The 54399-nt window shown below is 38.0% G+C and carries 46 protein-coding genes, 2 tRNA genes, 1 pseudogene and 1 riboswitch; of the genes and pseudogenes, 5 read left to right on the forward strand and 44 right to left on the reverse strand.

Annotation, left to right across the window (positions count from 1 at the left end):
- Positions 1 to 44: 44 nt before the first annotated feature.
- The 5 genes from gpmA to ispE form a co-directional block, all read right to left on the reverse strand.
- The gene (gpmA, locus tag GA0061074_RS07595) at positions 45 to 764 is read right to left on the reverse strand and encodes a 2,3-diphosphoglycerate-dependent phosphoglycerate mutase (protein WP_092463439.1); all 720 of its coding nucleotides are present in this window, start codon (positions 762 to 764) and stop codon (positions 45 to 47) included.
- Between the two features lie 77 nt (positions 765 to 841).
- Complete coding sequence (locus tag GA0061074_RS07600; protein WP_092463441.1) at positions 842 to 1855, reverse strand: NAD(P)/FAD-dependent oxidoreductase; 1014 nt, start codon at positions 1853 to 1855, stop codon at positions 842 to 844.
- Between the two features lie 41 nt (positions 1856 to 1896).
- Positions 1897 to 2718 carry an SseB family protein gene (locus tag GA0061074_RS07605; RefSeq protein ID WP_092463443.1) on the reverse strand — a complete coding sequence of 274 codons (822 nt, stop codon included), beginning with the start codon at positions 2716 to 2718 and terminating at the stop codon, positions 1897 to 1899.
- 464 nt (positions 2719 to 3182) lie between these two features.
- Positions 3183 to 4238 carry a BMP family lipoprotein gene (locus GA0061074_RS07610; protein WP_092463445.1) on the reverse strand — a complete coding sequence of 352 codons (1056 nt, stop codon included), beginning with the start codon at positions 4236 to 4238 and terminating at the stop codon, positions 3183 to 3185.
- Between the two features lie 150 nt (positions 4239 to 4388).
- Entirely contained in the window at positions 4389 to 5261 is an 873-nt protein-coding gene (gene ispE, locus GA0061074_RS07615) for a 4-(cytidine 5'-diphospho)-2-C-methyl-D-erythritol kinase (RefSeq protein WP_092463447.1), read from the reverse strand.
- A 141-nt stretch (positions 5262 to 5402) separates the two neighbouring features.
- Here ispE and GA0061074_RS07620 point away from each other — a divergent pair, with 141 nt between their 5' ends.
- On the forward strand, positions 5403 to 5786 hold the full coding sequence (locus GA0061074_RS07620) for a YbaN family protein (protein WP_092463449.1): 384 nt from the start codon (positions 5403 to 5405) through the stop codon (positions 5784 to 5786).
- Between the two features lie 69 nt (positions 5787 to 5855).
- Here the strand turns inward: GA0061074_RS07620 and GA0061074_RS07625 are convergent, their stop codons facing one another.
- The 20 genes from GA0061074_RS07625 to GA0061074_RS07720 form a co-directional block, all read right to left on the reverse strand.
- The gene (locus tag GA0061074_RS07625; RefSeq protein ID WP_092463451.1) at positions 5856 to 6293 is read right to left on the reverse strand and encodes a helix-turn-helix domain-containing protein; all 438 of its coding nucleotides are present in this window, start codon (positions 6291 to 6293) and stop codon (positions 5856 to 5858) included.
- 148 nt (positions 6294 to 6441) lie between these two features.
- On the reverse strand, positions 6442 to 7701 hold the full coding sequence (locus GA0061074_RS07630) for a M20/M25/M40 family metallo-hydrolase (RefSeq protein WP_092463453.1): 1260 nt from the start codon (positions 7699 to 7701) through the stop codon (positions 6442 to 6444).
- Between the two features lie 205 nt (positions 7702 to 7906).
- Positions 7907 to 9103 carry an MDR family MFS transporter gene (locus tag GA0061074_RS07635; RefSeq protein ID WP_092463456.1) on the reverse strand — a complete coding sequence of 399 codons (1197 nt, stop codon included), beginning with the start codon at positions 9101 to 9103 and terminating at the stop codon, positions 7907 to 7909.
- A gap of 85 nt (positions 9104 to 9188) precedes the next feature.
- Entirely contained in the window at positions 9189 to 10604 is a 1416-nt protein-coding gene (dnaB, locus tag GA0061074_RS07640; RefSeq protein WP_092463459.1) for a replicative DNA helicase, read from the reverse strand.
- A 151-nt stretch (positions 10605 to 10755) separates the two neighbouring features.
- Positions 10756 to 11208 carry a 50S ribosomal protein L9 gene (gene rplI / locus GA0061074_RS07645; protein WP_092463461.1) on the reverse strand — a complete coding sequence of 151 codons (453 nt, stop codon included), beginning with the start codon at positions 11206 to 11208 and terminating at the stop codon, positions 10756 to 10758.
- A gap of 17 nt (positions 11209 to 11225) precedes the next feature.
- The gene (locus GA0061074_RS07650) at positions 11226 to 13232 is read right to left on the reverse strand and encodes a DHH family phosphoesterase (RefSeq protein ID WP_174855278.1); all 2007 of its coding nucleotides are present in this window, start codon (positions 13230 to 13232) and stop codon (positions 11226 to 11228) included.
- Between the two features lie 152 nt (positions 13233 to 13384).
- Complete coding sequence (locus tag GA0061074_RS07655; RefSeq protein WP_092463463.1) at positions 13385 to 14338, reverse strand: ABC transporter ATP-binding protein; 954 nt, start codon at positions 14336 to 14338, stop codon at positions 13385 to 13387.
- On the reverse strand, positions 14338 to 15441 hold the full coding sequence (locus tag GA0061074_RS07660) for an ABC transporter ATP-binding protein (protein WP_092463525.1): 1104 nt from the start codon (positions 15439 to 15441) through the stop codon (positions 14338 to 14340). The genes GA0061074_RS07655 and GA0061074_RS07660 overlap by 1 nt, the downstream gene beginning before the upstream one ends.
- 17 nt (positions 15442 to 15458) lie before the next feature.
- Complete coding sequence (locus tag GA0061074_RS07665) at positions 15459 to 16490, reverse strand: ABC transporter permease (RefSeq protein WP_092463465.1); 1032 nt, start codon at positions 16488 to 16490, stop codon at positions 15459 to 15461.
- Positions 16491 to 16504: 14 nt separating this feature from the next.
- Positions 16505 to 17425 carry an ABC transporter permease gene (locus tag GA0061074_RS07670; RefSeq protein ID WP_092463467.1) on the reverse strand — a complete coding sequence of 307 codons (921 nt, stop codon included), beginning with the start codon at positions 17423 to 17425 and terminating at the stop codon, positions 16505 to 16507.
- A gap of 331 nt (positions 17426 to 17756) precedes the next feature.
- Positions 17757 to 19373, reverse strand: a complete 1617-nt coding sequence (locus GA0061074_RS07675) for a peptide ABC transporter substrate-binding protein (protein WP_092463469.1) — start codon at positions 19371 to 19373, stop codon at positions 17757 to 17759.
- Between the two features lie 270 nt (positions 19374 to 19643).
- Entirely contained in the window at positions 19644 to 20300 is a 657-nt protein-coding gene (locus tag GA0061074_RS07680; protein ID WP_092463471.1) for an amino acid ABC transporter permease, read from the reverse strand.
- On the reverse strand, positions 20297 to 20950 hold the full coding sequence (locus GA0061074_RS07685; protein WP_092463473.1) for an amino acid ABC transporter permease: 654 nt from the start codon (positions 20948 to 20950) through the stop codon (positions 20297 to 20299). Before GA0061074_RS07685 ends, GA0061074_RS07680 begins: the two co-directional genes overlap by 4 nt.
- Positions 20947 to 21798, reverse strand: a complete 852-nt coding sequence (locus GA0061074_RS07690) for a transporter substrate-binding domain-containing protein (RefSeq protein ID WP_174855279.1) — start codon at positions 21796 to 21798, stop codon at positions 20947 to 20949. The genes GA0061074_RS07685 and GA0061074_RS07690 overlap by 4 nt, the downstream gene beginning before the upstream one ends.
- 11 nt (positions 21799 to 21809) lie before the next feature.
- Positions 21810 to 22544 carry an amino acid ABC transporter ATP-binding protein gene (locus GA0061074_RS07695; protein ID WP_074427262.1) on the reverse strand — a complete coding sequence of 245 codons (735 nt, stop codon included), beginning with the start codon at positions 22542 to 22544 and terminating at the stop codon, positions 21810 to 21812.
- Between the two features lie 174 nt (positions 22545 to 22718).
- Positions 22719 to 23516 (reverse strand): DUF6681 family protein, encoded by a 798-nt coding sequence (locus GA0061074_RS07700; protein ID WP_092463475.1) that lies wholly within the window; start codon positions 23514 to 23516, stop codon positions 22719 to 22721.
- A complete protein-coding gene (locus GA0061074_RS07705; RefSeq protein WP_092463477.1) occupies positions 23516 to 24001 on the reverse strand; it encodes a hypothetical protein in 486 nt (161 codons plus the stop codon). The genes GA0061074_RS07700 and GA0061074_RS07705 overlap by 1 nt, the downstream gene beginning before the upstream one ends.
- A gap of 6 nt (positions 24002 to 24007) precedes the next feature.
- Positions 24008 to 24583 carry a guanylate kinase gene (locus GA0061074_RS07710; protein ID WP_092463479.1) on the reverse strand — a complete coding sequence of 192 codons (576 nt, stop codon included), beginning with the start codon at positions 24581 to 24583 and terminating at the stop codon, positions 24008 to 24010.
- A 334-nt stretch (positions 24584 to 24917) separates the two neighbouring features.
- On the reverse strand, positions 24918 to 26333 hold the full coding sequence (gene pepV, locus GA0061074_RS07715) for a dipeptidase PepV (protein WP_092463481.1): 1416 nt from the start codon (positions 26331 to 26333) through the stop codon (positions 24918 to 24920).
- Positions 26334 to 26413: 80 nt separating this feature from the next.
- Positions 26414 to 27262, reverse strand: coding sequence for an NAD(P)H-hydrate dehydratase (locus tag GA0061074_RS07720; protein ID WP_092463483.1), 849 nt, complete (start codon positions 27260 to 27262; stop codon positions 26414 to 26416).
- 158 nt (positions 27263 to 27420) lie between these two features.
- Between GA0061074_RS07720 and GA0061074_RS07725 the strand changes: the two genes are divergently transcribed.
- Positions 27421 to 28476, forward strand: coding sequence for a Gfo/Idh/MocA family oxidoreductase (locus GA0061074_RS07725; RefSeq protein WP_092463485.1), 1056 nt, complete (start codon positions 27421 to 27423; stop codon positions 28474 to 28476).
- A 601-nt stretch (positions 28477 to 29077) separates the two neighbouring features.
- Here GA0061074_RS07725 and GA0061074_RS07730 read toward each other — a convergent pair.
- From GA0061074_RS07730 to GA0061074_RS07780, 11 genes and pseudogenes are all read right to left on the reverse strand, one after another.
- Positions 29078 to 30007, reverse strand: a complete 930-nt coding sequence (locus tag GA0061074_RS07730; protein WP_092463487.1) for a Ppx/GppA phosphatase family protein — start codon at positions 30005 to 30007, stop codon at positions 29078 to 29080.
- A 30-nt stretch (positions 30008 to 30037) separates the two neighbouring features.
- Positions 30038 to 31057 (reverse strand): tryptophan--tRNA ligase, encoded by a 1020-nt coding sequence (gene trpS / locus GA0061074_RS07735; protein ID WP_092463489.1) that lies wholly within the window; start codon positions 31055 to 31057, stop codon positions 30038 to 30040.
- A gap of 110 nt (positions 31058 to 31167) precedes the next feature.
- Positions 31168 to 33456 (reverse strand): annotated as a pseudogene (gene helD / locus GA0061074_RS07740) (RNA polymerase recycling motor HelD).
- 81 nt (positions 33457 to 33537) lie between these two features.
- Entirely contained in the window at positions 33538 to 33900 is a 363-nt protein-coding gene (locus GA0061074_RS07745) for a type II toxin-antitoxin system PemK/MazF family toxin (RefSeq protein ID WP_092463491.1), read from the reverse strand.
- Positions 33901 to 33910: 10 nt separating this feature from the next.
- The gene (gene alr / locus GA0061074_RS07750) at positions 33911 to 35428 is read right to left on the reverse strand and encodes an alanine racemase (RefSeq protein WP_092463493.1); all 1518 of its coding nucleotides are present in this window, start codon (positions 35426 to 35428) and stop codon (positions 33911 to 33913) included.
- A 144-nt stretch (positions 35429 to 35572) separates the two neighbouring features.
- Positions 35573 to 37117 carry a degradosome RNA helicase CshA gene (cshA, locus tag GA0061074_RS07755; RefSeq protein WP_092463495.1) on the reverse strand — a complete coding sequence of 515 codons (1545 nt, stop codon included), beginning with the start codon at positions 37115 to 37117 and terminating at the stop codon, positions 35573 to 35575.
- Between the two features lie 272 nt (positions 37118 to 37389).
- Entirely contained in the window at positions 37390 to 38652 is a 1263-nt protein-coding gene (locus tag GA0061074_RS07760) for a UDP-N-acetylglucosamine 1-carboxyvinyltransferase (RefSeq protein WP_092463497.1), read from the reverse strand.
- 306 nt (positions 38653 to 38958) lie between these two features.
- On the reverse strand, positions 38959 to 40569 hold the full coding sequence (locus GA0061074_RS07765; RefSeq protein ID WP_092463499.1) for a CTP synthase: 1611 nt from the start codon (positions 40567 to 40569) through the stop codon (positions 38959 to 38961).
- A 191-nt stretch (positions 40570 to 40760) separates the two neighbouring features.
- Complete coding sequence (rpoE, locus tag GA0061074_RS07770) at positions 40761 to 41357, reverse strand: DNA-directed RNA polymerase subunit delta (protein WP_092463501.1); 597 nt, start codon at positions 41355 to 41357, stop codon at positions 40761 to 40763.
- Between the two features lie 79 nt (positions 41358 to 41436).
- Positions 41437 to 42273, reverse strand: coding sequence for a sugar-phosphatase (gene yidA, locus GA0061074_RS07775; RefSeq protein ID WP_092463503.1), 837 nt, complete (start codon positions 42271 to 42273; stop codon positions 41437 to 41439).
- 27 nt (positions 42274 to 42300) lie between these two features.
- Positions 42301 to 43662, reverse strand: coding sequence for an HD domain-containing protein (locus tag GA0061074_RS07780; protein ID WP_092463505.1), 1362 nt, complete (start codon positions 43660 to 43662; stop codon positions 42301 to 42303).
- Between the two features lie 103 nt (positions 43663 to 43765).
- Here GA0061074_RS07780 and GA0061074_RS07785 point away from each other — a divergent pair, with 103 nt between their 5' ends.
- Positions 43766 to 44206 (forward strand): YwiB family protein, encoded by a 441-nt coding sequence (locus GA0061074_RS07785; protein ID WP_092463507.1) that lies wholly within the window; start codon positions 43766 to 43768, stop codon positions 44204 to 44206.
- A 324-nt stretch (positions 44207 to 44530) separates the two neighbouring features.
- On the opposite strand, the gene GA0061074_RS07790 is transcribed toward GA0061074_RS07785, so the two are convergent.
- The 6 genes from GA0061074_RS07790 to yycF all read right to left on the reverse strand — a co-directional run bounded on the left by GA0061074_RS07790 (position 44531) and on the right by yycF (position 51554).
- A complete protein-coding gene (locus GA0061074_RS07790) occupies positions 44531 to 45751 on the reverse strand; it encodes a S1C family serine protease (RefSeq protein WP_092463509.1) in 1221 nt (406 codons plus the stop codon).
- Between the two features lie 101 nt (positions 45752 to 45852).
- Positions 45853 to 46653: an MBL fold metallo-hydrolase gene (locus GA0061074_RS07795; protein ID WP_092463511.1), complete on the reverse strand. Its 801-nt coding sequence runs from the start codon at positions 46651 to 46653 to the stop codon at positions 45853 to 45855.
- Between the two features lie 108 nt (positions 46654 to 46761).
- Positions 46762 to 47580, reverse strand: a complete 819-nt coding sequence (locus GA0061074_RS07800) for a two-component system regulatory protein YycI (RefSeq protein WP_092463513.1) — start codon at positions 47578 to 47580, stop codon at positions 46762 to 46764.
- Positions 47581 to 48900 (reverse strand): two-component system activity regulator YycH, encoded by a 1320-nt coding sequence (yycH, locus tag GA0061074_RS07805; protein ID WP_159426663.1) that lies wholly within the window; start codon positions 48898 to 48900, stop codon positions 47581 to 47583.
- Positions 48887 to 50770, reverse strand: coding sequence for a cell wall metabolism sensor histidine kinase WalK (gene walK / locus GA0061074_RS07810; protein ID WP_092463529.1), 1884 nt, complete (start codon positions 50768 to 50770; stop codon positions 48887 to 48889). The genes yycH and walK overlap by 14 nt, the downstream gene beginning before the upstream one ends.
- An 82-nt stretch (positions 50771 to 50852) precedes the next feature.
- Positions 50853 to 51554, reverse strand: coding sequence for a response regulator YycF (gene yycF, locus GA0061074_RS07815; protein WP_092463517.1), 702 nt, complete (start codon positions 51552 to 51554; stop codon positions 50853 to 50855).
- Positions 51555 to 51874: 320 nt separating this feature from the next.
- On the opposite strand from yycF, the gene GA0061074_RS07820 reads away from it, so the two are divergent.
- Positions 51875 to 51947, forward strand: a tRNA-Lys gene (locus GA0061074_RS07820).
- 53 nt (positions 51948 to 52000) lie between these two features.
- Here the strand turns inward: GA0061074_RS07820 and GA0061074_RS07825 are convergent.
- A complete protein-coding gene (locus GA0061074_RS07825) occupies positions 52001 to 52843 on the reverse strand; it encodes an IMP dehydrogenase (RefSeq protein WP_092463519.1) in 843 nt (280 codons plus the stop codon).
- Positions 52843 to 53994: an IMP dehydrogenase gene (gene guaB, locus GA0061074_RS07830; protein WP_092463521.1), complete on the reverse strand. Its 1152-nt coding sequence runs from the start codon at positions 53992 to 53994 to the stop codon at positions 52843 to 52845. Before guaB ends, GA0061074_RS07825 begins: the two co-directional genes overlap by 1 nt.
- A gap of 77 nt (positions 53995 to 54071) precedes the next feature.
- Positions 54072 to 54173: riboswitch (purine riboswitch) on the reverse strand.
- Positions 54174 to 54310: 137 nt separating this feature from the next.
- Between guaB and GA0061074_RS07835 the strand changes: the two genes are divergently transcribed.
- A tRNA-Lys gene (locus tag GA0061074_RS07835) sits at positions 54311 to 54383 on the forward strand.
- The last annotated feature ends 16 nt before the right edge of the window (positions 54384 to 54399 follow it).

The following is a 54399-nucleotide window of genomic DNA, read 5'->3' on the forward strand; positions in this document are numbered from 1 at the left end:
ACTACCAACATCACTGTCAGTAGTCTCATCAATTTGTATTCTAATTAAGCTTCAGGCTTCAAGATTTTCTTTGAAACAACGTTCAAATCTTCATCTAGGTCGTAAACCCAAGGTTGACCGTTAGCAATTTCAACACCCATGATATCTTCATCAGAGATTTGCTCAATGTGCTTTACTAGGGCACGCAATGAGTTTCCGTGGGCACCGATAACAACGTTCTTACCGTCCTTCAATGCCTTTGAAATATCTGAATCCCAGAATGGCAATACACGTTCCAAAGTAACCTTCAAGTTTTCACCCTTTGGTAGTTCACCAGCAGGTACATCTTGGTAACGACGATCCATTGCAGGATATGACTTACCATCAATGGTCATTGTTTCAGTTTGCTCTTCTAGTAGTGGAGGCAAAACGTCGTATGAACGACGCCATTGGTGAACTTGTTCATCACCCCACTTAGTTGCAGCATCGGCCTTGTTCAAACCTTGCAAAGCACCATAGTGACGTTCGTTCAAGCGCCATGACTTAACTTCAGGTACCCACAATTGGTCAGCTTCTTCCAAAGCCAAGTGCAACGTTGTAATAGCACGTGTCAAAACTGACGTGTAAGCTTGATCAAATTGAATGCCTTCTTCAGCCAACAATTGTCCAGCTTCCTTTGCTTGTGCGATACCCTTATCGCTCAACTTTGTATCAACCCATCCATTAAATAAGTTTAATGCATTCCATTCACTTTGACCGTGACGAATTAAAACCAACTTTGCCATTGGTACACCTCTTTTTCTATTATTGTTCGTTACCATTGTAACAAATTTCACTAAATTTTAGTAGTCACTAGTATTGATTAACGCTTAACAGCACCATCTTCAACAGTTAATGCCGTTGAATGTGCTGGTCCCTTAGCATCAGACCAAATATGTGTCATCATATCATTGATTGCAGTTGGTGCCTCACCAAATCCAGTAGCAATCACATCATATTTACCTGCATATGCAGCAACATCCCCAATTGCATAAACATTTGGCACGGACGTCACCATATTTTGACCAACCAAGATTTGATTTTGCTCATTACGATCCAGGTCAATTGACCAACCGTCCATAACCTTATTTTCCGTTTGGAAACCATAACTAATAACAACTTCATCAACGATGACGTCTTTTGTTTCTTCTGAACGAGCCAATTGCAACGTTACCAACAAAGCACCTGTTGTATCTCTAGTAATTTGCTTAATCGTATATGGTGTTTCCAATGTAACTGATGATGCATCCAATTTCGTCAAGCTATGTTCAAGTGCACGGAACTTATCGCGACGGTGCGTTAAACTAACATTTTGTGCAATGTCTTCCAATTGCAATGCCATTTCAACGGCGGAATCACCACCACCGGCTACCAAAACACGCTTACCAGCAAAATTTTCTGAATCATGAATTGAATAATGAATATTTTGACTAACATTGTCACCCAAAATGTCATCAGCAATACGACGTGGCTCAAAAGCACCCGCACCCGTAGCTAACAAAACACCCTTCGTATGAAAGTTATCTTGCTGATCTGTTTTAATTTGGAAACCGTCTTCACTTGCAATAATGTCCGTAACCGTAGTCCCAAGCAACTTTTTTTGTTCAAATTGCTCTAATTGCTTTGTTAAGTCAGTCACTAAATCTTTACCTGAAACATTTAGATATCCTGGAATATCTAAAATGGTTTTCTTAGGATAAAAGTTTGTCACCTGACCACCTAAGTCAGCTAAACTTTCAACAATTACAACTTTTAATTCACGCAAGCCAGCATAAAATCCAGCAAACATACCTACTGGACCGGCTCCAATAATCGTTAAATCTACATCTTCATTCATTATATCTACACTTCCTAACATATCTCTCTTACGTACTAAGGTTAGCCTAATGTACGATTATATAAGCTATCAAATTCAGATAGATCAACTTGGAAATCATCAGCAAAGACAATATCTACAGCACTACCTTCTTCACCCGACTTTTCTTCAAATGTCGTTGCAAACTTTTGGTACAAAGCCTGTACATCTTCGCGATTTGGTCCATCAACAACCAATAAATAGTTTGACGTCTGCGCATCATTATTTGTTAACCACAATAGATACATGCTCTCGATTGCACCCATTGCATCATCTGCGATACCAATCAACTCATAACGTAATGGCGTTGGAATAATCTCTTCAGCAGAAGAAATTTCCATCTCACTATCACCAGCATTTTCAGCAGCATTATCATCTTCTTGAACAGATTCTGCAACTTGTTGTGCAATATACATAATATTGTCTCTAGTAATTGGCATACCATTAGTAAATGGATTAAGCGCCAATCCTTCAATACTTTGTGCATTATCATCCTGCAAAATAGGTAGATAATCTGACAATGACATTCCCCAAGGATAAACTGGTAAATCCGCTTCAATCGGATGTGCATTATATGCATCTAAATCAGTAAATATTGGGAAGACCCCATTACCATTTTCTAATTCAAATGTTACCAACTGCATCTGCGCATTTTCTGGAATCTCAATACCATCCCCATCCTCTTTAATGATTGGTGGTTCTGAGAAATTTACAGGGGCAATAAATACAGCATCAATCAATGCTTGGATAAAATTATGTTCTGTAACCTCGTTTTGTTCTTCACGAAAAACTGCTATTGCATCTAGTAGCTTGTCATTGCGTAATTCTTCATCTTGGTTATCCATGCGCACTTATTCTCCTTACTTCTCTCATCTCTTTTTAACAAGTATAACGGATATCACTATCTTTGTCAGGTTTAGCTCTTTTACTTAAACACCAAAAAAGGTTGGTAAATTACCAACCTCCTTCAGGATATGATAGATCAAAAAACAGGCTTCTTAAGTTAAGAGTATCCTCCCTTTAAAACACCATATACCCCTATATGTATTTTATATAGCTTGCGTTTCCCCTCAAGCACCTATCTCTATAATAGACTAATTCCACTATAAAGTAAACGTATAATTCGTGTTTATAGCTTAAAAAATGGGAATATACGTTTTAAATCATTTAAATGTTCGTTTTTATTATAATTAAGTTATTGAAACGCGAACATTATTCTTTGTAAATTAAAAAAGCCCGTACAATAACTTTTACGTTATCGTACGAGCAGTCTTAATTTATTTCGTATATTTGTATAATGGTATGTTAATTACTTAGCAGAAACCTTTACATCCCCATCGATAATTTGCTTTTGTGCATCTTGTACGGCTGTCCATGCATCCTTTGACATATGTCCACGAGTCAAGGCAACACCCTTATCATCCAATCCATAAACTAGATGCTTACCACCAGGGAAATGTCCCTTAGCAGTCTTTTCAGTCACATCGGTAACAGCCTTACCGACCTTTTTAACAGATGATGTTAGCGTAAAGTTAGACTTACCATCCTTTGCTTTATAAGCGCCATCTGGATTTTGATCACGATCAACACCGATTACCCAAACCTTGTCGGCAGCATTCTTTGCCTCATTTAAGTCCTTAGCTTCAGTAAAGACTCCGGCACCTGAACCACCAGCAGCAGAGAAGACCACATCAGTACCAGATTGATACATTGTTGATGCAATTGTCTTACCCTTACCGGCATCAGTAAAGCTACCAACATATTGTGCATCGACCTTGATATCTGGGTTAACTGACTTAGCACCAGCAGTAAAGCCGGCTTCAAACGATTGAACCACTGCTGATTTCAAACCACCAACAAAGCCAACTTTATTGGTTTTAGTGGTCTTAGCAGCAGCTACACCTGCCAAATATGATGATTGTTCTGATTGGAAAGTTACTGAAACAGTGTTCTTACGTGCCTTAGCAACATCATCAATAATCATATAATTAGTATCAGGATGTTTCTTTGATTGCTCATTAATTGTTGATACTAATTGGAAACCAATTCCGTAGATATTCTTGAAACCATCTGCACGTGCCTGATCCATGTTAGTGGTAAAGTCTGCACTAGTCTTTGAAGGGTAGTAAGCATAACCACCTTTGCCCTCTTTAACACCGTTGTCCTTTGCCCACGATTTCATACCTTCCCAAGCTGATTGGTTGAATGACTTATCATCGATTCCACCACCATCAGTCACCAAAGCAACTGAAGTCTTATCATCCTTAGCATCACTTGACTTGTTTCCAGACCAAGCGGCGTATGCACCACCTGCAATAATTACAACTGCGGCACCAGCCACCCACATCTTTGCGTTTGAAGCCATTTCTTACTCCTTTTTATTTAAACCGGATTATATTGTTCGTTAATTACGAACTACATGTTAAATATAATAGATAATGTTCTAAAAGTAAAGCTTTTTTACGAATAAATATAATAAAAAAACGTTCGTGCTAGCAAAAAACGAACGTTTTTATTATTTACATTTTTCAGAATTGACTAATCTAACCAAATAAGATTCCGTTACAAAGCCACGCACAGCATTATAGATACGCTTGGCTCGTGATGCCTTTTCAGTAATGGCAAACACGGTTGGACCCGTACCTGACATTTGTGCAGCCTCTGCACCAAATTCATACATTTTTTGTTTTAACTTGAAAATTTCTGGATACTTACCACCAGTGATTGACTCTAATACGTTAAACATTTGCTGGTAAGCAGTTTGAAAATCAGCTTGATCCACTGCCGTCATCAAAGCGGTCATATTACCATGCTGCATGGTTTCATAATTAACCATCTTTAAAATTTTAGGTGTCGAAACACTGATACCTGGCTTAGCAACAATAACCCATAAAGGTGGTAGTGCTTGTTTTAATGGTTCAACTATTTCACCACGACCGCGAACACGCGCTGGTCGTGAATAAACACAAAATGGTACATCAGCATCAATTTGCAAACCAATTAATGCCAATTTAGCCTCTGTATAGTTTAGTTGCCAAATGCGATTTAATCCACGAAGTACGGCAGCAGCGTCCGATGAACCACCGCCCAAACCTGCAGCCACAGGAACACGTTTCATGATATGAATTTCAATTCCTTCAGTTTTTCCGGCAATTTCTCGCATTAAACGAGCAGCCTGGTAAGCTAAATTTTTCTCGTTGAGTGGCAGTACCCCGCTAGTTGACTCAACCACAATTTTTTCATGATCAGTAGTCGTACGAATAGTCACTGTATCAGCTAGATCAATAGCTACCATTAACATATCCCACTCTTGTTCTCCATTAGCATGGATAAATGGGGTATCAAGGCTAATATTCAGCTTAGCATACGCTTGTTCTAATACTTCCATTGTGGCCAAATCCTTTCATAATGTTATGTTAATTATAGCAAGTTGACCCCAAATACGAAACAACCAGCATAAATATTTCATCTGTGCTTGGTTTTGTTTTATTGCTATACTAAACCCACACACAATCCTTAAGGAGTCACTATGCGTTTTATCTATATTATTTTAGGCCTTATCACTTTTGGTATTGGTACCATTTTTATTTGGGTACCAGGTATTCCAACAACACCATTTTATCTTTTAACCGCTTTCTTTTGGAGTCGTTCTTCAAAACGACTTCAAGCTTGGTTAGAACAAAATAAGTATTATCAGCAGTACATTCACGATGGTATTTATAAACGACAGTTAACACAAAAGAATCGCATCGTAATTTATGTCATTACTGCCGCATTCATGAGTATCCCCTTCTTTATATCAGGTAAACTATGGTTACAAATAACCCTAGTTTTAGCATCATGCTCACAAATTCTTGCGATGGAAGGTTTTTACCGTGGTTGGTGGTTAACTGGATGGTTTGTTGAAAAATAAAGTTAAATAAAATGATTTTAAACTAAACCCCGTAAGTTGAATTAACTTTCAAAACTTACGGGGTTCAGTTTAAGTATTTTTATGACTGGCATTCATTTTATAATGGAATGCTACAACTAAAAATAAGGCCACAACATTTAACAATCCAAAAATCATTAGGATAATGAAAGCTGGATTTCCCAAATGAACAATGTTCATTTTATCCAATATCAATAGTGCCAGATAAATGATATCGATGAGTAATAACGTCATTAATATCGGTCTAAGTGATCGTCTAATTGTTTTTTGATCTAGATATTGCTGTATGGCAGTATCCTCCTTGAGCAAAATATCTAATGAAACCTGATAGTAATCACTCAACTTAATTAAACTATTAATATCCGGATAGCTGTTCCCACGTTCCCAGCTAGAAATGGTTTGTCGTGAAACATGCATCTTATCTGCAGTATCTTGCTGCGTTAGGCCTAAATCTGCTCGCTTTTGTTGTAATCTTTCTCCAAATAACATGACTCCCCCTCCTTTTATCACTTTTACTATAGGAATGGCTTCATGAAAAAACAAGCAAAGTTTCTAAGCAACCGCTTTAGATGCCCATTCGCCAGTTAGAAAATCATTACCCAAACTAAATGCAGTTAACACCATGACAATGTTGACTTTACTGCAAATATTTCTTAGCCACCTCTTGATAGATATCTACCATTGCAAAATAAGCTTGTTCTTCAACATATTCATTTGCTTTATGCGCCGTTGTATTACCAGGGCCAAAAATTGCCAATTGAACATTTGGATTAGCGTTTACAAAGGCGGCTGCATCTGTTCCCAACGATACTGCAATCGTCGGTGCGACCATAGGTTCATCCAGATACTTTGGTACCACCGACTGTACCAATTTAATCAATTCACTATCTTGTGGTGTTACAATCGCATCATCATATGCGTTAACGTGCAATGATAAATTCATTGTTTCATCTTCGTTATCCAGCTTCGTAATCAATGCTTGCAAGCGTTCAATCAATTTTTCAGCTGGTAACTCTGGAATCGTTCTAGTTAGTTCAGTTAGTGTTGCTGAATCTGGTACCGAATTTTGTTGAGAACCGCCACGAATGATGTTAGCACCGCGCATTGTTTTAGCCATAATAGGGCTTTCCTCAGGCAAAGCATCATAAAGTGCTTCTTCTGCTTGATAATACTTAATCAAGTGATTAATAGCGTCCACACCTAATTTAGGCATTGAACTGTGAGCCGCTTTACCCGTCGCCGTAACATCGTAAGCCAAAAAACCTTTATGCGCAAAAAAGATAAAGTGCTGTTCAAGCGCCTTTGACGTTGCTACAGCTTTTTGTAGAGTTTTAAGTGTTTTCGAATCAATGACTGCACCACCGCTGGTAAAGTACTCTGAAATCTCATCTAAAGCAACACCAGTTGGCTCACCAATAATAACGGCATCAATATCATCCAAATAACCGTCAGCAGCTAATTTATCGGCCCCTAGCTCATTCTTTTCTTCATCAGCAGTTGCGATAAAGCGTAGCGTACCATGTAATGGCTCATCACTATCATGTAATGACACAAAGGCCATTATAAAATCAGCCAAACCGCCCTTCATATCCGTTGCACCACGACCAAATAATTTACCATCATGGGCGGTTAACGTAAATGGATCACTGTCCCATGTCGTAACGTCGCCTTCATGTACCGTATCAATATGACCTGAAAATGCTAATACAGGTCCGTTACCATCCCCAATTTCAGCGATTAAGTTCGCTCTATCAGGCGTTACATCAACTAATTTACTCTCAATACCATGCTGTTTAAAATAATCATGCAAGTATGTTGCAACTGTTTTTTCATGATTTGCAACCGTATTAATTGCTACTAAATCCTTCAACAAGGCTATCTTATCTTGATTTGTCATCCTATTCCCCTCGCGTTTTCTAATATAATCTTAGTATATTCACTCATAATACGCAAAAAGAGAAAGCGAAACAAAAGTCGTTTTGAAGCCGGTATGTAACATGTTTGTGCTATAAAACTTACAGGCTTATAATTAATGAATTTTGAACTAAAAAGGCTGGAACAATTACTCTTGTTCCAACCTCTCTTAAATACATTTTAAAAAATTAATTCTCGTCATATCGTACTGTATGACGATATCCAGTTACCATGCTTACAAGTAGTCCGATAAATGCCACAAATGTTAATGCTGCGGCTGCAAAGAATAATATACTATAACCTTGTTGTTGAATAATCAAACCACCAACTAGCGGTCCAACTGCACGACCAACAGATGGTGCAGCAGCTGACAAACCTTGATAGCGGCCTTTTAATGAAACTGGTGTTAATTCATTAACCAGCGCCGGAATCATTGGGAAGGCTGTTGCTTCACCAATTGTCGTAATAATCATTGCCAAAGCAAAGCCCCCAAAGTGATGACTAAATGGCAAAATCAAGAATGACAAACCAAACATGACGATTCCTAAGAATATTTGAATGAACATTGAACGGTGATTACTTGATAAGTTCAAAGCATTCATGCCTAATTGAATAACAGCAATTAAAATACCATTAATCGTCCATAACATCGAGTACTGCCACAACGGTAGTTTTAACACACTATTCATGTATACTGACAAGTTTCCCTGCCATTGGGCATATGAAATCCATAAGACAACCAATCCCAATACGCTTGCATATACCAAAGCTAAATTCCACTTAGGTAGTTTAATTTTAGTAAACACTTTATCAGTTGTACGATTATCAAGTGTAAAGTTAAATTTAGCATGGACAATAATAAACAAAGCAATATATAAAATTAATGCTAGAATAAACAACCATGTAATACCAAATGGATAAATTGGTCCAACTAATGCTGTTGAGAAAACCATGCCAAAATTACTTGTAAAGTACAACATATTAAAGACAAAGCGACCGTCATGTGATCGCACTTGCGTACCATATGAATTGATGGCCGCTGTTATCCAACCACCAAAAAAGCCAACTAGTGTCAAAATAATTGCATACACTGGCCAACCATGCCAAATAATAAAGGCAATTTGAAGGATAATCATTGACACAACACCAAATTGAATCAACATATATGGCTTGAAGCGATCAAACAAGCGACCACTAATTAATGATCCGATTGCTTGCCCTACTGCATTTGCCATCATAACCCAGCCAATAGTTACCAATGTTTGGTATAACTCGTTATATAGATAAACCGATGTTAGTGGCCAAATAAAACCAAAAGCAAAGCTATTGATAAAACTTGCTATCAATAACCACCGCAAAGACATGCCCTTTATAACATGTTGCATCACAAACCTCTTTTCTTCTTATACACATAAAATAGAGCGAGGCTAATGATAAACATCATTAACCTCGACTCTATGACATAACTTTTTAATTAAAACTACCAGGCTCTTCATTGTGATAATCAATATTTGAAAACTTATTATATGATTTCACGAACAACAAACGTGCTGTTCCACGAGCACCTGAACGATTCTTTTCCAAAATAACTTCAATTTCACCAATGTCTTGCTGTTCTTCATCACGTGGATCATTTTGATTATCACCATCATCATTTGATTTTTCATAATAATCATCACGATACAAAAACGCAACAATATCCGCATCCTGCTCGATTGAACCAGATTCACGAATATCTGACAGCATTGGTCGCTTATCTTGACGTTGCTCAACACTACGTGACAACTGTGACAACGCAATGATTGGCACATTCATTTCCATAGCCATCATTTTAATGGCACGAGAAATAGCAGAAACTTCCTGTTGACGACCTTCATTACGAGTACCCTCAATCAACTGTAGGTAATCGATAATAACTAATCCCAACTGTCCTTCACGTTTATATAAACGACGTAATTTTGAACGGATATCAGTTACCTTAATTCCTGGTGTGTCATCAATATAAATATTTGTTTTTGCTAATGAATCTGTTGCAACAACCAGTGAATCCCATTCTTCGGGCTCTAGTTTACCTGTTCGCATATGTTGCGAATTAATATTACCTTCTGCCGCTAACATACGATTAACAAGTGATGTATCTGGCATTTCCAGAGAAAAGATAACAACAGGTAACTTAGGATCAGCCACCGCTACCTTTTGCGCAATATTCAACACAAAGGCCGTCTTACCAACAGCAGGTCGAGCAGCAATAATAATCATTTCACCATCATGAAAACCAGTCGTTAGATTATCCAAAGCTGGAAAACCTGATGCTAACCCAGTAACCGTATCTTCGGTACGTGAATTTTCTTCAATCTCTTCAAACGATTTATTGACAACATCAGCAATATTTTTAAAATCGGCGCTTTTTTCGCCACTATTAATTAAATCTAACTTTGTTGATAAATCAGCAACTGCATCGTCAACAGAATCACTACCTTCATAAGTTTGCGTTAAACTATTTTGCAAGGTATCAATCATATTGCGACGAACAGAACGTTCACGCACAATTCGTGCATAATACATGGCGTTCCCAGCGACAGGCACACTTGAAGCTAATTCAGTAAGGTAGGCCATGCCACCCACATTTTCAACTTGATTATCTTTATCTAATTCATCTGTGATTGTTAAAATATCAATTGCTCGCTGCGTTTCATCTAACGACAAAATAGCCGTATAAATTAAACGATGCGCAGTACGATAAAAATCATCTGGTGCTAACACCGTCATAATATCAGCCAGCAAATCTTGTGGATCTGTCGCCAATAAAATTGACCCTAAAACTGCTTGTTCAGCTTCAACATCTTGAGGTACTTGCAATGGCACTCCTTCATTTTGATCAGCCATGTGAACATAACCTCCTTTCCATTGTATAAAAAACCACAACGATATTGTGGTTAACACTAAATTACATTGTACCAAATTGTGGGAAAAATAAAATAGGTCGAACCTAGGTTAATGAAACCATGGACCGACCTATTATCATAAATTTAATTAATTATTGCTCATCAGTATGGATACGGATAGTTGCTTCAACATCATGATGTAGCTTTACTTTCACATTACGGTAACCCAATGCACGGATAGGCTCCTTCATATCCATCTTACGCTTATCAATTTTGATACCAAATTGATCAAGTAAACCGGCAACGACTTGCTTTGATGAAATTGCACCAAACAAGCGACCATCTTTACCAGCTTTAGCCTTTAGTTCAACCACTGTCTTATCATCTTCCAATTGCTCTTTCAATGCAATTGCAGCTGCCTTTTCTTCAGCGGCTTCACGATCAGCAGCCTTCTTTTGACCACGCAATGCTGAAACGTTAGCATTTGATGCGGGCTTAGCCTTATTATTTTTAATCAAAAAATTATTTGCGTAACCATCAGGCACGTTCTTAACTTCACCCTTTTTACCGCGACCTTTTACGTCTTCTAAGAAAATAACTTTCATTAATTTATACCTTCTTCTTATTCATTTTCTTGATTATTATCTTTGTTAAGTTCAGCTAGCAACTGCTCACAAACATCATCTGTTGTTGTGTCTGTAATTTGGGTAGCTGCATTACTTAGATGACCACCGCCACCCATTGCTTCCATTACCAACTGCACGCTAACAGTACCTGTTGAACGAGCTGATACAGCAACCGTATTACTATCACGACGACTAATGACATATGCTGATTGAATACCAATCATTTGTAACAATGAATCAGCCGCTTGAGCAGCAACTACTGAATCGTATTGAATATCATCTTCACCAGTCACAATAGCAACCGTATCATGAATCTGTGCACGTTCAATCAAATGGGCACGTTGTCGATATGAATCAACAGACTCTTTCATAAAGTCTTGTAACAATGTCCCATCTGCACCTACTGCACGGAGATAACTAGCTGCATCAAACGTTCGAGTACCTGAACGTAATGTAAACGACTTGGTATCAATTTGAATACCGGCCAACATTGCCGTTGCTTCCAAGCGACGTAGTCCTTGTGCACGACGTGGTTGATACTCAAACAATTCAGTTACCAATTCAGACGTTGATGATGCATATGACTCAACATAAACCAGCTGAGGTTCTTCAGGGAACTCTTCGCCACGACGATGGTGATCAATAATCACCACTTGATCCTTCATAGCTTCATAAACAGCCATCGACTCAGACAACGAAGGCTTTGAATGATCAACAATAACTAGCAAACTTTGATCTGTCATTTGTGCTAACACATCATCTGGTGCCAAAATTGCATCATCGTCAGAAGCATCCGTTGCCATTTGATCTAGCAAAAGACGAATATCTGAATGTTCCTGCCCTGTTTCTTCGTAAACAACCCAAGCAGGCTTACCTAACATTTCCGCCAAGCGACGCACACCAAGCGCACCACCAAACGAATCCATATCTGGTCGTGCGTGCCCCATTACGAATACCTGATCAGCCTGATCAAATAAATCTGCCAATGCTTGTGAAATAACACGAGCACGGACACGTGTACGTTTAGCCATTGGATTAGTATTACCACCATAAAAACGAGCCGAGCCAGTTGAAGATTTAACAACGACTTGATCGCCCCCACGTCCAAGTGCCAAATCTAAATTAGCTTGTGCATTTTCTGCCAGTACATCAATTGCCATTTCATTATACGCAATACCAATACTTAACGTAATTTGTGTATTCTGCATCGACGTTGATTCACGAATAACTTTCAGCAGATTAAATTTATCATTTTCTGCTTTCGTTAATGATTCACGATAACCAACTAACAAATAACGGTCAACCGAAAGACGGCGTGCATAAATACCATGGTCGCTCATCCAATCAGACAACGTTTTTGTCACATAAGTCCTCAAAGTAGATGCATCAGCATCGCTCATTCCTTCAGTTACTTCATCGTAATTATCTAATGAAACAATTCCTAAAAACAATTTATGATTTTCATAATCTGCATTTACTTGTGCAGAAGCCGTCATATCCATTAAATAAATAGCATGCAACTCAGGCTGAACTTGTACCTGAAATACACGATTTAACCAATGACACTCGGTTATACGCTTTTCAGCATCCGACCACAAATCAACAGTTTCAGTTAACTGTTCTGATATATCCTGCAAATTCTGACCAACAATTGTTTCTTCACCAAGCAATTGTTGTAAATATGGATTGACCCATTCAACCACACCATCATCAGTAAATAACATTACCCCTAATGGCATTTGAATAATTGATTCTTGTTCACCACGATTAATACGATATGACAAATTTTTAATATAATGTGTCGTCTGCTCACTTAAATCTTGTAGTATTCTAAAAATCACAAGCAACACAACGACGACTAATATCACCCAAATAATTCCTACAACCCAATTAACTAACCAAGCTAGGATTGCTCCTACAACTGCAATCAATGACACTAACGCTGCCATACTACCAAGGCGTTGGTTTTTAAAGAATGTCGGTAACGCCGTAAATTTTCTCACCCGTTTCACCTAGCCTATTCTTTTATTTGTATCGTATTATTATAACATAAAGGCACTTTTCAATAAAATTTCAAAAGATGGCTCATAAAAAGGCTAAAGTCCAATCATTCAACGAGACTTTAGCCTTTTTTACTAGTAATTATAACCAGTTCTTATTTAATTAAACCAAACTCGCGTGCGCGCTCTTGGTACTTTTCAATCTCGTCTTCAGCAGCCCAAACAAAGTGTTCTGGTGCAACTTCAATCATTTGACGATCACGACCATCTAATTCATCAGTTGGATCGTAAACAATTGGGATACGTTGCTCTTCAATAGTTGGATCAGGTACTGGAATTGAACTCAACAATGAACGTGTATAATCATGCAAAGGATGGTTATATACTTCATCAGCGGTACCAATCTCAACCATCTTTCCCCAGTGCATAACACCGATTCGGTCTGAGATGTACTTAACCATCGACAAATCGTGCGCAATAAACAAGTACGTTAGACCTTGCTTTTGTTGTAGTTCCTTCATCAAGTTAACCACTTGCGCTTGGATAGAAACGTCCAACGCTGAAATTGGTTCGTCAGCAATAATAAACTTTGGCTGAACAGCTAAAGCACGTGCGATGCCAATACGTTGACGTTGTCCACCAGAAAATTCGTGAGGATAACGGCTAGAATGATCACGATTCAAACCAACGATTTCCAACAAATCTTCAACCTGTTTTGAACGATCTGCATCATTCTTAGCTAAATGATTAACGTCAATTCCTTCAGCAACAATATCTTTAACTTTCATACGTAAGTCCAGAGATGCTTGTGGATCTTGGAAAATCATTTGTACAGCTTGGCGGAACTTGCTTAACTTACCACGCTTCTTAATTTTTGATAGGTCTTCACCTTCAAACAAAATTTGACCGGCAGTAGGTTCGTACAACTTCATAATTGCACGTCCAATAGTTGTTTTACCAGAACCAGACTCACCAACTAAACCAAATGTCTCACCTTCGTAAATATCAAAGGAAGCATCTTGAACAGCCTTAGTTTCGTTAGACTTTCCCGCATTAAACGTGATGTCTAACCCTTTTAGTTCAACTAATTTTTTACGTTCATCAGCCATTATTTGCCACCTCCATTACCAAGGACAGCTGAGTTTTCAACGGCAACCGCCTTTGATCGATCTGCTTCAGGGTGCTCAGCTTGGAAACGTGCCCAACGCTTTTGAACCTCAACAGGTGGTTCAACTTCTGGTGCGCGCTCATCTAGCAACCAAGTTGCAGCATAGTGCGTTTGTGACAACTTAAAGAATGGTGGCTTAACCTTTTCATCAGCAGCAACCGCATAACGGTTACGTGCAGCGAAGGCATCACCCTTTGGTGGGTTCAACAAATCAGGTGGTGTACCTGGAATTGCTTCCAACTTACCACGTTCAGTTGCTGTAGTAGGCATTGAGTTCAACAATCCCCAAGTATATGGATGCTGTGGGAAATTAAAGACTTCGTCTACCTTACCAATTTCAATAATCTCACCAGCATACATAACCGCAACACGGTCAGCCATACCAGCAACTACACCCAAATCGTGGGTGATAAAGATAATTGATGTTTCTGATTGTTCTTGGATATCCTTCATCAAATGCAAAATTTGTGCTTGAATCGTAACGTCCAACGCAGTTGTTGGTTCGTCAGCGATTAAGATCTCAGGATTATCAATCAAAGCGATTGCAATAACGATACGTTGACGCATCCCACCAGAAAATTGGTGTGGATAGTCATTAATATGTGCTTTAGCATTTGGAATTCCAACAAGCTTCATCATTTCTAAAGCTTTTTCCCATGCCTTTTTCTTACTCATATTTTGATGTTTAATCAACGGTTCAGCGATTTGTTGACCAATCTTCATCGTTGGATCCAAAGACGTCATTGGGTCTTGGAAAATCATTGCGATTTCTGACCCACGAATCTTTTGCATTTGAGATTCTGGCTTACCAATAATCTCTTCACCCTTAAATGTGACTGAGCCTTTTTCAACTCGCGCATTTTTTGCCAATAATCCCATTAATGAACGTGTTGTAACTGACTTTCCAGAACCAGACTCACCAACAATTGCTAATGTTTCACCTTTGTACAAATCAAATGAAACGTCGCGGATGGCCTGAACACTTCCATTATAGGTATTGAAATTAATTTTAAGGTCATCAACCTCAAGAATTTTTTCTGCCATTTCTTCACTCACTTCCATTAATCCTTCGTACGTGGATCAAACGCATCACGTAATCCATCACCCAACAAGTTAAACGCAATCATGATGATAGCCAAAATTACAGCTGGAATAACTAATTGATATGGATAGAATTGCATTGCCTTTTGTCCGTCATTTAACAATGTTCCCAATGAAGCCATTGGTACTGGAATTCCTAAACCAATAAATGAAAGCAATGCCTCAAAGAAGATTGCTGATGGAATTGTAAACATTAGTTGCACGATAATCGTTGAACTAAGGTTTGGCACCAAGTGACGTAATCCAATGCGCCAAGTTGATGAACCTAATGTACGTGCTGCTAAGATATAATCTTGCTCTTTAGCAGTTAATACTTGCGCTCGAACTAGCCGGGCCATGGATGTCCATGAGGTCAATGCAATTCCCAATGAAATTGATAACATACCGGGCTTCATAACCAAAATCAATAGCACGAAAACAACCAAATTTGGAATTGACGATACAATTTCGATAATTCGTTGCATCACGATATCGACTTTACCACCACGCCAACCTGACGTAATACCGTAAATAACTCCAATGACCAAATCCATTAAGGTTGCAATTAAAGCAACTTCTAATGAGATTCGTGTACCATACAAGACACGCTTGAAGATATCACGACCAAATTGATCAGTTCCAAACCAGTAATTTTTCTTATCAGAAACACCTGCTGATTCGTATTGGTCAACCTTAGTACCATCTAATTTAGATTCTCCAGTAAAACCAGGAATCTCTCCCAACACACCAGGTAAACGTGCTGGTAAGTTTTGAATTGTCACATCTTGTCGTGACGTAGCCTTTGAATTAGCTACTGGTGAAGATGCAAAGGCAACTACAAAGACAGCAAGCAAAACCCAAAGAGAAATAAAAGCACCTTTGTTTTTCTTTAAACGACGCCAAGCATCTTTCAAGAAGCTAACTGACGGCTTTAAAATTTCTTCATTATCAGTATGACGATCAGCGGGAAGTAATTTAAAATCATCCGCCGTTAAATTTACTTTTTCAGACATGAGCGGCTCCTTCCTTATTCAGCCAATCGAATACGTGGATCAATAATACCATATAGGATATCTGTAATTAGCAAGATAACCATCAACATCATTGAATAAACAATTGTCGTTCCCATGATAATTTGATAATCATTCGTCAAAATTGAATCAACGAATTGACTACCAATTCCAGGGATTGAGAAGATGTTCTCAACAACAATTGATCCAGTTAACAAATTAACTGCCATTGGTCCAACCAACGTTACCAATGGAATTAATGAATTACGCAATGCGTGCTTCCAAATAATTTCACCACGTGACAAACCTTTTGCACGAGCCAATTCAATGTAATCAGAACCTAACACATCAACCATTTCGGTACGGATGAAACGTGCTGAAGTTGCTAAGGGACTCATTCCAAGGGCGATAGTAGGTAAGATTGTTGCAGCAAATCCTTTCCAACCAGCGATTGGCAACCAACCTAGCTTCAAACCGATCCAGTATTGTAGCAAAGCCGCGAACACGAATGATGGAATTGAAATACCAAGTACGGCCAATACTGATAAGAACGTATCAGTCTTAGTGTTACGACGAACAGCGGCAGCTGCTCCCAATCCTGTTCCTGCAACTAATCCGAAAATCAATGCTTGTAGTCCAAGTTGAGCAGAAGGACCTAGTCGTTGTGCAACCAAGGTTGAAACTTCTTGGTTAGCGAATTGGAATGATACCCCAAAGTTAAAATGTAGTGCATCCCAAAGATACGTAACATATTGCACAACTAATGGTTTATCTAACCCATACTGTGATTCAATCATCTTCTGTTGACTAGCAGACAAGCGTTCTGCGTTAGCCAATGGTGATCCTGGCATCAGCTTCATTAAGAAGAATGTTGCTGAAATAATCAAGATCAAAGTTAACACAATAATTGCTAACCGTTTAATTATATATTTGAACATGGCTATGCCTTCCCTATTTTTTACTTCTACTCTTAATATGCTAGAAAGTCATTTGTTAAATAACCATACTCTCATATCTCATAGTTATTAATTAGATATTTTTAATTTTACCAGACGAGACGCTTTTATAAAAGCGTTTATGGTATTTTTTCACATAATTATTTAATTTTACAGCGTTTAAACCTTATATATAAATTACTAAATATTGCATAAAGAACTAATTTTCACCCCATTTAATACTTAGTTCAGAGAGTAAAAAAGAGAGGAGCAGGACAAATATTTGTTCGTCGCTCCTCCCTCTTCTAATCAGCTCTTTAATATATTTATTAAATTACTTCTTGTAAGCCCACTTCCAATCGAAAGGTGCTCCAGTAGTATTTGATACAACATCCTTAACTGATGTGTTCAACAATGATGGCTTTGCTTGGTAGTATACCGGTGCAATAGCAGCATCTTCTTGCAATAGCTTTTCAGCATCTGCGTAGTCTTGATAACGCTTCTTCTCATCGTTAACATCAGTTGTCTTAGCATCACTCATCAACTTATCGTAGTCGGCATTCTTCCAGCTACCATTGTTAAATGATGAATCAGATGTATACAAATCTAAGAATGTTGATGGGTCAGCATAGTCACCACCCCAAATTGTGTTAACCATATCGAACTTCTTATCATCTGATAATGAGATACGTTGCTTAAATGGTACCGTCTTAATTGTAACCTTCAAACCTGGCAACTTCTCCATTTGTGATTGGATAAATTGTGCTGAACGCTTTGCACCATCAGTATCGTCAGTTAGGTATTGTAGGTTAACCTTCTTCTTACCAGTTTCCTTCAATCCTTGCTTCCACAATTTCTTAGCTGCCTTTAGGTCGTAACCACTAGCCTTCTTATCAGCTGCTACCTTAGCAAAGTCCTTACCTGAGTTAGGATCCTTAGCTAGCTTTGTTGCAGTGAATGAGTAGGCAGGCTTACCACCTCCACCAAGAATCTTAGATGACATTGTGCTACGGTCAATTGACTTTGACAATGCCTTACGGATATTTGTGTTATCCAATGGCTTCTTGTTTTCATTAAATTCAATGAAGGCTGTTGAAGCTTGTGAAATAACCGTGAAGTCCTTCTTGTTCTTTGAAGCCTTGTATTGATCAGGTGACAAAGTCGTGTAGTCGACCTTCTTTGACTTATACAAGTTATAACCAGTGTTTTGGTCCTTAATTGTTTGAATATTTACCTTTGGTGTCTTAACAGTCTTAGCGTCCCAGTAATCCTTGTTCTTTACCAAAGAAATCTTGTTGTTTGAACCAGTCCAGCCCTTCATAATGAAAGGTCCGTTAGAAATGGTGTACTTTGAAGCAGTTCCATACTTCTTACCAACCTTGTCCACAAACTTCTTGTTTTGTGGTTCAAAAGTTGCCATTGTCATAACTGATTCTAGTTGTGGCATTGGACGATCAAGTGTAACTTCCAAGGTCTTGTCATCAATTGCCTTAACTCCTAAGTCAGATACTGGCTTGTCACCCTTTTGGATGGCATCAGCATTCTTGATACCTGAGAATAAGTAGGCATATTGTGAAGCAGTCTTAGGGTCGTTAGTACGTTGCCAACCATAAACATAGTCATTAGCCGTAACTGGATCGCCGTTAGACCACTTAGCATCACGCAAATGATAAGTCAAAGTCAAGCCATCATCTGACTTGTCAACTGAAGTGGCACCTGCCAATGCTGGCTTACCAGATTGGTCAGTACGGTACAAACCTTCACCAATTGATTGTAGATATGTAAAATCAATTGCGGCGGTTGTCTTTGAAGGATCCATGGTTCCAACATTTGCAGTTTCTGTCCAGTTAATCGTCTTATACTTTGCAGCACTTGCCGTAACTGGCACAACAGCTGATCCTAAAATCACAGCACCAGACAACAAAGCACTTACCTTTAATGTCTTATTCATAATTATTCCCCGTTCCTTATAACCACATTCAAAATACGTGATAACTTTTTCATAATAATATAATAAACATTTGCGGTAGTCAAGAATATATTTAAGATTCGTTTTAATAAACTATCACATAAAAACCGATAAATCGTTATTATATAAGTCATTAAAACGTTTTATTGTATTTTTCACCTCTCATTTAAGGCTCATTTTGACGATGGCTATTTTCTCATTTAATACAAAAAAGCCGAGATAACCTGTATCTCGACTTTATATGTTTAATTTTTATGCAGCCATTCGGCGGTCTAATATATCACCAATCTTTGAAATAATAAAGTTTAGAATAAAGTAGATGACAGCCAAAGCGAAGAACATTGAAATGATAGCCCCTGGTTCCTGTGCATAAACAATTTGCGCACGATAAGTTACTTCTGGCAACATAATAATAGTTGCCAATGACGTATCCTTAATCAATGAAACAAATTGTGACACAATTGGTGGAATCATCTTTTTGTAAGCTTGTGGCAAAATAATGTGCCATAATGCTTGCTTAAAGTTCAAACCGTTTGATAGTGCCCCTTCTAATTGTCCCTTTGGCACGGCCATAATACCTGAACGAATAATTTCAGCCAACATTGCTGATTCAAAAATCGTCAAGGCAAAAATGGTTGATGTCACGACACCAAAGTGAATTCCAACCTTAGGCAAAGCAAAGTACGTAAAGAAGATAATCAACAATAATGGCAAATTACGGATTAAATCAATAATAAAGCCAACAATTTGTGAAAAATATGGAATCTTTACATATCTAATAACACCCAAAACTGATCCAATGATAAAACTCAAAATAACTGAAACAACAGCTACTTCGACCGTAACACCCAATCCAGACATTAGGAAACGTAAGTTAACCCATGAAAATGCTGAAAAGAAATCACTCATGCTCGGCCTCCTTTCTTCTCAAGACGATTCTCCAAATAACGCATGTAATAGCTCAAAGGCATCGTCAAAATAAGATAGAAAATACCAACGATAATGAATGGTCCAAACGTATCAAAAGTAGCCTGAGAAATTTGGTTAGCTTGATACATCAAATCTAATCCAGCAACGAATGCCAGGACAGATGAATTCTTAATTAGATTGATAAATTGGTTACCTAGTGGTGGGATTACAAGTTTAAAGGCTTGTGGCAAAACAACATAACGCATTCCTTGCCACCATGACAAACCATTTGACATGGCACCCTCTAATTGTCCCTTTGGTACGGCATTGATTCCGGCACGAACCGTTTCAGCAATGAAAGCTGATGTATACAATGTCAAACCAAATGTTCCAGCTGCAAAACCACTAATCTTAATCACATTAGCAATTACAACATAGAAGAACATTGTGATAACCAATAATGGAATATTACGTACAATTTCAATATAAATACGTCCGATAATGTTGGCTACTTTATTAGGTACTACTTCCATAAGCGCGAAAGCTGTTCCCAAAATAATTGAACCAATCAGTGCTAAGATTGACGACAAAATCGTCCAACCAAAACCGGTTAGAAATTCACCGGCATGGGATTGAAATAATGATATCATTCTCCAGCCAACTCCTTCCAGTCCATACCCTTTACGTCACCAAACCATTTCTTAGCCATTTTCTCGTAAGTACCATCAGTTTTAATCTCATTGATAGCCTTATTAACAGCCTTAACAAGCTTAGGATTTTGCTTTTGCATCGCTACTCCGTATGGTTCCTTTGTAAAGGTACCACCACGAACCTCTAATGACTTAGATCCAGCAGCCATACCATACAAAATACCATTATCAGTTGTTAGTGCATCCCCTTGGCCAGCTTTCAAAGCTGTCAAAGCAGTTGCGTAATCTTGTAGACCAACAACTTTTGCTTTAGGTGCAAAATCTTTAATTTCATCAATTGAAGTTGAACCTTGTACCGCTAGCACTCGTGCCTTAGGTGTGTTTAACTCCTTAACATTGTGATACTTACTTGATTTTTTAACCAAGATTGATTGACCAGCATTAAAGTAAGGCTGTGAAAAATCAACAACCTTTTGTCGATCAGGCGTAACAGACATCGTGGCAATAATGGCATCGATATTACCATTAATTAGCATTGGTACACGTGTTCCTGATGTAATTTGTGTATAAACAACCTTCGCATCTGGGTTAACACGCTTTGTGATTTCTTTCGCCATCTCAACATCAAAACCTTCAAGCTTACCAGTTTTAATGTTCATCAATCCCATCAACTTAGTGTCACCTTTGACACCCCAATTCATGCGATCGGTTTTCATAATACGGTTGTATGTTTCATTTTTAGCGTTATCAGCAGCATGGACATTACTTGTTGCCGCTACGCCAGTAAACAAAGCAAAGGCTGAAGCCGCTAACATCGACTTCACCACAACTTGAAATCTACTTTTCATGTTGCACCTCCTTAGCGAATAATTTGCGATAGGAATTCTTGTGCACGAGGTTCCTTTGGTTGCGCGAAGAATTCATCAGTTGGTGAATCTTCCAAGATTTGTCCTTGATCCATGAAAATAACACGGTCAGCAACTTGCTTAGCAAATCCCATTTCGTGTGTCACAACCAATGTCGTCATTGATGAATCGTTAACAATATCTTTAATAATCTTCAAAACACCATTAACCATTTCCGGATCCAACGCTGAGGTTGGCTCATCAAACAACAAAGCTTTTGGCTTCATAGCTAATGAACGCGCAATCGCAATACGTTGTTGTTGACCACCAGATAGCGCTGATGGTACCTTTTCAGCTTGATCAACCAAGCCAACGCGGTCCAACAATGCCATCGCTGTCTTCTTATTCTCATCTTCGTCACGATGTAGCACCAAACGTGGTGCTAACATAATGTTTTCCAAAACTGTTTTGTTTGCATACAAGTTAAAGTGTTGGAAAACCATCCCCACATTTTTACGTGTACGATTCATATCCGTTTTAGGATTAGCTAAGTCTTGCCCATTAACAATTAGCTGACCGCCCTGTACCGGTTCTAGACCGTTAATTGTTCGAATCAATGTTGATTTACCTGACCCTGAAGGTCCGATCAAAACAACTGTTTCACCAGCCTCTACCTTTAAGTTAATGTCCGTCAATGCATGGTAATCACCATAGAATTTGTTGACATCTTTGAATTCGATCATCGACATAACGGTTCCTCCTTATAGACAATCCCCCTAATGGATTATCTTAGTATATAAAATAACCCGTCGCGATTTTTTCGTGACGGGTCGCTAAACTAATAATAATCTGAAATTATCTAAAATGTCAAACATCTTGTTAAGTTTATTAACATGACATGTGAAATTAGTTCATTATATTTATTATTTTTTTGTATATGCCAATTCAACAGACAAGAAGTAAGGTTTTTCAATCGGCATCAATGCTTGACGTCCACGTGACTTACCTGGTCCACCTGAAACGACTACTGAAGCAATATATAAATTGTATGATTTCAATGCTAAATCAACTGGTTGCAAACCAATTGTTTGAATACGTGCTAAACGTGACGCTAACATTTCATTAACACCACCATAAATTGATAGGCCACCACGTTCTTCTTCTAAGCGGAAATAAGGTAACGGCGTTCCTGGATGATTAGCATAAATAGCAGTCTGACCAGTAGCCAAAAAGGCCATCTGTTCTTTTTCTGACAAGCCACCATAATTATCAGTAACCATACCACTTTCACGCAATTGGTCGACCACTTTAGCTAACTCCGCTTCCATATCGCCATCAGATACGGTAGTTGCAGGTAAAACTTGCTTCTTGTCATATAAACCATTAGCTGGAACGTAAGGCATTGCGGCAGAAGTATCAGTAGCTTTAGCTGCTTGTGAACCACCTAACATTTTTTCAAGCAATGGTGAAATATCCCATTTAACAGTCTTCTGTGTGTAGTAATAAATAACATTCAAAACGACACAATACAAGATAAACAAAAATATTAGTAATAGACCTGCACCTCGTAAGTAAGCACCATTTTGAATATGACGAATTGCCAAATACAAAATATAAAAATTACCTACACCTGAAAGGATTGAATATACTTGGCCTTTCCAACGTGCATTAACATTGAACATACCCAAGTAATGATTAAGTAAATCTAATATCGATAACATTAATTAGTTGCTCCTTCCTGTGCAGCATCATTCGTTGCATTATTTGTCGCATCACCTGTTGTATTATCTGTATTAGATGAAGCATCAGTTGCTGTACCAGTATTACTGCTACTTGATGCTTGATCAGTATCATCTGTTGCGTCGTTAGTTGATGACTGTTGATTGGTTGTTTGACTACTGCTTGTATCTGTATCATCCGTAGATGATGCCGAACTTGATGAAACATCAGAGTCATCCTCTACAGATTGACTATTAGATGCATCAGAATCTTCTGACTCACTAGATGTCTTAGATGTCTTAGACGACTTAGTCGTATCTGTTGAGTCAACTTCAGACGTTGATGTATTTTTTGAGACAACTGATGATTTTGGTGCCCCATTTGATGAATGTGTTGATACATTAACAATTGCATTTCCAGCACTAACAGCTAGAATAATTGACACCAATGCTACCGGTGTCATAAATGGTGGTGTACGATATGCCATGTGACTTTATTCCTCCTCTGGTTCAACAACCACAGCTTGTTTGACAATATTATCAATTGCCATTTTAGTACTTTGCCAATCATCATTTACCACAACATGAGCGATGCCTTGCAATGATGATGGTAATTGAATATCACGTTGATATTCCTGACTTTCTAAACGTTGACGCATCTCTTCAAGATTATCACCACGTTTAGAAAGGCGACCCAAAATTTCATCTGTTTTAGTTACTGTTAAAAAGATAATAACAGCTTCGTCACCTAATTTATCTGCATACGTTTTGGCGCCCGCCGTATCCAAAACGATTGTAATCAACGGACTCTTTTCCCATGCACGCTCTAACCCTTCATATGATGATCCATACTGAAAATTAGCATAGGCGACACTCTCTAAATAATGATTTTTTAAAAAACTTTCTGGTGACTCGAAGTAATAATCAATTTGGTCAATTTCACCTTCTCGTGGTGGTCGCGTTGTATGCGTAATCACTTGCGGCATTTCATAAAATTCATTCAAATAGTTGGCAACCGTTGTTTTCCCTGTACCAGTATTACCCGTTAAAACGAATATTTTTCGATCCATAACTCTTTCTACTCTCTTTAATTAACTACTATTAGTATAATCCGCTAGGCTTAAGGTTCCCTAACAATTTGTTTTAAATTTTCTTTTTCATATTAATGTTAAACCTTTTGTTTACTCACAATAAAAGCATGCACAAGATGTACATGCTGTTGTGTGACGACTTCTATTTTAAAACAACCGACCTTAAGTACCAACCACTAATTCACATGTCACATAATTGTAACACATTTTTATTGAAAATGAAAAATATATAAGTTGATATATACAACAAAAGCCAGCAACCTATCCATTTCAATATGGTAAGTTGCTGGCCAATCTTTTTTAAAATATTTAATTAAACATTTGCTAATTCATACATTGCTTGACCAAAAATAGCCATTGCACGAGTCAAATCAGCAACTGGATAGAATTCATCAGCTTGATGCATCGTATCAGGAACACCTTCAAACATTGCACCAAAGGCAACACCACGCTTCAACAAGCGACCGAATGTTCCACCACCAATAACTTGTTCTGCTGCTGGCAAACCAGTTTGATCGCGATAAACTTGCAACAATGTTTGTACTAGTGGATCATCACCAGGTACATAATGTGGCACTTGTGCATGTCCTTCTACCTTAGCAGTAGCATCAAAGGCTTCTGGCAAAGATGCGATAACATGGTCTTCAATTTCTTGTGCAGTAGTATTTTGTGGGTAACGGAAATTAGCATTAACAAAACCATCTTCCCCATCAGCAAAGCGTTGAATACCAACGTTCATTGACAAATCATGCATCAAATCATCATGTGTCTTAGCACCAATCTTAGCTGCAACTGTATCATCATGCAATTGCGTTCCTAAGAACGTTAGGAATCCTTGTGCATTACCACCAAAGTCTTGATCTTGAAGGAAGTTAGCCAAGTATGTTCCAGCATTTTCACCAGTTTCAGGAGATGCACCATGCACTTGCTTACCATAGAAGGTAAACGTTACTTGGTTATCTGAAGCATCTGCTTCACCCTTAACACGAGTTTCAGCTGCTAGATAATCGTTCATAGCAGCAACTAATGCATCAGCATCAGCAGTTTCAACAACGGCTTTTGCAACACCAGGCACCATGTTTGGACGTTCACCGGCAGTAAATGATACCAACTTCAATGAACCACCTTGCGTACCAGCAAAACGTGTTACAACTGAAGCATTTCCTTTTTCACCATTAATAATAGGGAATTCAGCATCAGGTGAGAATCCCATAGTTGGCTCACCATATTCTTCAAAGAATTCATCCATACCAGTCCAGTCAGACTCTTCATCGATTCCAACGACCAAAACTAGCTTACGCTTCAACTCCAATCCCAAATCCTTGATCATCTTCAAAGCATAGTAAGCTGTAAAAGTTGGTCCCTTATCATCAGAAGAACCACGAGCATACAAACGACCATCTTCGATAACTGGCGTCCAAGGATCCTTAGTCCAGCCATCACCCTCAGGCATTACATCCAAGTGTCCAATAATGGCAACTGTTTCTTCAGCATCCTCAGGGCCTAATTCAGCATAGGCAACCAAGTTCTTGTAATTTCCAACACGGAACCCATCGCGCTTTGCAAACTCCTCAAACTTCAATAAAGCTTCTTTAGGACCAGGTCCTAAAGGTGCATCAGTTGTTGCTGCATCATCATCACGAACAGACTTGATAGCTAACATCTCTTTCAAATCCGTTAGTAAATCATCTTCATATTTCAAGGCTTCAGCATGCCATTGTTTTACCATTTGTAAAATTCCTCCATGAGTCATATTTGTTCTCAATTATACACTTCTTTGTATTATTACACACCTTGCATTAACATGTCCTACAAATTAGATTGAATTCGCGACATATAATTTGAAAGCGAATCAGCTATAAATGAAGGCTTAACGACATAACTATGTGCGGCCATTTCCTGGGCAATAATTGAATGTGCATAAACTGCTGCTTCTGTAGCTTTTAGATGATTTTTCTTAAACTGACCAACAAAGCCACCAATAATACCAGCTAAGACATCACCCATACCGCCGGTAGCTTGATAAGCACCACCAATCATTAATTGGCGTAATTCGTTTTCAGCATAAATTAATGTATGATGTTGCTTTAACACTAACACATCTAAATTTAAAATTTGTCTTTGTACTTCATTTAACTGATGCTCTGTTTGATAGTTTAATTGCACCCCACTTAAACGTGCCCACTCCATTTGGTGTGGTGTGGCAATCGTATAGGCTTGTCGTGGGAATGTTAAATGATTTTCAGCCATAACCGTTAAAGCAGAGCCATCAACCACTAAAATATGCTTATCGGTTACAGACTTAAAAACCAACTTCACAAGATGCAAAGCATGCTGATCCGTTCCCAAACCTGGCCCAATCACAATGACATCGTTTTTTTCAATATTAGCAAGTAACTGCTCATCATCTTCCCAATCTAAAAACATTGCTTCAGGTGTTCTGGTATGCAAAGCGGTCAAATTAACTTTATCAGTTGCAACTGTTGTTAACCCTGCACCTGCACCAACACTGGCCTGACCAGCCATCAAAATAGCACCACCATATTGCATGCTACCCCCAATTAACAAAACGCGACCGAAATCCCCTTTATGGCTATCATCAGGACGCCGTAAAATAACTTCATGTAAAATATCTGATTTTAATTCATTAATAACCATGGTCACTCTCCGTTTGTCTAGTATCTCAATTATACCGCGTCCAGACAGTGGTATAAGATTCATTTGTACTATTATTTTATATTACTATTCTATCATCTATTGCACAAATGCATTAATTAAGTGAGAATAAGAGTACTTACTATTATAGGAGGCTTTTTATGCTTAATATCGCTTATGTTGGTTTTGGTAAAAGTACTAATCGTTACCACATTCCTTATGTACAACAGCGTCCCGATAAATTTCACATTAGACGTGTAGTTGCGCCACATATCAATAAACGCCCTGATGATCGTGCAAAGCTTGAAGCTAACGGCACTATTTTTTCAACTGATATTCAAGATATCATCGCTGATGACAAACTAGACTTAGTTGTTGTTGTCACTCCTGCACCAACTCATTTTGCCGTTGCAAAAGAGTTATTATCAGCTGGCAAAAATGTTTTAACTGATAAGCCAGTTGTGGCTACTGTTAAAGAAGTTAAAGAATTAATTGATTTAGCAACCCAAAATAACGCCTTCTTTATGCCATTCCAAAATCGTCGCTTTGATAGCGATTTTCTAACTTTACAACATGTTTTAAAAACTGGTTACGTTGGTCGACCAATTGAACTTGAATTGCATATGGACCACTACCGCCCCAACGATGCTAAACAATCTGGTGGTGTTATGGATACAACTTGGTTTGACCATGGTGCTCATTTAGTTGATCAAATGGTTTCATTATTTGGTAAGCCGCAACACGTTGCCTACGATTTACGTGTCGTTCGTGATTTAACAGCTACTTTATCAGATCAATTCGAAGTTAATCTATTCTATAAAGATGCTTTTAAAGCAACCATTCAATCCAGTGAAATAACTACGGTCCATTATCCAAAATGGATTCTTCATGGTACTAAAGGTTCGTACATTAAATACAATATCGACCAACAAGAATATGATTTAAAAACGGGTATCATGCCTGGTGACACTGGCTTTGGTATTGACGCGCCGCAAGATTATGGTAAAGTCACTTACTATAATCAAAATAATGACCGTATTGAAAAAGTAATTCCTACTATCACTGGTGACTACGGTCGTGTATACGATGCTGTGTACGAAACGCTTGTTAATCAACAAGAAAAGCTTGTATCTAATGAACAATTATTAACAACAATAAGTATTCTAGAAGCCGGTGCAGCAGCACCTAGCCCACATATTGTAAATTTTGATAATTAAATTCGGACCTTTTTGTTGTAACCGCTTTCACTACGTGTTACTATATGGGTGTACCAAAAGGAAAGGTAGGTAGTGATTTGACAGATTATTCTAATCTAGCCACAAACATCACTTCTCCTACTCTAATCCATATGGGCGTGTCACAGTAATGAGGCAAGATATTTCTAGTATCAAATTTTAACGATAAACATTAAGTCATGAATTGACTGTCTTGTGATCATTAGCATCAGCTTCTTCAACAACATACGATAACCTGTAAAAGGCGTAAGCATGTATCTTGATTTGAAGACTGCTCCCGACACGGTTCGCTTTTGAAACGGATAACTTTGGATGCAGTAGTAGTTGTAGCAAGATGTAGTTGGTTTAGGTAGTTACTAGCGACAGTTGTTTAAATCTGCAGATTAAACTTCTAGTAGTTGCCATTACAATTGAATATAGGGTCGCAAATTCAAGTGCGCTCCTTGTTAGGTATCTCATACTTCGCAAAAGCAGCCGCGGGTCAACGAACTGGCGGCTTTTTATATGAAGAGCGGATATAACTACCGTTTTGTATAACAAATCAAAAAAGCGTTTGGAGCACAGCTCCAAACGCTTTTTTCTATTAATTTTCCATCCGATATTCTTGTAATAATCCCTCACGTACACCTGAAGCAGAAAAAATCACTTTATTCGCACCAGTACGTTTGATTAATTCAATCAATGGTAATAACCCACTAATAATAATATCTGCACGATTAGCTTCTAAGTCTAACAATTCTTCACGCTCAGCTTTAGTCATCGTTGTCAATTTATTATAAGTCTCTATCACTGCAGATGTTGACATTTCATAACCATGAAAATCTGAATCTGCTGGTAATCCATGTTTTACGCGATCTAAACGAGCTAATGAACGATTAGCACCGCCAAGTAAGATAATTGGTAAGGTAACGGTATCGTCCAACCATGGCAATTTAGCATATTGTGTATTCACATATTTAGCTGCCTTGGCAATAGCTTCAGGTGACACAACACCTTCAACATTTAATTTGAATTTTTCTGATATATTCACAGCGCCAAATGGCAAACTCATCATGTTTGTTGCCATTCGATCTTCAATACCAACTAATTCAACACTAGCACCACCAGTATCTAACAACCAAGCATCGGAAATATCAAGTGCTGACGCAGCACCTAAATAATCATAATATGCTTCTTGATCACCAGTTAGCACTCGAATTTCCACGCCAACAGCACGGAAAACTTTGTCTAAAAATACAGCCTGATTATCAGCTTCGCGAACGGCAGCCGTTGCAATACCCACTACCTTCACATCATCATACATCATATAATCTTGTTGGAACTCTAACAAAGCATTAACAACACGCGTCATAGCCGCGTCTGTCAATTCACCATCATTTTCGTCCATACCTTCTGCCAAACGTGTGTCCAATTTACGACGGCGTAGTTCAACAAAATTCCCATCTGCCTGTAGTTCCTCAACTACCATACGAGTTGAGTTTGAACCCAAATCGATGACTGCTAAATAACTCATTCAATACTCCTTAAAGGTACTAATTAATCATTAACCCCAATAATCAACACCCATAGCGTGGCGAACTTCTGCCATGGTTTGTTGTCCAATTACACGTGCTTTTTCAGAACCTTCTTTAACGATTTGCAAAACAGCATCACGATCTTCTGCATAGTGTGCACGACGTTCACGAATTGGTGCCAATTCTTTGTTCAATACTTCAAACAAATACTTTTTAATCTTCATATCACCCAAGCCACCTGCTTGATATTGTGCCTTAAGATCAGCAACTTGCGCTTTATCTTCATCGAAAATATCAAGGTAAGTGAACACCATATTGCCTTCAACATGACCGGGATCAGTTACACGCACATGGGTTGGATCAGTATACATTGACTTAACCTTTTCCCACAACGTATCCTCATCATCACTTAAGTAAATTGCATTATTCAATGACTTTGACATCTTAGCATTACCATCTAATCCAGGAATACGCCCTTGTCCTTTTGGTGGGAAGATACCTTCTGGTTCAACTAAAATGTCTGTATTGTAATAGCGATTAAACGTGCGTACTAACTCACGTGTTTGTTCCAACATTGGTTCTTGATCATCCCCAACTGGCACAACTTGTCCCTTAAATAAGGCAATATCAGCTGCTTGTGAAACAGGATAAATAAAGAATCCTGTCGGAATACTCTCACCAAAACCTTTTTGTTGAATTTCAGCCTTAACAGTTGGGTTACGTTGCACACGTGCAATTGAAACTAAATTAAGGAAATATTCCGTTAATTCAGATAATTCAGGTACTGCGGATTGTACAAAAATCGTTGTTTTCTTAGGATCAATTCCAACCGCTAAATAGTCCAAAACGACTTCTAATAGAGAGTTTTGAATTTTTTCAGGATTTCGTGCATTATCCGTAAATGCTTGCTTATCAGCAACCATAATGTATGGATCGTACAAACCAGAGTTTTGCATTGCGACACGGGTCTTCAAAGAACCAACGTAATGTCCAATATGCAATTTACCAGTTGGGCGATCACCAGTTAACAAAACTTTCTTTTCAGCCATATTTTTTCTTCTTTCCATGTGGTTTATACCACAAATTTAAATTCGTCAAAACCAATTGTAAAAGTTTTCTCATGTGATAACAAGCACTTAACCCATTATTGCTTTAATATTTATGGGGCTAGTGTTTTTTGAACTTGATTTATCAACGGAGACACCGGTCCAATGGTTACTAAATGTAATGCGTGCATTGCTCGCGATGCTAACGTATACAACAAACCAATAGCTTTATCATCCGGATAGTTATTTTGTGAAACGTCATAACCAATCACAGCATCAAATTCCAAACCCTTAGCTAAATATATCGGCATTACTAGGATATTAGCCGTACGTGTACGATCCATTGCATGTAGCAATTGTACTTTTTCTGGATAATCACGTAAAGCTTCCACTACTAATTCAGCTTGGTCAGCCGTTTTGGTTAAGATAGCTACTGTTTGGAATTCTTGACGCAATTGCTTAACCTCATCGTTTAGAACTTTATCAATTGTATCTACCTGCGCATTTCTGAGCGTAGGTTTTTCACCATGACGAGTAAAAGTTAAAATTTCATTTCCATCAGGCAAAAGTGCTTTAGCAAAATTCATGATTTCTTGAGTTGATCGGTAAGCTCGGTTCAATTTAATTAATGCAGGACGCTGTGCATCGAATCCTTGCGCATACTTATCTAGTAAAGCCTGTGGAGTTTCCACTTCTCTGAACAACGCCTGCTCAGAATCACCCAACACCGTAAATTTTGCATTTGGGAAAGCATGCTTCAAATACAACAATTGCGACATAGCATAATCCTGCATTTCATCAACAAAGACATATGACATCGCTTGATTCGTACCGCCACCCGTTAGGCCGTCTCGTAGGAATAATAAGGGGGCAACATCTTCCAAATCTATACGGTGATATTCTAATTGCATATCAAAGCGTCGCTGTTTAGCTTGCCACCATTCAGCTTGTTCATCAGTTAATTGTGCAGTCAAATACTGCAAAAATGAACGATATTGCTGATAAATATCTAAATAAAAATTGTTGTACAAAGCATCATCAATCACTTGCCAATGCTTAGTTAAATAACGCTTGGCAACTAATGAAATCACATCATCTTCATTTTCGGCCACCAAGGCTTCTTCAATATCGTCATCTCCAATTAAATCTTGGTATTCTTGATCAGTTAAATTATCAAGTTCTGCTAACACCCAATCTGCATCTTGCAAACTTTCAATACGATCTGTTAGTACTTGCATAAAGTGTTTTTGAACTTGACTTATACGCTCACGCATTGAATAACTACTTGGAATTGTTTCTAAATAATCCGCCAGTTCTTGTGCGCTAAAGAATACTTTATCTTCATAATAAATATCAACAAAATGCACATCATCAGCTGACAACTGTTTAATGTATTCATCGATTAACGCTACAACTCATTCACTTTCTAAAGTCTGACGCACTGAGTAACTTGCATGTCCGATAAATCGCTGTTCTTGTTCATAACGATCAAACAATGTCTGTACATCTAACCCCTGCAGACGAGCACTAAAAAATTCAGCTAACGTGACTTGACGCATATTACGTTCACCAAGTGATGGCAAAACATCTGCAATATAACTTGAAAACAGACGATTAGGTGAAAATAACACAATCTGGTCTGAATTTAATTCTTCTCGCGAATGGAAAAGCAAAAAAGCAATTCGTTGTAAAATTGCTGATGTCTTACCAGATCCAGCAACTCCCTGAACCACCAACAAATCACTTGTTGTATCACGAATAATTTGATTCTGTTCCTTTTGAATAGTAGCAACAATGTTACGCATCACATCATCATTTTGCTGACCCAGCGCATATTGCAACATTTCATCCCCAACCGTTTCATTCGTATCAAACATACTCGTAATTTGGCCGTCATTAATAACAAATTGTCGTTTTTTCTGTAAATCAACTACTTGCTCACCATTAGGAGTTGGATAACTAACTTTACCTAACGTCCCATTATAATAAATCCCACTAATCGGAGCACGCCAATCATAAATCAAAAAATCACCATTATCATCTTGCAAAGACGACAAACCAATATAAAGGGTTTCAGGCCAACTATCTTCAACAATGTCTACACGACCAAAATATGGATTATGCCGTAATAACTTTAAGGTATCGACAGTTTTTGCCATAATATTTTCGGTTTCAGTAACTCGCGCCACAATATTTCGCTGTTGCTGAATTTCGGCATTAGTTTCCATTGCATCATCCACTTCAGCCGTGTTAATTGATGTATTCGCAATATAATTGCTTTCAACTGCGCGTGTTTCTGAATGTGCTTTTTCAAAATATGTTTCAGCTTGAATTAGTTGTTGATCAATTTCTTGTCCAACCCGATTCAATCTTTGTTGTTCAAGCTCTTTTTCTTCAGACATAACATCCTCCTTTGCGCAGATATTATTAATAAAAACAGGCGGGTAAAACAAATATGCTTTATCCACCTATCCTACATTAAATTATACTAGTCCTAAACTTATAACCAACGCCTGATCTACTCTTACTAGCAACTCATCCGGTACCAAACCAATACGGTCTTGTAATCTTTTTTTATCAACCGTTCGAATTTGCTCTAATAAAATAACGGAATCGCGACCAATGCCAGACTCTGCTGCCTCTGCTGGTAATCCAACATGTGTTGGTAATTTTGGTTTAGCTATTTTTGCTGTAATCGGTGCAATAATCACGGTTGGTGAATGTTGATTTCCGACATTGTTTTGAATAATTACAACAGGGCGTTGACCACCCTGCTCTGATCCAACAACAGGTGATAAATCTGCAAAGAAAATATCACCACGTTTAATTTCATTTTTATTTGCCATACGTCTCTCTTTACTTCACTAGTTTTCGTGGTAAACGGGGCGCCAAACTGGTAGCTACTTCATACGGAATCGTACCTAAACGACTAGCTAACATTTCCAGCGTGATTTTTTCTTGACCGACCTGACCAATCAATGTCACAACAGTCCCAACTGGTAATGCTTCTGGTAAACGAACCATTAATTGATCCATTGCAATCCGACCAATAATTTCAACACGTCTGCCATCTGCTAACAATCCATACATGCCTTGCAATTGTCGTGCATACCCGTCTGCATAACCAATTGGCAATGTACCAATCCATTCAGTTTGATCAGTTGTATAAGTTGCTCCATATGATACAGATGTTCCTGCAGCTACTTCTTTAACATGTACCAACGATGCCTTTAAAGATAAAGCTGGAATCAGCTTATCAGTTGCTAACACGTCACCAGATGGATTAAAACCGTACATAGCAGCACCAACACGAACCGTATCCAAAGTTGGTTGCTCATGCCACAATGTTGTAGCTGAATTAGCCATATGATACCAAACATCAGATGGTAATTGTAAATTATCTACTAACTGATGCCAATTTTGTAATTGTTGTTGGTAATAAGTTGTATCCTTTTCATCTGCTGTTGCAAAGTGCATCCCAATACCTTTTAGTGATAATTGTTTATGTGCTGTAATTTTATCTACGACACGTACTAATTCATCTTCTTGGCGAATGCCAATACGTCCCATACCAGTGTCTACCCCAATTGATACCGGCAACTGTTGTGTTTTAGGCATATTATCAATCAATTCATCCAGCCAAGCTTCGCTAGTTACAACTGGAATTAATTGATATTTTACTAAGTCATCTGCATAAACCGCTGGCGTTACACCAAGAATAAAAATTGGTAAATCAACCCCAAATTCACGTAACCAAATCGCTTCATCGATTGTTGCCACACCAAATCCATCAACATTTGCTTGTTGAGCAGCCAATACAACTTGTGTTAAACCATGCCCATATGCATTAGCTTTTACAATCGCAATAAATCGTTTTACACCAGTTAAATGACGAATTGCGGTAATGTTATGCTGAATTGCACTTGCTGAAACTTCCACCCATGCTGGTCGTCGTGTACTAACAACTGCTTGGTCAGTTACGTCAAGTTGATTAAACCCTGTCAATGTTGTCTTATATGTTTCTAAAATAACAGAACTTTGAACCATATCACCTGTATGTGATATTGAAATATGTACATTAAATTCCCCCTGCTTAGGGTGTTTAACCATAATCGGCTGACCTGCTTCATTTGGCAAAACTTCGATATCCTGCCAATGTGCCTGTGAACCAATACCAGTCCCAATCGCCTTACTATAGGCTTCTTTAATTGAAAAACGACCAGCCAAAAACTCTTGCTGATGCTTCCCCTTGCGATTATTATATACAGCTCGTTCAGCCGGTGTCAGAATGACATCAACAAAGTTGGGCCGTCTTTGCACTACATTAACAACACGACTAATAACTTGTGCGTCAATTCCATGTCCCACAATCATACTAATTCCTCCCGAAAAATACTATTTCTATTATACCCTCTATATCAAAATACATTCGCTTATTTTTTATTCTAACATACACAAAAGCATCACAAAGATTCGAATAAATCCTTGTGATGCTTTTATAAATTTTTTACTTAATAATTAGTCGTTGTTCTTAATCACAAAGTTACGTGATTGACGGCGTGGTGCACCTGAACGGCCACGTTGTGAGCGATCACCTGAACCGTTTCGTGAACCACGATCGTATGAACGGCGTTCACGTTGGCCACGGTTACCACGGTAACCACCACCATTACCATGACGACGATCGCCATCACGACGGCCACGGTAACCACCACCGCGACGACCATTTCCACCATGCTTATGTGGTAATGGTCGCTCGTGTGATAGCTTAAACTCAGCATCCATGCTCTCAACATTAGCAGCAGCACCTAACAAGGCAGCAGCTAATTGACGAGCATCATACTTTTCAACTAATTGATCAACTAATTCTGAATCAGCCACATTAGAAGTTGTCTTAATGATTTCATCAACAGATGAAGCAGCAACACTCATACGACCAGCAAGAGCTTCTTCGTGTGTGTATGGCTTCAATGGTTGCATACGCTTCTTAGTTAACTTTTCAATATCCTTCAAGTAATCCATCTCAGCATTAGAAATGAAAGTTACTGAAGTACCATGAGCACCGGCACGACCTGTACGTCCAATACGGTGAACATATGATTCTGAATCTTGTGGAATATCAAAATTATAAACGTAGTCAACACCAGAAACGTCTAATCCACGAGCAGCAACATCAGTTGCAACCAAAATACGGATTTCACCATTCTTGAATTGCTTCAAAACTTGTGTACGCTTTTGTTGTGTCAAGTCACCGTGAATTCCGGCAGCGTTAAAGCCACGCAATTCCAAACCACGTGTCAATTCATCAACACGACGCTTTGTACGACCGAACATAATTGCCAACTTTGGTTGTTGTACATCCAAAATGCGAGTTAACACATCGAACTTCTCAAAATCACGTACACGTACGTAATATTGATCAACCAAGTCAGTTGTCAATTCCTTAGCAGCAATTTGAATGTGCTCAGGATTTGTCATGAATTGCACACCAATACGCTTGATAGCTGCAGGCATTGTAGCTGAGAACAACAATGTTTGACGCTCATCAGGAACAGCCTTCAAGATTGATTCGATATCTTCTAAGAATCCCATGTTCAACATTTCATCAGCTTCATCCAAAACTAATGTCTTAACATGTGATAGATTAATCGTACCACGACGAATGTGGTCAATTAAACGACCAGGTGTTCCAACAACAATGTGGGCACCATGGTTTAATCCATTGATTTGGCGACGAATGTCAGCACCACCGAACACGGCTTGTACACGAACATGCTTATCACGTCCAAGTTTGAATAATTCTTCTTGGGTTTGGATAGCTAGTTCACGAGTTGGTGAAACAACCAAAGCTTGTACATCTTTATTATCATTGTCAATCATTTCTAGGATTGGCAATCCAAATGCAGCTGTCTTACCGGTTCCTGTTTGGGCTTGACCAATAACGTCTTTACCAGCCATCGTCAATGGAATTGTTTTTTCCTGGATTGGCGTAGCCTCTACATAGCCATGCTTTTCAATGGCTGTCAAAAGGTCTTGTGTAAGACCTAACTCTGAAAACTTCAAAATTTTTCCTCCAGTAACGACTGTCGCAACAATCGTTCTCTAATGTCTTGAACTTATCAACATAAAAACAGACTAGACACAATCCGGCGTCCATAATGCGTCTGTTTTTAGTAATCGTCCGCTTATTTTTGTAACTTATCTAGTTTATCCTTATAATCGGCAATTAGCAACCATTAATAGTGATTTTCTTAACTAATTGTCCAAAAAAAATGTAAAAGTCAAAATGTGTCCGCTTTCATGACCTTTGACTTTTACATTTTAATTTTTAATAATTATTCTTCAGCAATTTCAATATCAGCGTTCAACATTGTTAATTTGTGAACGATATGATCATAGCCACGCAATACGTGCTCAGCATTAATAACTTCGGTTACACCATCAGCCATTAATCCAGCAGAAACTAGAGCTGCACCAGCACGAATTTCGGCCGCAGAGACACGCGCACCATGAAAATCGCTGCACTGAGCAACTACCATTTTACCGCGCTCTGGATTTGAAACTGCCATACCCAACTTTTGTAATTCAGGAATATGACGTGTACGCTCTGGATAAATCGTCTCATGAATCACACTCTCACCTTGTGCTAAAGTCAACAATGGTGTCAATGGTTGTTGTAAATCAGTTGCAAATCCTGGGAATGGTGCCGTTTTAATCTTGATAGGTTGTAAGTCAACTGACTTAGGAACATAAATACTATCCTCACGCACATCAAGCTTTACACCCATTTCAAGCAACTTAGCTGTAAATGATTCCAAATGTTCCGGTATAACATTTTTCACCAAAATACCATCACCTTGCGCCGCAGCCAAAGCAAGATATGTTCCCGCTTCAATTCGATCAGGAATAATCGTATGGGTATTTTTAGACTCTAAATGTTCAACCCCAGTAATACGAATAACATCAGTTCCCGCACCACGAATTTGAGCACCCATATTATTCAAAAATGTTGCCAAATCAATAATTTCGGGCTCACGAGCAGCATTTTCTAAAATAGTGGTTCCTTCAGCATGAACAGCTGCCATAATGATATTCATTGTAGCCCCGACCGAAACAACATCCAAAAAGATACGAGCCGCTTTCAAACCATTTTCAGCGTTAATATACACCGTATCATTCTCTTCATGTACAGTGGCTCCCAAAGCTTCAAAACCTTTAATATGTTGGTCAATTGGACGTGGACCAATATTATCACCACCTGGGAATGTAACTGTGGCACGACCAAAGCGTCCCAACAAGGATCCCATAAAATAATAAGATGCACGCAAAGACTTGATGGCTGTTGATGGTAACTCTGACTCAACAATTTCAGTCGGATCAATCATCAATTCGCCACCTTTAAACGTTGATTTAACGTTCATTGAGCTTAAAATAGCTTGCAAATTGTAAACATCTAAAATATCAGGCACACTGTCGAATTTAACCGGTGTCTCAGCCAAAATAGCTGCTGGAATTAACGCGACAGTTGAATTTTTAGCCCCCCCAATGGTTACTTCGCCACTGAGCCGCCGTCCACCATGGATAATCAACTTCTTCATTTTATCAATCCTTTTAGAGTTAATACTCTATCATCCTTTAGTAAGGTCCATTCATTCAAAATTTTGTTATTTTAATTTGCTTGACTATCGCCAAACAACGCTTCTGCTATATCTTCACGATATAATATACTCAATCAATTTTACAGTAGTTACATTTAAATTACAACAACGTGTCGTTATTAAACATCTTTAAAATAAAATTAACTATTTAAAAATAACTATATACCCTATTATAACAACTGAACACTATAATAACCTAAAAAAAAGGACACAATTCGAAATTATGCCCTTTTTTACATTATTTAATTATTTTTCATGATGTGCCAAAGCTGCCTTAACAAAACCAGCATACAAAGGTTCTGGATGATTTGGACGTGAAGTAAATTCTGGATGGTATTGTGCTGCCACGAAGAAATCATTTGCTGGAATTTCAATAATTTCCATCAACGTTTCATCTGGTGAAGTTCCCACAAAGTCCATACCAGCATCTTCTAATTCTTGACGATAAGCCGTATTAAATTCATAACGATGACGGTGGCGAGCAGTAATCTCATCCTTATCACCATATAATTTCTTAGTTAGACTACCATCTTTTAGCTTAGCTGGATACAATCCCAAACGCATTGTTCCACCACGATCAGTGATTTCCTTTTGATCGTTCATCAAAGCAATAATTGGCGTATCTGTATTCTCATCTAATTCAATTGAGTTGGCATCAGCATGACCCAAAACATTACGTGCAAATTCAACTGTTGCCAATTGCATTCCCAAGCAAACGCCTAAGAATGGCACGTTATTTTCACGTGCGTATTGAATAGCTGCCATCTTTCCTTCAGTACCACGAGAACCAAAACCACCTGGAACCATGACACCATCGGCATCAGCAAGTATCTCAGCAACATTATCTGCATTAACCTTTTCTGAATTAATAGCTGTAATTTTTACATCAGCATCAACAGCGTAACCACCGGCACGAAGCGCTTCGTTAACTGAAATGTAAGCATCTTGTAAGTCAGCATACTTACCAACCAAAGTAATGTTAATTTCTTTCTTCAAGTAACGAATCTTATCAATCATTGCACGCCATTCGGTCAAATCAGCAGCTGGTGCTGTTAGACCCAAACGCTTCAAGATAACGTCATCCATTCCCTGCTTTTGCATGTTTAATACAACTTCATACAAAATATCAACATCTAATGATTCAATAACTGCTTCTGGCTTAACGTCAGTAAACAAAGCTAACTTATCACGCATACCTTGGCTAATAGGTTGTTCAGTACGAACAACTAGCATATCAGGTTGAATTCCTAATGAACGTAATTCAGCTACGGAATGTTGTGTTGGCTTAGTCTTCATTTCACCAGCAGCACGCAAGTAAGGAATCAATGACGTGTGAATATAAGCCACATTTTCAGGACCTACTTCACTCTTCATTTGACGTAAAGCTTCAATAAATGGCAATGATTCAATATCACCAACTGTTCCACCAACTTCAGTGATAACAATATCAGCATCCGTTGTTTCTGCCGCACGCATCATTTTTTCCTTCAAAGCGTTTGTAATATGTGGAATTACTTGAACAGTCGCACCATCATAATCACCACGACGCTCTTTTGCAAGAACTTCTGAATAAACACGTCCAGATGTTACATTTGAGTACTTGTTTAAATTAATATCAATAAAGCGCTCATAATGACCAAGATCCAAATCAGTTTCTAGACCATCTTCAGTAACAAATGTCTCACCGTGTTGATATGGTGACATGGTACCAGGGTCAATGTTAATGTATGGATCAAACTTCTGTACTGCAATTTTAAAGCCACGATTCTTCAACAAGCGTCCTAATGAAGCTGCAACGATACCTTTACCTAATGATGAAACCACACCACCGGTAACAAAGATGTATTTAGCCGTCATATAAATATATCCTCCGAGTTCTATGTCAATGCCAACAAAAAAATAAAAAAGCTCCCAATGCTAGGTAGCGTTGGGAGCATTAATCAACTTTGATTACGCCTTGTAAATTAATACAAGAGCCCGGAATTTAATAATACATTAAAGTTCTAGGACTGTCAAGAAATAATCAAAGTAACTTCTTAATCGATTAATTAATGTTCAATATCTCCTGAACCATAATCATCATCGACGTCTGTCTTGATACCACTAATTTCTTCGCCGATTCCACCAGCAACTTCATCATGACCGAAGTCATCGTCATCACTGTCATCGTCATCATCATCAGCAATATCATCATCGTCTGCTGCAGCTGCTTCATCTTCTGTATCAGCTACATCAAAATCATCATCTTCAGGATCATCATTATTGTAATCAATAACGTCATCATCATCGTCAGCATCTGCCAAGAAGGCGTTAATCTTCTTACGCTTCTTCTTCTTTGGCTTGCCTTCAACTTCTTCTTCTAGATCCAAATGAACGGCCTCATCAATTGAGTCGATTGGGTACCACGAACGCAATCCCCACATCGTATCACCCAATGAAATGAATGAACCGTCAATATTCAAATCAGTATAAAATTGTGATAAGCGCGCACGAATCTCTTCGTCCGACTTACCCGTGAATGATTGTACTTCATTCAACAAATCATTAAATCCCATGGTTTCATGACGGTCAGACAAAATTGCACGAGCAACTTCAATCATTGAAAGCTCATCTTTATTTTGGTCGTCAAATTGTGTTAATGCCAAATCACTGCACGTCCTTTCGCGGTCTTACTCAATGTCTAATATTACAATATTTCTAGCATTTCGGCAAATTTTTTTCATTTTAATTTGCTAACTCAGAAACATTTTTATTTAAAACCCACTTTTCAACGGCTAACCCAACACCATCTTCATTTTGTGAGGTCGTAATAAAATCAGCATTATCTTTAATTTCATCAACTGCATTGCCCATGGCAACACCTAATCCGGCTTGTTTAATCATCGTCAAATCATTATGTTGATCACCTAATGCCATCGTATTTGATATATCAATATCCAATTTATTTGCTAAAATTGCCAAGCCATTACCTTTTGTTGATTCTTTGTGCATGACTTCTAAGAAATTAGGCGTTGATTGCACAATATAATAATCATCTTTTAATTCTTGTGGCATGTTAGCAACTAATTGATCAATTTTATCAGTTTCATCAATAAACATGAATTTTACATAATGTTCATCCGTCGTCATTTCATCAACTTCTTTAATGTGTAACGGCATTTGAACCATGTTATTCTCACCATTAACATGGCGATTAATAATCTTATTAGCTGTAATAGCGTAATCTAATGACTCAATCTGAAAATATGAGTCATATTCATCAGCAATTGCCTTGAATTTTTTATAATCTGCCAGTGTTAATTCATGACCGCCCAGTTGTTCACCCGTCGTATTTTGAACAACACTACCATTATATGTAATTGCAAATTGATCTGTTGAATCATTTAAGCCTAGTTCAATAAGATAATCTTTAACACCTGATAATGGCCGTCCTGTCGCTAAAACTACTTTAGCCCCCTGCGCAGTTGCTTCCTGTAAAGCCTTTTTTACGCGTGGGGTTATTTCTTTATCCGAATTAACCAGCGTATCATCGATATCAATTGTAATTAATTTAATTCCCATTTTTTCAATACTCCCTATTTACATACTTTATTGTGGTTCGACTAAGGTTTCATTATGAACATACCGTTGAAAATCCAAATAAATTGGTGCCATAATGTCCTCCACGGCATGTTGTACTAACATTTCGCGTGGGAAGAAAAAGCGTGCATCTCCAAAAGCACGTCCCGTCAACGCTTCTACCAAGGCACTTTGTGTTGATAATTCTGTTAACGAACCGTCTAGCTGCATCAATTCAATTTGGGTTCGTGGCTTTTTTACCTTAGGATTATAGGCATCATACGGCAAATCAAAACTATCATTTTCAGCTGTGTAATAGCGCGTATCAAAACCAGCTGAATCGATTAATTGTTTGATTGTAGGCAACAAACGTCTTGTTTCTTCCGTAATCACAATTGATTTCAATGGCTTACGATCAATAAAGCGTGTCGCTAAATCTGCCAAAATAGGGTCATTAGCATGTCGCCAAGTACTAATGTCCGCCAACATCACTGCATCATCTAACATTAGATATTGTTGTAATGTTAAATTGCCTGCGAACAACGGTTGTAGTGTTGGTGAAATAAAATCTGCGCTCACTCGTGTATCTCGTTTACTTTCATCATAAACAAACTTTGCACGCTCCAACAAGTGTTGTAGCACAACCTCAAAAGAACGTGATACGGGATGGAAGTAAACCTGTACATACATTTGATAACGTGACACAACATAATCTTCGATAGCATAGGTACCTTTATCATCAAAGGCAATTCCACCACTATATGGTCGCATCACATGGATAATACGTGATAAATCAAATTGACCATATGTCGCCCCAGAATAATAAGCATCACGCAGTAAGTAATCCATGCGATCAGCATCAATTTGGCTAGAAATTAATTGCACAACCTGCGGATTTGGATAGGTTTTAGCAATGACACTAGCCACTTTTTCAGGAAAATCATCAGCGACCTTCACTAATACTTGATGAATTTCAGTGTCGGGTGACAAAATAATTGATTGTGTATAGGCTTCATGATCAGTATTAAAAATATGCTCGAAGGTATGTGAATATGGACCATGACCAACATCATGTAAAAGTGCTGCACACAACAACACTAAACGTTCATTGACATCCCATAATCCATCCCCTTCTTCTTTTGATGGATAAAATCGTTCTAAATGATTAGCAAAACGACGCGCAATTTCATATACACCTAAAGAATGTGAAAATCTAGAATGCTCAGCACCATGAAAAACGGCACTCGCAACACCCAATTGCTTAACACGACGAAGCCGCTGAAACTCTGACGTACTAATTAAATCAAGAATGACTTGATCCTGTACTCGTATTGAATTTAACACAGGATCCCTAAAAACCTTTTCTGAGCCTGTTTTAATAAATTGTGCCATGATATCCTTTCTAATTCTGTCAAATAATACCTAATTTATTATATTATACCTTATTGAACACTGTATAATGGACTGAAGTAATCATTAATTAAAGGAGTTTAACATGCAACCCACAAGAAAAAGTTGGACAACAACAATCACCCTCACCACAAAAATTACACAAGAAAATGAGCAGGAAGAATTTTCTTTTGAAGAGAGTGCACAAGTAACACTTATTAACAATACACTATACGTTCGTTACACAGAGCACCAGCAAAACTTTGAAACACCAGTCACGTTTAAAATATCACAGGTTGATGATATTTTGCTACATCGTCATAATGATTTTACCGATGTACAATTACATTTCATGCCAAACAAGATATTCCAAACACAGTACGTAACTTCACAAGGAAACATCCCCATAGCGGTCCGCACCGATGCACTGCTAAACGAAATTACTACTGATCATCCCTACGGTACTTTAAACATCACTTATTCATTACTGAACAACGATAGCGTTATTGGTACTTATACCTTAAACCTACTCATTTCAAAAAACTAAATTATAAAATAAAAGCCGTTTACAAAAATAGATTGACGCTTGTCAATTCTTTTGTAAACGGTTTTTAGTGTAAAAAAAAGACCATCGTGCAAGAGGGGGAACGCAACGATGGTCCGCCGCCGGCTACTATCGCAACCAGCGAAGGGGGGGATACATAGTTTGGGGAACTATGCAAATTTCATATACTTTGGGGAGTAATGAATTCCACTAACAAAAGTGAATACATATAATATATACAACTAAAGTTACAAAAAAGTTTCATATTTTTTTCGATTTAAACACAAAAAAAGGAAACACACAAAAAGTATGCTCCCTAACACTCTATTATTGCTCTTTATTTAAAGAACTGGTTGTTTTATCTAATTTGACAGTAACTGTTTTTTCTTGTCCCTTATGATAGTAAGTCATTTTAACGGAATCACCAACTTTATGCTTATAAAGCGCATCACGTAATTCACCAGAATCACTTACTTTAGTGTCCCCGATTTTCGTAATAACATCATATCGTGCCAAACCAGCATTGGCTGCAGGCGAATCCTTTTCTGCTTCAACGATGATAACACCATCAGAAACACTATCTGGTAAGTGCAAAACGTCTCTTTGATCGCTAGCAGAAACATTACTCAAATCTACCATTGATACTCCCAGTGCAGGTCGTTCAATCTTACCATTCTTCTCTAATTCATTAATAATATTAACGACGGTATTTGAAGGAATTGCGAATCCCATTCCTTCAACTGAAGTACCATCTTCAGACGATGCTAGCTTCATTGAGTTAATACCAACCACTTGGCCAGCTAAATTAACAAGTGGTCCACCAGAATTACCTGGATTAATCGCAGCATCCGTTTGCAAAACCGTTGCCTTACCAAGTGAATTTCCAGATTCATCAGTGGCATCAACTTGGCGCTTCGTTGCTGAAATAATTCCCTCTGTTACCGAGGTTGCATAGTCCGAACCTAATGGTGACCCAATCGCCAAGACTGATTGGCCAGCCTCAGTTTTGCCGGAATCCGCAAAATCAGCAACTTCAGTCACTTTATCAGCTTTAACCTTCAAAACAGCCAAATCAGTCTGTTCATCAGTCCCCACCAATTTTCCTGTTAACTTGGTTCCATCGCTCAACAACACTTGAATCGCATTAGAACCTGAAACAACGTGATTATTTGTCACAATATATGCTGTATTACCGTCCTTCTTATAAACAACTCCTGAACCCTCTGAAGCTGTTTGTAAACCTGAAGAATCACTACTACTATCACTTTGCGTTTGATCACCAAAATAGTTAGATTGTAAAGACTGCTGTTTTTGTAGATTAATAACAGAAACTACTGCACCAGAAACGTGCTTAAACGCTTTAGTTGCACTAGATTTCCCCTTTACATTACTTTGATTAACTTTAACTGTCTTTGCGTTTGAGGTTGTTACATTAGCTGTTTGGTTATCCTGTGTGAAGTGTACAACACCACCTGCTGCTACACCACCACCAATTAACCCAGCGACAACACTTGTGATAACAATTTTCATTCCCGAAGATAATTTCATATCTATGCCCCGTCTCTTATCCATTTAATCGTATCATTATCCCGACTTATATTACTTTTTACTTTAAGACGATTCCCTTTAAATCGCCTTAACATCCTACTTTATATCTGTATTAACCTAGTAGCAACTGCTGGATCTGTATCCAATAAATTGAAATCATGATCTACCCCAAAATCATGTTCTTCCAGTACTGATTGTACTGTCAAATGAGCTAATGGTTTTTGATTATTTTCTTGACTCAAATGACCCAGATAAACTTGTTTTGTTCGATTTCCCAATATTTGCGTTAATGCTAATGCACCATCTTCATTAGATAAATGACCTTGATCACCCAAAATTCGTTGTTTTAATGGCCAAGCATAACTACCCATTCGTAACATTTCATAATCATGGTTAGCTTCCATCAAAATAGCGTCAGCATTTTTCAGTGTACCAATAACGCGATCATTGACGTAACCCGTGTCCGTTAACATCGCAAACGTCTTATTATCATGGTGAAATGCATAAAACTGCGGATCAGCCGCATCATGTGAAACACTAAAACTTTCAATATCCAAATCACTCATCAATTTCGTTTGACCAGGTTCAAATAATTGAATTTGATCCGTATTTATTTTACCAATTTTTCCCGCCATGGCTTGCCATGTCTTCTGATTAGCATAAACATCCATGCCATATTTACGTGCTAACACGCCCACACCAGCAATATGATCACTATGTTCATGCGTCACAAATAACGCATCTACATCATTCAATGATCGTCCAATTTGTGACATTAAATTTGTTATTTTTTTACCTGATAAACCAGCATCAACTAACACTTTATGTTCAGGAGTTTCAATGTAGGTCACATTTCCTTTACTTCCAGATGCTAACATTGATACTTTAAAATCGTTCGACATTCTTAACTCCTTATCAAATAAAAAGCCGTTTATTTCAGTTATCCTGAAACAAGCGGCTCTTCATTTCTGATTCCACCACAAGTTACATTTTAACACGTTGTGAAATCTTTACTTCATAATTGCACCATTTATTGCATTAACCGTAACGGTCGTTGCTTTTTGGCCATTATTTTGTATAAAAAATTGCCAAACCGGTACAAAAATAATATCTTTATCTACTGTAGTCAGTTCCTGATACCCCATATGAGCAATTGTTACATGACTATTATTAGGTAAATCATTATATTGATATAACGAAATCAAAGCTTGCTCTTCGGAAATCAATTGCACATCATCTCTTAAATATTGTGTATGACTAATATAACGTTGTTCATATCCTTTTAATTCGTGTGTTGGTGTCACTTCAAAAGTAATTTGTGCTCGTCTCGTAATAAAGGGGCGTTGTTCTTTAGCAATTTTTTGTACGTACACATATAGCTTATTAGTAGACTTACTATCGGCCTGTGCCATCTTACTCAACTTCGTACTTAATTTGTACTTTTTCCCGTTAATAACTTGGTTATTTTTTTTAACAAAAACATTCAAAGCACTCACATTATTGCGACCATGTGCATTTAATTTAACTGGCTTAGGCATCGTTACCCTTAACGTATCACCCACCAGCGTCGTTTGCCAATCATGATCTAATTGTGCTCTTTCACTTGCTAAAACATTCCTACCACTTTTACCAGCTACATACGAACCCGTTGTTCGTTTTTTTGATAGCGAATTATAAGTGATACCGTCGTCATGCATTTCATCTATAATTTGCTCTTCGGTTGTCCGACCATCATGAAACGGATATTGTCGTAACCATTGGGCTCCTAAGAAAATATCCAAAGATATAAAAACAATCAAGAAGGCAGTTAAGACTTTTTTAAAATCCATTTATTGCCCCCTTTCTTCAGCAACACGGCTGTTAACCGAACGCCAAACATTTGCTTGTTCAAAATACCATGTTGGTCGCAACGTCACAATTTGATTTTTAGGGTTAAGTTCCCATTTATATCCTAATGAAATGTTTTGAATATCACGTTTATCAATACCAACAGTTGATAGCTTAGCAACCACATCATCCAATGCCGGCAAAGTTACCGTTTTCTTTTTATCAGTTGGCAACGGCACGCGTAGCGAATACTGCGACAAGATAATCTTTTCATGATGATTAGGCTGCTGTTTAACTTGAATCGTTCCATTATCGGTTTGATTAAATACCGGTAATCCGTTTACAAATAAGCGATATGTTAACGATTTTGCATGATTAGTTTCCTCAAAGTAATATAAGTCATCCGTCAATTGATGCAAATCAACTAACCACTGATAACCTTGACGCTGACGCTGACTTGTATTTTCAACATGCTGATTCATGCCATAAGCATCATAATTAATAATTCCTGTTGTCAAATTACGCGTCATACGTTGGTTATTACCGTTAGTATAAGTTAATATTTCTTGATTATGATTAATTGTCCGTTCACCACTATCAGGGAATATTTTCAGTAATTGTGACATCGCATCATCACGATCTAACAAATAACTATGACTTTGTAACTGCACTGGTTTTGTTGGGGCCGTCATAACATGTTTACCAACCCAACGGTAATCTACTGGTACAGCATTATTGCCACGTTTAACTTGTTTAACCGTCTGCACAATTTCCGCACCCTGATAATTATAAATTTTATGGTGTGCATCATTATATAACACAATATCCGTACCATTTTGCGGTAATCGCACATGATCAATCATGACATTATTAGCAATTTTAATGTTTTTGCCAAAAATACTCTTAATAACACTTCCCGACACAGAATCTGGAAAGCTCATCACAATCATGTTTTTCTTTTCTAAAGATTGTAAATACGCATTTTTCGAAACAGTTTTGTCGCCTTTATACTGTAGATGCCAATTTTTAACACGAGAAATTAATCGCGACGAGACAGCCTGATAATCCAGAACGCTTAAACGCTCTGATTTAGCATTAAAAGTTAACTGCGAAATGCTATAAATATTTGCTAAATTTTTCCCAACAGCTTCATCTTGTTGCACTGCGGTTGCTTGCCTTTTTCTGGTAACATGACCCGGTGTTTGCCATAATTGCACCGACAAAAACACACTAATTAAAATAGCGATAATCAATGCGACAATCAGGCCATATCGTTGTCGAAAATAACTTAGGCGAATACGCCATTGCCTATCCTTCTTCATCCCATTCACCATCATCCCATTCATCATCTAATTCGTTATACGGCTCATATGGTAGGGCAACAAAGAACGTTGAACCACGGCCTTCTGTTGATTCAGCCCACACACGGCCACCAAAACGTTCGATAATTTCTTTGGAAATTGCTAATCCTAATCCAGTACCACCTTGCGCACGTGATCGTGCTTTATCAACACGGAAGAACCGATCAAAGATTTGTACCACATCTTTTTGAGGAATTCCCAAACCTTGATCAGTAATACTTAGTACCACTTCTGTTTTATGATCTTCTAAACGAGCAGTAATCACACCACCATCCGGTGAGTACTTAATTGCATTATTCATGATATTATCAAGAACCTGCGTCAACTTAGACGTGTCCACGTCAACCCAAATTTGCAAATTTGGAATAATACGCTTAATTGTATAGTACTTTTCAGGTTTATCATCATTGGCAATAATCATATCAAAACGATCCAAAATATAGTTAAATAAACTAGCGATATTAATGAACTCGTTATCAATTTTCATAGTACCAGAGTCCATTCGTGAAAGTTCTAGTAAATCATTAATCATATGGATCATACGAGTTGTTTCATCTTGTGCAACACCCAAGAAACTATGTGCTACTTCAGGATCATCCAAAGCACCATCCTGCAATGCATCAACATACGATTTAACTGATGTCAGCGGTGTTCGTAGCTCGTGTGAAACGTTTGAAACGAACTGACGACGTTCGCGTTCAGTACGTTGTTGTTCCGTAACATCATGCAACACAATAACTAGCCCTGAAATAAATCCCGATGAACGCTCAATTAAGCTAAAATAAGCGCGAATCATTAATTGATGCTCATTTGTACTAAAATCCAATAATAATTCATGACGATTATCTAGCAAATCCCGTAAACTATACTGATCAGCAATTCGCAACACATCTAATATTGAACGGCCGGCTGCGTCATGATTATCCGTTAACCCAGTCATTTTTAATGCCGCAATATTAATAATGTTAATATTTCCACGACGATCAGTCGCAATAACACCATCAGTCATGTACTCCAATACTGAATCCAAACGGCGACGCTCAAAGTCCATTGAATTAGTCGTTTCTTCAATGCGCTCAGCCAGCATGTTAACATTTTGCGCTAATTCTCCAATTTCATCATTCGTATGTACATTAATACCACCTGAATAATCACCTTGCGCAATTTTATTAGTACGTGCACTAATCTCAGCAATTGGTCGTGTAATACTACGTGAAATAAATATCGCCATAACGATCCCTAGTATGATAGCAAAGACCATTGAAGCAAAATAAATGAATGAAATTTTTGCCAAGTTATCATAAACTGCTTCGACACTGGCTCGAACGACAACAACACCAACGACGTTACTTTCGCCATCAACCGTATTCGTTAATGACTTAACAACTAATTGGTAACGTGAATTATCCTGAGTCACAATAACATTTTTCTTATATTTACCACCAGCGATTGCCGCCTTGACATTAGCATCAGTTGTCTTTTGTCCAACTTTATCTTGATTATTAACATCGCTAGTTCCTCGCAAAATGCCAACTGTATCATAAACTTGAATTTCTGAAATAGACGCATTATTGGTAGAATTTAAAATTGTATGTATATTCTGATTCACATTGTTTTGATTATTACTAGATAACTGTTGTGTTAATGAATCATCTACATATGCAGGCAACGAAATTTGATTACGAAACGTCGACAAACTTTGTTGTTCTAATTGGCGCACAAAAAATGCACCAACTAATTCTAAAGTTACAATCAGTGTTAACGTAAATACCAATGCAATTTTAAAATGAATCGACGCAAAAAAGCGACGCCACTTATGCACACTTTGCATATCTTTATCTACTACCTTTCTTAATTGAAAAAAGGCCAGTCCCATGCCATATGGCAAGGCACTAGCCTTTTTATTTAACACACTATTCTTCCGAAGCCTTTAGGTAGTAACCTACACCACGACGTGTCATCAAAATTTGTGGATGACTAGGTGTTTCTTCAATCTTTTCACGAATTCGACGTACCGTCACATCAACAGTTCGCACATCACCAAAATAATCATAACCCCACACAGTTTGTAACAAATCATCACGTGTCATAACCTGACCGATATGCTTTGATAGGTGGTGTAACAATTCAAATTCACGGTGCGTCAATTCAATGTCCTGACCATTCTTAGAAACCATGTAAGCTTCTGGATGAATCGTCAAAGGTCCAATTTTAATATCACCACTGTCATCAACTTGTCCTTGACCTGTCGATGCCGATTGGCGACGTAAATTAGCCTTAATACGTGCTAATAATTCACGATTTGAAAATGGCTTTGTAACATAATCATCCGCACCCATTTCCAAGCCTAATACTTTATCTATTTCTGAATCTTTAGCAGTCACCATAATGACTGGTGTCTGAGAAGTTGTACGAATTTGACGCAACACTTCAGTTCCTTCAACCTCGGGTAACATTTGGTCTAATAAAACCAAATCTGGCTCTTCACTTTCAAACAAGTCCAAAGCTTCACGGCCGTCCATTGCAACTGCAACTTCATACCCCTCTTTAGTCAAATTAAATTTTATAATATCTGAAATCGGTTTTTCATCATCTACAACCAATATTTTGCTCATTATCATTCCTCCCAATGGTGGGTCTCTGATTTTCATTATATCATGAGAGACAATTTTACCAAAATAAAACTTCACAAATAATGTAGTCATGTGTATTATACTTTACTAACTAACTTTTGCTCGTTTATTAACCCAAAATATTTTATTGTTAATATAACACAACTAAAGGGTCGTGAAATATGAACAATAATTTAAATAAAATTTACTAATTATGTTGATAATATCACTTCTTATCTAAAATAAGCCAATTTTTTCTTGCATTACTTATATGTACGTGATATATTTATAGACGTTGTTAAAAAACAACTATTAATTTTTTTGGACAAGTAGCTCAGTTGGTAGAGCAACGGACTCTTAATCCGTGGGTCCAGGGTTCGAGCCCCTGCTTGTCCATCATATAAAAAAATGACCGTCAAATCTTTGACGGTCATTTTTTGTATTTAAAATTATCGTTGATGATAATTTGGCGCATTTTTGGTTAATTCAACGTCATGTGGATGACTCTCAGTTAGCCCTGCCGCTGTAATTTGTACAAATTGTGCTTGACGACGCAATGTTGGCACATCACCAGATCCGGTGTACCCCATTCCTGAACGTAAGCCACCACTAATTTGGAAGATGTTATCAGCAATAACATCTGTAATTATATCTTCATCAACCATAACAGCTACAGCACCAGCTGCTAAAGCTTTGACAACATCACCAGAATACTTTACATCTGATCCTAAAATAACGTTACCATCATACTTTGCGGCTAACTCGGCAAAAGCCATCACCGTTGTCACAGGTGCAGTTAGAGGCGTGTTATCAACATTAGCAACAACAATTGTATCAACTCCCGCCACCAAAGCCTGCTCAGCAACTGCTAAATCAGTAGTTGGTCCAACCCATAATGGCAATGACTCATTTGCTGATTTAATAGCTTTAATATTCTGAACCAATTCATCATTGACTACTAATTGCAAAATATCTACGCCAGCTTGAACTAATTCACCAGCGTCTGAAACGTTTTCGACTACAGCCCCGGCTAGATTTTCATTACCTGCTGCCTTAATTTCTGCTACATTCTCAGCACTTGCTAATGATGATGGCAAAATGGCTAACGTACCCTCGTGAGCAAATTCAATCGCACGGCTTACAGTCGTATAATTTGCTGACCCAATAACTGGAATAGACAACGTTACTTGGTCGGCAATCTGTGTTGTAATATCAATTGTATTGGGTAACACATCTGATGCACTAGGTACCAATAAAACTTCATCTAATCCCAATCCATTTTGACTAACCATTATGCTAATGCCTCCTTTGCTGTTGCAATACGCTCATTTTGTGTAACTTTTGCATAATCTGCCGTCGGTGTCACACTGACTAATTGACCTTCATTCGCTGCTTGTGTAATTGAATTAAAACCAGCTTGCCCAAGATCTTTATTTACGGTTGCCATCATAGGTTCGATAACATCCAACAATTCACCCTTATAAGCTGTTCGACCTTCAATTCCTTCAGGAACCATCTTATTAGCCTCGTTAACTTCACCTTGGAAGTAACGATCCTTCGAACCATTTTCCATGGCAGCAATTGACCCCATTCCGCGGTAAGACTTATAACGTTGTCCGGTTTCTTCATCAGTAATCACAGCACCTGGCGTTTCAAATGTACCTGCTAATACTGATCCCAACATGATTGCATTTCCACCAGCAAGAATAGCTTTACTCATATCAGAAGCTGTTTTAATACCACCATCAGCAATAATTGCCTTATTATATTCACGAGCAGCTTCTTGGGCAGCGACAATTGCTGAAACTTGCGGAACCCCAACACCGGCTACAACACGAGTTGTACAAATTGAACCTGGTCCAATTCCAACCTTAGCAACATCTGCACCGGCATCGTACAAGGCCTTTGCACCGGCTTTAGTTGCAATATTTCCTGCAATAATATTAATATTCGGGAAGGCATCGCGCACTTCACGAATCTTACGTAACACACCTTCTGAGTGACCATGTGCCGAATCCAATACAATTGCATCTGCGCCAGCTGCCACCAAAGCTGCCACACGATCAATTGTATCTGAAGTAACACCAACAGCACCTGCCACTAGTAATTTTCCATCAGCATCAACTGCTGCATTAGGATTTAACTTAAAATCAACATGAGTGTCTTTTACAGCTTTAACTTCAGCAGCTTGATCCTTAATCAACATATTCTTGTGAATAACACCTAAACCACCAAAATTAGCTAAAGCAATAGCCATCGTTGATTCAGTTACTGTATCCATAGCGGCTGATAAAACCGGTTCATTCAACTTCAAAGTTGGCGTTAATATAGTCTGCATCGATACTTCATCTTGTTTATTGTCCACCTTGTCAATTGGCAACGCCACATCTTGAAACGTCAACCCCATTGGTACAAATTTATTTGCAACACTATAATTAGCCATGATTCCTCCATTTTTTTGTATAAAAAAAGCATTAGTAGAATAGTATAGAATCCTACAAATGCCCATCAATGTGTTTGATTTTTTGAACATTTGTGGATTGTCGCCTATATTGGGTAGGCGGTAGAAACTTGTTAGCCCATTCATCTAACGATTAAATCTACAAAATATTTAAATATTTATTTATCAATTGATTTTACACGGCTTTAAAAAAATTGCAAGCACTAATTTTTAAGCTATTTTTACAATAAAAGCTTGCATAGCGTTCTTTTATATGGTATATTAATATCTGTTGTTGCGAGACAACCTATACTTTATTGGACAAGTAGCTCAGTTGGTAGAGCAACGGACTCTTAATCCGTGGGTCCAGGGTTCGAGCCCCTGCTTGTCCATTGATAAAAATGTTAT

The organism is Weissella bombi (assembly GCF_900094835.1).
Classification (GTDB): Bacteria; Bacillota; Bacilli; order Lactobacillales; family Lactobacillaceae; genus Weissella; species Weissella bombi.

What these genes read in the sequence shown, in the direction of transcription:
- GA0061074_RS07730 (WP_092463487.1), bottom strand. Translation starts at nt 30,007, where the DNA reads ATGAGTTATTTAGCAGTCATCGATTTGGGTTCAAACTCAACTCGTATG.
- GA0061074_RS07790 (WP_092463509.1), bottom strand. Translation starts at nt 45,751, where the DNA reads ATGAAATTATCTTCGGGAATGAAAATTGTTATCACAAGTGTTGTCGCT.
- GA0061074_RS07780 (WP_092463505.1), bottom strand. Translation starts at nt 43,662, where the DNA reads ATGGCACAATTTATTAAAACAGGCTCAGAAAAGGTTTTTAGGGATCCT.
- GA0061074_RS07690 (WP_174855279.1), bottom strand. Translation starts at nt 21,798, where the DNA reads ATGAAAAGTAGATTTCAAGTTGTGGTGAAGTCGATGTTAGCGGCTTCA.
- guaB (WP_092463521.1), bottom strand. Translation starts at nt 53,994, where the DNA reads ATGGCTAATTATAGTGTTGCAAATAAATTTGTACCAATGGGGTTGACG.
- GA0061074_RS07685 (WP_092463473.1), bottom strand. Translation starts at nt 20,950, where the DNA reads ATGATATCATTATTTCAATCCCATGCCGGTGAATTTCTAACCGGTTTT.
- trpS (WP_092463489.1), bottom strand. Translation starts at nt 31,057, where the DNA reads ATGGCTGAAAAGAAAGTTTTGTTAACTGGTGATCGCCCAACTGGTAAA.
- GA0061074_RS07655 (WP_092463463.1), bottom strand. Translation starts at nt 14,338, where the DNA reads ATGGCTGATGAACGTAAAAAATTAGTTGAACTAAAAGGGTTAGACATC.
- GA0061074_RS07620 (WP_092463449.1), top strand. Translation starts at nt 5,403, where the DNA reads ATGCGTTTTATCTATATTATTTTAGGCCTTATCACTTTTGGTATTGGT.
- GA0061074_RS07635 (WP_092463456.1), bottom strand. Translation starts at nt 9,103, where the DNA reads ATGCAACATGTTATAAAGGGCATGTCTTTGCGGTGGTTATTGATAGCA.
- GA0061074_RS07680 (WP_092463471.1), bottom strand. Translation starts at nt 20,300, where the DNA reads ATGAGTGATTTCTTTTCAGCATTTTCATGGGTTAACTTACGTTTCCTA.
- rplI (WP_092463461.1), bottom strand. Translation starts at nt 11,208, where the DNA reads ATGAAAGTTATTTTCTTAGAAGACGTAAAAGGTCGCGGTAAAAAGGGT.
- ispE (WP_092463447.1), bottom strand. Translation starts at nt 5,261, where the DNA reads ATGGAAGTATTAGAACAAGCGTATGCTAAGCTGAATATTAGCCTTGAT.
- GA0061074_RS07745 (WP_092463491.1), bottom strand. Translation starts at nt 33,900, where the DNA reads ATGGCAAATAAAAATGAAATTAAACGTGGTGATATTTTCTTTGCAGAT.
- GA0061074_RS07760 (WP_092463497.1), bottom strand. Translation starts at nt 38,652, where the DNA reads ATGAAGAAGTTGATTATCCATGGTGGACGGCGGCTCAGTGGCGAAGTA.
- GA0061074_RS07660 (WP_092463525.1), bottom strand. Translation starts at nt 15,441, where the DNA reads ATGGCAGAAAAAATTCTTGAGGTTGATGACCTTAAAATTAATTTCAAT.
- GA0061074_RS07670 (WP_092463467.1), bottom strand. Translation starts at nt 17,425, where the DNA reads ATGTTCAAATATATAATTAAACGGTTAGCAATTATTGTGTTAACTTTG.
- GA0061074_RS07625 (WP_092463451.1), bottom strand. Translation starts at nt 6,293, where the DNA reads ATGTTATTTGGAGAAAGATTACAACAAAAGCGAGCAGATTTAGGCCTA.
- walK (WP_092463529.1), bottom strand. Translation starts at nt 50,770, where the DNA reads ATGCAAAGTGTGCATAAGTGGCGTCGCTTTTTTGCGTCGATTCATTTT.
- GA0061074_RS07785 (WP_092463507.1), top strand. Translation starts at nt 43,766, where the DNA reads ATGCAACCCACAAGAAAAAGTTGGACAACAACAATCACCCTCACCACA.
- GA0061074_RS07765 (WP_092463499.1), bottom strand. Translation starts at nt 40,569, where the DNA reads ATGACGGCTAAATACATCTTTGTTACCGGTGGTGTGGTTTCATCATTA.
- GA0061074_RS07705 (WP_092463477.1), bottom strand. Translation starts at nt 24,001, where the DNA reads ATGGCATATCGTACACCACCATTTATGACACCGGTAGCATTGGTGTCA.
- GA0061074_RS07600 (WP_092463441.1), bottom strand. Translation starts at nt 1,855, where the DNA reads ATGAATGAAGATGTAGATTTAACGATTATTGGAGCCGGTCCAGTAGGT.
- GA0061074_RS07710 (WP_092463479.1), bottom strand. Translation starts at nt 24,583, where the DNA reads ATGGATCGAAAAATATTCGTTTTAACGGGTAATACTGGTACAGGGAAA.
- dnaB (WP_092463459.1), bottom strand. Translation starts at nt 10,604, where the DNA reads ATGGCTGATCAAAATGAAGGAGTGCCATTGCAAGTACCTCAAGATGTT.
- GA0061074_RS07695 (WP_074427262.1), bottom strand. Translation starts at nt 22,544, where the DNA reads ATGTCGATGATCGAATTCAAAGATGTCAACAAATTCTATGGTGATTAC.
- GA0061074_RS07795 (WP_092463511.1), bottom strand. Translation starts at nt 46,653, where the DNA reads ATGTCGAACGATTTTAAAGTATCAATGTTAGCATCTGGAAGTAAAGGA.
- GA0061074_RS07665 (WP_092463465.1), bottom strand. Translation starts at nt 16,490, where the DNA reads ATGTCTGAAAAAGTAAATTTAACGGCGGATGATTTTAAATTACTTCCC.
- GA0061074_RS07605 (WP_092463443.1), bottom strand. Translation starts at nt 2,718, where the DNA reads ATGGATAACCAAGATGAAGAATTACGCAATGACAAGCTACTAGATGCA.
- pepV (WP_092463481.1), bottom strand. Translation starts at nt 26,333, where the DNA reads ATGGTAAAACAATGGCATGCTGAAGCCTTGAAATATGAAGATGATTTA.
- alr (WP_092463493.1), bottom strand. Translation starts at nt 35,428, where the DNA reads ATGATTGTGGGACATGGAATTGACGCACAAGTTATTAGTCGTGTTGTT.
- GA0061074_RS07630 (WP_092463453.1), bottom strand. Translation starts at nt 7,701, where the DNA reads ATGACAAATCAAGATAAGATAGCCTTGTTGAAGGATTTAGTAGCAATT.
- yycF (WP_092463517.1), bottom strand. Translation starts at nt 51,554, where the DNA reads ATGAGCAAAATATTGGTTGTAGATGATGAAAAACCGATTTCAGATATT.
- yidA (WP_092463503.1), bottom strand. Translation starts at nt 42,273, where the DNA reads ATGGGAATTAAATTAATTACAATTGATATCGATGATACGCTGGTTAAT.
- GA0061074_RS07675 (WP_092463469.1), bottom strand. Translation starts at nt 19,373, where the DNA reads ATGAATAAGACATTAAAGGTAAGTGCTTTGTTGTCTGGTGCTGTGATT.
- GA0061074_RS07720 (WP_092463483.1), bottom strand. Translation starts at nt 27,262, where the DNA reads ATGGTTATTAATGAATTAAAATCAGATATTTTACATGAAGTTATTTTA.
- gpmA (WP_092463439.1), bottom strand. Translation starts at nt 764, where the DNA reads ATGGCAAAGTTGGTTTTAATTCGTCACGGTCAAAGTGAATGGAATGCA.
- GA0061074_RS07825 (WP_092463519.1), bottom strand. Translation starts at nt 52,843, where the DNA reads ATGGTTAGTCAAAATGGATTGGGATTAGATGAAGTTTTATTGGTACCT.
- GA0061074_RS07610 (WP_092463445.1), bottom strand. Translation starts at nt 4,238, where the DNA reads ATGGCTTCAAACGCAAAGATGTGGGTGGCTGGTGCCGCAGTTGTAATT.
- GA0061074_RS07725 (WP_092463485.1), top strand. Translation starts at nt 27,421, where the DNA reads ATGCTTAATATCGCTTATGTTGGTTTTGGTAAAAGTACTAATCGTTAC.
- GA0061074_RS07800 (WP_092463513.1), bottom strand. Translation starts at nt 47,580, where the DNA reads ATGGATTTTAAAAAAGTCTTAACTGCCTTCTTGATTGTTTTTATATCT.
- yycH (WP_159426663.1), bottom strand. Translation starts at nt 48,900, where the DNA reads ATGAAGAAGGATAGGCAATGGCGTATTCGCCTAAGTTATTTTCGACAA.
- GA0061074_RS07700 (WP_092463475.1), bottom strand. Translation starts at nt 23,516, where the DNA reads ATGTTATCGATATTAGATTTACTTAATCATTACTTGGGTATGTTCAAT.